50 protein-coding genes (2 of these 50 running past the window's edge) are annotated in these 56,691 nt (G+C 71.4%); 26 read left to right on the forward strand and 24 right to left on the reverse strand.

The genetic code is table 11. The annotated features are described in order from the left end of the window. On the reverse strand, nucleotides 1–1,420 hold the 5' portion of the coding sequence (locus D1369_RS35940; RefSeq protein ID WP_118082839.1) for a DEAD/DEAH box helicase. It extends 1,412 nt beyond the left edge of the window; only the first 1,420 of its 2,832 coding nucleotides appear in the window; its start codon is at nucleotides 1,418–1,420; the stop codon falls past the left edge of the window. Between the two features lie 240 nt (nucleotides 1,421–1,660). On the opposite strand from D1369_RS35940, the gene D1369_RS35945 reads away from it, so the two are divergent. Both D1369_RS35945 and D1369_RS35950 read left to right on the forward strand, forming a co-directional pair. Beyond that, nucleotides 1,661–2,719 (forward strand): acyl-CoA desaturase, encoded by a 1,059-nt coding sequence (locus D1369_RS35945; protein WP_007380311.1) that lies wholly within the window; start codon nucleotides 1,661–1,663, stop codon nucleotides 2,717–2,719. Between the two features lie 129 nt (nucleotides 2,720–2,848). Further along, nucleotides 2,849–3,031, forward strand: a complete 183-nt coding sequence (locus tag D1369_RS35950; RefSeq protein ID WP_037899104.1) for a hypothetical protein — start codon at nucleotides 2,849–2,851, stop codon at nucleotides 3,029–3,031. A gap of 53 nt (nucleotides 3,032–3,084) precedes the next feature. Here D1369_RS35950 and D1369_RS35955 read toward each other — a convergent pair whose 3' ends face one another. After that, nucleotides 3,085–4,134, reverse strand: a complete 1,050-nt coding sequence (locus tag D1369_RS35955) for a hypothetical protein (RefSeq protein ID WP_118082840.1) — start codon at nucleotides 4,132–4,134, stop codon at nucleotides 3,085–3,087. Between the two features lie 135 nt (nucleotides 4,135–4,269). Further along, complete coding sequence (locus D1369_RS35960) at nucleotides 4,270–4,566, reverse strand: hypothetical protein (RefSeq protein ID WP_037899101.1); 297 nt, start codon at nucleotides 4,564–4,566, stop codon at nucleotides 4,270–4,272. Between the two features lie 324 nt (nucleotides 4,567–4,890). Between D1369_RS35960 and D1369_RS35965 the strand changes: the two genes are divergently transcribed. Next, nucleotides 4,891–6,252 carry an FAD-dependent monooxygenase gene (locus tag D1369_RS35965; protein WP_007380309.1) on the forward strand — a complete coding sequence of 454 codons (1,362 nt, stop codon included), beginning with the start codon at nucleotides 4,891–4,893 and terminating at the stop codon, nucleotides 6,250–6,252. 54 nt (nucleotides 6,253–6,306) lie between these two features. On the opposite strand, the gene D1369_RS35970 is transcribed toward D1369_RS35965, so the two are convergent. Continuing rightward, on the reverse strand, nucleotides 6,307–6,840 hold the full coding sequence (locus D1369_RS35970; protein WP_007380308.1) for a PadR family transcriptional regulator: 534 nt from the start codon (nucleotides 6,838–6,840) through the stop codon (nucleotides 6,307–6,309). Between the two features lie 108 nt (nucleotides 6,841–6,948). Here D1369_RS35970 and D1369_RS35975 point away from each other — a divergent pair, with 108 nt between their 5' ends. Next, nucleotides 6,949–7,704, forward strand: a complete 756-nt coding sequence (locus D1369_RS35975; RefSeq protein ID WP_007380307.1) for an alpha/beta hydrolase — start codon at nucleotides 6,949–6,951, stop codon at nucleotides 7,702–7,704. Between the two features lie 6 nt (nucleotides 7,705–7,710). Here D1369_RS35975 and D1369_RS35980 read toward each other — a convergent pair whose 3' ends face one another. Continuing rightward, nucleotides 7,711–8,310, reverse strand: a complete 600-nt coding sequence (locus D1369_RS35980) for a class I SAM-dependent methyltransferase (protein ID WP_007380306.1) — start codon at nucleotides 8,308–8,310, stop codon at nucleotides 7,711–7,713. Nucleotides 8,311–8,462: 152 nt separating this feature from the next. Between D1369_RS35980 and D1369_RS35985 the strand changes: the two genes are divergently transcribed. The 5 genes from D1369_RS35985 to D1369_RS36005 all read left to right on the forward strand — a co-directional run bounded on the left by D1369_RS35985 (nucleotide 8,463) and on the right by D1369_RS36005 (nucleotide 13,470). After that, entirely contained in the window at nucleotides 8,463–9,236 is a 774-nt protein-coding gene (locus tag D1369_RS35985) for an MHYT domain-containing protein (protein WP_007380305.1), read from the forward strand. 64 nt (nucleotides 9,237–9,300) lie between these two features. Continuing rightward, a complete protein-coding gene (locus D1369_RS35990; RefSeq protein WP_007380304.1) occupies nucleotides 9,301–11,823 on the forward strand; it encodes a nitrate- and nitrite sensing domain-containing protein in 2,523 nt (840 codons plus the stop codon). 26 nt (nucleotides 11,824–11,849) lie between these two features. Next, the gene (locus tag D1369_RS35995) at nucleotides 11,850–12,293 is read left to right on the forward strand and encodes a roadblock/LC7 domain-containing protein (RefSeq protein ID WP_086023243.1); all 444 of its coding nucleotides are present in this window, start codon (nucleotides 11,850–11,852) and stop codon (nucleotides 12,291–12,293) included. A gap of 22 nt (nucleotides 12,294–12,315) precedes the next feature. Continuing rightward, the gene (locus tag D1369_RS36000; RefSeq protein ID WP_007380302.1) at nucleotides 12,316–12,732 is read left to right on the forward strand and encodes a DUF742 domain-containing protein; all 417 of its coding nucleotides are present in this window, start codon (nucleotides 12,316–12,318) and stop codon (nucleotides 12,730–12,732) included. Between the two features lie 132 nt (nucleotides 12,733–12,864). After that, entirely contained in the window at nucleotides 12,865–13,470 is a 606-nt protein-coding gene (locus D1369_RS36005) for an ATP/GTP-binding protein (RefSeq protein WP_007380301.1), read from the forward strand. Nucleotides 13,471–13,502: 32 nt separating this feature from the next. Here D1369_RS36005 and D1369_RS36010 read toward each other — a convergent pair whose 3' ends face one another. Next, on the reverse strand, nucleotides 13,503–13,931 hold the full coding sequence (locus D1369_RS36010; protein ID WP_007380300.1) for a PPOX class F420-dependent oxidoreductase: 429 nt from the start codon (nucleotides 13,929–13,931) through the stop codon (nucleotides 13,503–13,505). A 94-nt stretch (nucleotides 13,932–14,025) separates the two neighbouring features. Here D1369_RS36010 and D1369_RS36015 point away from each other — a divergent pair, with 94 nt between their 5' ends. Together D1369_RS36015 and D1369_RS36020 are read left to right on the forward strand one after the other, a co-directional pair. Beyond that, nucleotides 14,026–14,439: a roadblock/LC7 domain-containing protein gene (locus tag D1369_RS36015; RefSeq protein WP_007380299.1), complete on the forward strand. Its 414-nt coding sequence runs from the start codon at nucleotides 14,026–14,028 to the stop codon at nucleotides 14,437–14,439. A 123-nt stretch (nucleotides 14,440–14,562) separates the two neighbouring features. Further along, nucleotides 14,563–15,444 (forward strand): DUF6397 family protein, encoded by an 882-nt coding sequence (locus tag D1369_RS36020; protein WP_007380298.1) that lies wholly within the window; start codon nucleotides 14,563–14,565, stop codon nucleotides 15,442–15,444. A gap of 24 nt (nucleotides 15,445–15,468) precedes the next feature. Here the strand turns inward: D1369_RS36020 and D1369_RS36025 are convergent, their stop codons facing one another. Both D1369_RS36025 and D1369_RS36030 read right to left on the reverse strand, forming a co-directional pair. Then, the gene (locus D1369_RS36025) at nucleotides 15,469–16,335 is read right to left on the reverse strand and encodes an acyl-CoA thioesterase II (RefSeq protein WP_007380297.1); all 867 of its coding nucleotides are present in this window, start codon (nucleotides 16,333–16,335) and stop codon (nucleotides 15,469–15,471) included. 109 nt (nucleotides 16,336–16,444) lie between these two features. Continuing rightward, the gene (locus D1369_RS36030) at nucleotides 16,445–18,958 is read right to left on the reverse strand and encodes a DEAD/DEAH box helicase (RefSeq protein WP_037899100.1); all 2,514 of its coding nucleotides are present in this window, start codon (nucleotides 18,956–18,958) and stop codon (nucleotides 16,445–16,447) included. Nucleotides 18,959–19,103: 145 nt separating this feature from the next. Between D1369_RS36030 and D1369_RS36035 the strand changes: the two genes are divergently transcribed. Further along, nucleotides 19,104–19,898: a metal-dependent hydrolase gene (locus D1369_RS36035; RefSeq protein ID WP_007380295.1), complete on the forward strand. Its 795-nt coding sequence runs from the start codon at nucleotides 19,104–19,106 to the stop codon at nucleotides 19,896–19,898. Nucleotides 19,899–19,921: 23 nt separating this feature from the next. Here D1369_RS36035 and D1369_RS36040 read toward each other — a convergent pair whose 3' ends face one another. The 4 genes from D1369_RS36040 to D1369_RS36055 form a co-directional block, all read right to left on the reverse strand. Next, nucleotides 19,922–20,182 carry a type B 50S ribosomal protein L31 gene (locus tag D1369_RS36040; RefSeq protein WP_007380294.1) on the reverse strand — a complete coding sequence of 87 codons (261 nt, stop codon included), beginning with the start codon at nucleotides 20,180–20,182 and terminating at the stop codon, nucleotides 19,922–19,924. An 81-nt stretch (nucleotides 20,183–20,263) separates the two neighbouring features. Then, nucleotides 20,264–20,734, reverse strand: a complete 471-nt coding sequence (locus D1369_RS36045) for a DUF5709 domain-containing protein (protein WP_007380293.1) — start codon at nucleotides 20,732–20,734, stop codon at nucleotides 20,264–20,266. Nucleotides 20,735–21,074: 340 nt separating this feature from the next. After that, nucleotides 21,075–22,856, reverse strand: coding sequence for an ABC transporter ATP-binding protein (locus D1369_RS36050; protein WP_118082841.1), 1,782 nt, complete (start codon nucleotides 22,854–22,856; stop codon nucleotides 21,075–21,077). Further along, nucleotides 22,853–24,739 (reverse strand): ABC transporter ATP-binding protein, encoded by a 1,887-nt coding sequence (locus D1369_RS36055; RefSeq protein WP_118082842.1) that lies wholly within the window; start codon nucleotides 24,737–24,739, stop codon nucleotides 22,853–22,855. The genes D1369_RS36050 and D1369_RS36055 overlap by 4 nt, the downstream gene beginning before the upstream one ends. 182 nt (nucleotides 24,740–24,921) lie before the next feature. On the opposite strand from D1369_RS36055, the gene D1369_RS36060 reads away from it, so the two are divergent. The 3 genes from D1369_RS36060 (at nucleotide 24,922) to D1369_RS36070 (ending at nucleotide 28,878) form a co-directional block, all read left to right on the forward strand. Beyond that, nucleotides 24,922–25,659, forward strand: coding sequence for a hypothetical protein (locus D1369_RS36060; RefSeq protein WP_118082843.1), 738 nt, complete (start codon nucleotides 24,922–24,924; stop codon nucleotides 25,657–25,659). A 56-nt stretch (nucleotides 25,660–25,715) separates the two neighbouring features. Continuing rightward, the gene (locus tag D1369_RS36065) at nucleotides 25,716–27,350 is read left to right on the forward strand and encodes a peptide-N4-asparagine amidase (protein ID WP_118082844.1); all 1,635 of its coding nucleotides are present in this window, start codon (nucleotides 25,716–25,718) and stop codon (nucleotides 27,348–27,350) included. Nucleotides 27,351–27,519: 169 nt separating this feature from the next. Beyond that, nucleotides 27,520–28,878: a cation:dicarboxylase symporter family transporter gene (locus D1369_RS36070; RefSeq protein WP_037899099.1), complete on the forward strand. Its 1,359-nt coding sequence runs from the start codon at nucleotides 27,520–27,522 to the stop codon at nucleotides 28,876–28,878. 58 nt (nucleotides 28,879–28,936) lie between these two features. On the opposite strand, the gene D1369_RS36075 is transcribed toward D1369_RS36070, so the two are convergent. Beyond that, on the reverse strand, nucleotides 28,937–29,374 hold the full coding sequence (locus D1369_RS36075; RefSeq protein WP_020118404.1) for a MarR family transcriptional regulator: 438 nt from the start codon (nucleotides 29,372–29,374) through the stop codon (nucleotides 28,937–28,939). Between the two features lie 94 nt (nucleotides 29,375–29,468). On the opposite strand from D1369_RS36075, the gene D1369_RS36080 reads away from it, so the two are divergent. After that, nucleotides 29,469–31,304, forward strand: coding sequence for an ABC transporter ATP-binding protein (locus D1369_RS36080; RefSeq protein WP_007380285.1), 1,836 nt, complete (start codon nucleotides 29,469–29,471; stop codon nucleotides 31,302–31,304). Between the two features lie 62 nt (nucleotides 31,305–31,366). Next, a complete protein-coding gene (gene mltG, locus D1369_RS36085) occupies nucleotides 31,367–32,215 on the forward strand; it encodes an endolytic transglycosylase MltG (protein ID WP_007380284.1) in 849 nt (282 codons plus the stop codon). 183 nt (nucleotides 32,216–32,398) lie between these two features. On the opposite strand, the gene D1369_RS36090 is transcribed toward mltG, so the two are convergent. Genes D1369_RS36090 through D1369_RS36105 form a run of 4 tightly spaced genes read right to left on the reverse strand, consistent with a single transcriptional unit; the run spans nucleotide 32,399 to nucleotide 36,259 of the window. Beyond that, nucleotides 32,399–33,484 (reverse strand): NAD(P)-binding domain-containing protein, encoded by a 1,086-nt coding sequence (locus D1369_RS36090; RefSeq protein ID WP_007380283.1) that lies wholly within the window; start codon nucleotides 33,482–33,484, stop codon nucleotides 32,399–32,401. A 57-nt stretch (nucleotides 33,485–33,541) separates the two neighbouring features. Next, entirely contained in the window at nucleotides 33,542–34,564 is a 1,023-nt protein-coding gene (locus D1369_RS36095; RefSeq protein ID WP_007380282.1) for an ABC transporter substrate-binding protein, read from the reverse strand. A gap of 43 nt (nucleotides 34,565–34,607) precedes the next feature. After that, nucleotides 34,608–35,387, reverse strand: a complete 780-nt coding sequence (locus D1369_RS36100; RefSeq protein ID WP_007380281.1) for an ABC transporter ATP-binding protein — start codon at nucleotides 35,385–35,387, stop codon at nucleotides 34,608–34,610. Continuing rightward, complete coding sequence (locus D1369_RS36105; protein WP_007380280.1) at nucleotides 35,360–36,259, reverse strand: ABC transporter permease; 900 nt, start codon at nucleotides 36,257–36,259, stop codon at nucleotides 35,360–35,362. Before D1369_RS36105 ends, D1369_RS36100 begins: the two co-directional genes overlap by 28 nt. A gap of 327 nt (nucleotides 36,260–36,586) precedes the next feature. Here D1369_RS36105 and D1369_RS36110 point away from each other — a divergent pair, with 327 nt between their 5' ends. From D1369_RS36110 to D1369_RS36135, 6 genes are all read left to right on the forward strand, one after another. Next, nucleotides 36,587–37,009, forward strand: a complete 423-nt coding sequence (locus D1369_RS36110; protein ID WP_007380279.1) for a secondary thiamine-phosphate synthase enzyme YjbQ — start codon at nucleotides 36,587–36,589, stop codon at nucleotides 37,007–37,009. A gap of 165 nt (nucleotides 37,010–37,174) precedes the next feature. Continuing rightward, entirely contained in the window at nucleotides 37,175–38,143 is a 969-nt protein-coding gene (locus D1369_RS36115; protein ID WP_007380278.1) for a cyclase family protein, read from the forward strand. A 143-nt stretch (nucleotides 38,144–38,286) separates the two neighbouring features. Next, nucleotides 38,287–41,163, forward strand: coding sequence for a SpoIIE family protein phosphatase (locus D1369_RS36120; protein WP_037899097.1), 2,877 nt, complete (start codon nucleotides 38,287–38,289; stop codon nucleotides 41,161–41,163). Nucleotides 41,164–41,297: 134 nt separating this feature from the next. Next, entirely contained in the window at nucleotides 41,298–42,857 is a 1,560-nt protein-coding gene (locus tag D1369_RS36125) for a sugar ABC transporter ATP-binding protein (RefSeq protein WP_118082845.1), read from the forward strand. Continuing rightward, nucleotides 42,854–43,960, forward strand: a complete 1,107-nt coding sequence (locus D1369_RS36130; RefSeq protein WP_037899096.1) for an ABC transporter permease — start codon at nucleotides 42,854–42,856, stop codon at nucleotides 43,958–43,960. Before D1369_RS36125 ends, D1369_RS36130 begins: the two co-directional genes overlap by 4 nt. Before the next feature lie 56 nt (nucleotides 43,961–44,016). Continuing rightward, a complete protein-coding gene (locus tag D1369_RS36135; RefSeq protein ID WP_007380274.1) occupies nucleotides 44,017–45,177 on the forward strand; it encodes a substrate-binding domain-containing protein in 1,161 nt (386 codons plus the stop codon). Between the two features lie 19 nt (nucleotides 45,178–45,196). Here D1369_RS36135 and D1369_RS36140 read toward each other — a convergent pair whose 3' ends face one another. The 5 genes from D1369_RS36140 to D1369_RS36160 form a co-directional block, all read right to left on the reverse strand. After that, nucleotides 45,197–47,725: a SpoIIE family protein phosphatase gene (locus D1369_RS36140; protein ID WP_007380273.1), complete on the reverse strand. Its 2,529-nt coding sequence runs from the start codon at nucleotides 47,723–47,725 to the stop codon at nucleotides 45,197–45,199. A gap of 99 nt (nucleotides 47,726–47,824) precedes the next feature. Further along, the gene (locus D1369_RS36145; protein WP_007380272.1) at nucleotides 47,825–48,724 is read right to left on the reverse strand and encodes a S1 family peptidase; all 900 of its coding nucleotides are present in this window, start codon (nucleotides 48,722–48,724) and stop codon (nucleotides 47,825–47,827) included. Between the two features lie 262 nt (nucleotides 48,725–48,986). Then, the gene (locus tag D1369_RS36150; RefSeq protein WP_007380271.1) at nucleotides 48,987–49,406 is read right to left on the reverse strand and encodes an arsenate reductase ArsC; all 420 of its coding nucleotides are present in this window, start codon (nucleotides 49,404–49,406) and stop codon (nucleotides 48,987–48,989) included. Beyond that, nucleotides 49,403–50,179 carry an aquaporin gene (locus D1369_RS36155; RefSeq protein WP_007380270.1) on the reverse strand — a complete coding sequence of 259 codons (777 nt, stop codon included), beginning with the start codon at nucleotides 50,177–50,179 and terminating at the stop codon, nucleotides 49,403–49,405. Before D1369_RS36155 ends, D1369_RS36150 begins: the two co-directional genes overlap by 4 nt. Continuing rightward, nucleotides 50,176–50,553, reverse strand: a complete 378-nt coding sequence (locus D1369_RS36160) for a metalloregulator ArsR/SmtB family transcription factor (protein WP_007380269.1) — start codon at nucleotides 50,551–50,553, stop codon at nucleotides 50,176–50,178. The genes D1369_RS36155 and D1369_RS36160 overlap by 4 nt, the downstream gene beginning before the upstream one ends. 89 nt (nucleotides 50,554–50,642) lie before the next feature. Here D1369_RS36160 and D1369_RS36165 point away from each other — a divergent pair, with 89 nt between their 5' ends. Further along, entirely contained in the window at nucleotides 50,643–51,149 is a 507-nt protein-coding gene (locus tag D1369_RS36165; protein WP_007380268.1) for an ArsI/CadI family heavy metal resistance metalloenzyme, read from the forward strand. A gap of 79 nt (nucleotides 51,150–51,228) precedes the next feature. On the opposite strand, the gene D1369_RS36170 is transcribed toward D1369_RS36165, so the two are convergent. Then, nucleotides 51,229–54,582 (reverse strand): S8 family serine peptidase, encoded by a 3,354-nt coding sequence (locus tag D1369_RS36170; RefSeq protein WP_237557597.1) that lies wholly within the window; start codon nucleotides 54,580–54,582, stop codon nucleotides 51,229–51,231. A gap of 31 nt (nucleotides 54,583–54,613) precedes the next feature. Then, nucleotides 54,614–55,381 carry a DUF3152 domain-containing protein gene (locus tag D1369_RS36175; protein ID WP_050789674.1) on the reverse strand — a complete coding sequence of 256 codons (768 nt, stop codon included), beginning with the start codon at nucleotides 55,379–55,381 and terminating at the stop codon, nucleotides 54,614–54,616. A 158-nt stretch (nucleotides 55,382–55,539) separates the two neighbouring features. Here D1369_RS36175 and D1369_RS36180 point away from each other — a divergent pair, with 158 nt between their 5' ends. Both D1369_RS36180 and D1369_RS36185 read left to right on the forward strand, forming a co-directional pair. After that, the gene (locus tag D1369_RS36180) at nucleotides 55,540–56,235 is read left to right on the forward strand and encodes a response regulator transcription factor (RefSeq protein WP_007380265.1); all 696 of its coding nucleotides are present in this window, start codon (nucleotides 55,540–55,542) and stop codon (nucleotides 56,233–56,235) included. After that, on the forward strand, nucleotides 56,232–56,691 hold the 5' portion of the coding sequence (locus tag D1369_RS36185) for a HAMP domain-containing sensor histidine kinase (RefSeq protein WP_240436117.1). 1,001 nt of this gene lie beyond the right edge of the window; 460 of the gene's 1,461 nt are visible here — the first part of the coding sequence; the start codon lies at nucleotides 56,232–56,234; the stop codon falls past the right edge of the window. Before D1369_RS36180 ends, D1369_RS36185 begins: the two co-directional genes overlap by 4 nt.

Here is a 56,691-nt window from a genome sequence, read left to right on the forward strand (position 1 = left end):
CGAGCGCGGCGGGCTGCGGGACCGGCTCCTGGCCCTCCGGGTCCGCCAGCCGGTCCCGCAGGGCCGCCAGCCACCCGGTGGGCTGTACGTCGACCGGATGGCCGTCGACCTCGGCGGAGCCCGTCAGAGCGGCTCTCAGGGCGTCGACGGGCGTCACCTTGTGGTCCTGCCGGGCGCGGGCCCGGCGTACCTCGCGCGGGTCGACGAGCACCCACTGGTCACGCAGCCGCACCACAGGCCGGCTGGCCTCGGCGAGCCGGTCCAGCTCCTCGCGCGTGAGCTGCTGGTCGCCCAGTGCGAACCACCAGTCGAACGCGAGCAGGGCGTCGGCGGACAGGAACGACGGAGCGTCCGCCGACCCCCGGTCGTGGTCGTCCGGCGGACCGACCGTCGCGCGCGTGGTGAGCCTTCTGGCCATGTCCTTCGGCCAGTGCACCGCTACGCCCAAGTCGGACAGCGCGTGTGCGCCCGTTCCGAGCAGATCGGTGATCTCCTCGTCGGCGAGTTCGACAGCGTGCGGGACGGCCGCCGAGAGCAGCGGGGCGAGCGGGGGCCACGCGCGTGCGGCCCTGCGGAGCGCGAGCAGGCAGTCCATCCGCGCGTGGGGGCCGAAGGCGGTGGCCCCGCCCCATACGTCGGCGGCGTCCGCCACGATCGTCGGATCGCTCACGCTGTGCACCTGGAGCACGGCCCGGAAGGCGGGCGCCTCACCATCGGTCAGGCCGCGCACCTCGATCCGCAACGAGACCCGTACGTCCGCGTCGTGGCCCGCGGCGACATCCGCCGCCCACGCCCGCTGCTCGGGTACGTGCCGCGGGTCCTGGGCGGCGTAGGCGGGTCCGCCCGTCACGAGGGGCGCCGCGGGAGAACGGGGCAGGGCGTCGGCGACCGCGTCCAGGAAGGCGCGCAGCAGCTGTTCGGGCTCGGGCAGCCGCAGCGGCTCGGCGGTGCTCAGCGGTACGGCGTGCGCCTCGGGCGGCATGGCCGCGGCCAGCCTGCGCACCCGCTCGGCATCGTCGGGGCCCAGGGGGCCCACCCGCCAGGCGTCGTGGTCGGTGGCGGACAGGCCGGGCAGCAGCAGCCCGCGCGCCACGCACTGCAGGGCCAGCACGGCCGCAGCTCCCCAGAAGACGGTGGCCCGGTGCCCGTGCGGGGAGGTACGCGCACGCGTGAGGACCGGCAGGGCGACGCGGACCGGGAGCAACACCGCGGGGAGCTCGACCAGTTCCACACCGTCGTCGCCGGGCGTCACGAGCGCGAGGTCCTCGACCGTCCCCGCCGCGACAGCGGGAGGAGGGGCGCCGTCGGGCTGCCAGAAGGCCACACGGCCGGTGCGGGCCGGGTCGCCGGGCACGAACACGGCGCGGCACGAGGCCAGTTCGGAGATCTCGGACGGTGATGCCGCGGGAACTCTCTGCACAGAGATCGCGGGACTCCTCAAACTTGACTACGTCGTCGGGGTGGTCGAGGGTACATCACCACTCGGGCCTTCGTGGCAGCGGCCTGAAACACAGGTCGCGCGGGGGGTGTCGGCAACCCCCCTGTCGGCCCGGTGCTGACCCCCGCACGCAGACGGGGGGCCGCCACATGGTCGCGACAGGTCGCCGGTCCGTACGTTTCCTCAGGTCAGCACGTTTCCTGAGAGAGCCGGAGCCCGGACATGTCCCAGAGCACCGTCACCGTCGCACCCCGCCCGCGCGGTACGTCCGGCCCCTCGCCCGGCGGCAGCGAGTTCGCCCCCCTCCTGCGCGCGGTGAAGGCCCGGGGCCTTCTGGACCGCCGCCATGGCTGGTACGCCCGGACCGTAGCCCTCAATGCGCTCGCTCTCGCCGGACTCGTCACGGCTGTCGCCCTGTCCGGCGACTCCTGGCGCACCCTGCTGCTGGCCCCGCTCCTGGCCGTGTTCTGCGCCCGCACCGCCTTCATAGGGCACGACGCGGGCCATGCGCAGATCACCGGCGACAGGACGGCCGGCCGCGTCATAGGCCTCGTCCACGGCAACCTGCTGCTCGGGATGAGCTACTCCTGGTGGAACCAGAAGCACAACCGCCACCATGCCAACCCCAACCACATCGACAAGGACCCCGACGTCGCCGCCGACGTCCTCGTCTTCAGCGGCGAGCAGGCGACCGGACGCACCGGCTTCAGGCGCCGGCTCACCCGCCACCAGGCCTGGCTGTTCTTCCCGCTCACCCTGCTCGAGGGCATCGCCCTGAAGATCCAGGGCTTCCGGGACCTGCGCCGACAGGAACCGGGGGAGCGGGTCGTCGAGGGCGCCCTCCTGGTGAGCCACGTCGCTGCCTACGCCGCGCTGCTGCTGACCACCATGTCCCCCGGTAAGGCGCTCGCCTTCGCGGCCCTCCACCAGGCGTTGTTCGGCCTGCACCTGGGGATGGCCTTCGCCCCCAACCACAAGGGCATGGAGATGCCGGACCCGGACGGCGAGTCCTGGGGCCACCTGCGCCGCCAGGTGCTCACCTCCCGCAATGTCCGCGGCGGTAGCCTCACCGACTGGTTCCTCGGCGGCCTCAACTACCAGATCGAGCACCACCTCTTCCCCAGCATGCCCCGGCCCCATCTGCGCCTCGCGCAGCCCCTGGTGCGCGCCCACTGCCGGGATCTGGGTATCCCCTACACGGAGACAGGACTCGTCGACTCCTACCGACAGGCCCTGAGCCACATGCACGAGGTGGGCGAGCCGCTGCGGGCGGACCGCTAGGCGACGCGCATCCGGGGTGCCTCAGGGCAAGGTCTCAGGGATGTCTCAGGGTCGCGGTGCGGAACTGCGGGAAGCGCGGACCCGTTTCCTGGACAGAGAGCGGCAACCGCCGCGAAGGAGGCGACGTACATGTCGAAGAACGCGAAGATCGCCGCGGGGGGAGTGGCGGTCGGGCTGCTCCTGCTGTTCTGGCTGCCCTGGTGGGCCTCGTTCCTGATCATCGTGGGAGTCCCGGCCGCCGCGTACCTCACCCTGGACCCCTCACAGCGGCGCCGGCTGCGCCGCGTCACCCGCAAGGAGCTCGGGCGCTGACCCACCCGCACCGGCCGGGAGCACGACAGGCCCGGACGGTGCGGTGCGGGGGCTCAGCTGGGACGTACGGCCATCTTGTCGAGCGCTTCCAGCAGCCCAGGCAGCTCGGGGCCCCGGCCCACCGGCAGGACCTCCCCGGGCTCGTCGTCGAGCAGCACGAAAGCGATGTCGTCGGTCCTGGCGACCAGTGACCAGCCGGGACCGTCGGCGCGCAGCGTCCGCGCGTCGCCCGACGCGAAGGACGACCGGACGCGCCCCAGGGGCGGCGGCGAATCCACGTAGGCGCGGGCCTCGGCGAGGACACGCCGGACGCCGCTGTGGCCCTTGGAGGCTTCCTTGCCGGCCGCACCTGAGGCGGAGGGTTCCGCAGCCGTGTGGCCCGCAGCGCTGTCGCCGGCTGTGCTGCCCCCCGCAGCCTCATCGCCCGGAGCCTTGTCCGGCGAGGCATCGCGGGCCGAGGCGCCCGCGTTCGTGGTCACGCCGTCCTGGGGCAGGCCGCCGTCGGTGGTGAAGCCGTCCGTGGTGCTGACGGCCGTGGTCCTGCCGTCCACGGCCTTGTCGCCCTCGTCACTCACCGCAGACCCGCCGTTCGGGCTCGCGAAGTTCGTGTCATCGATCTGTTCGCGCCACATCGCCCACTGGAGCGCGATCTCGTCGGCGCCCAGACGCCGCTGGGCGGAGCCCCACGTGGACGTGTCCGGCGGCGTCAGTGGCGGGCCGTCGGCGGCGTCCGGATCGGGATCGTGCGGCGCCGGCACCCCGGGCGCGGCGACGGCGACCGCGAGCGGCCAGCCGGGCAGGGCGGCCACGACTGTGCGCTCGTCGGGCGACAGGTCGTACTCCATGCCGCAGTCCCAGGACGCGATGGCGACGGCGACCAGGGAGACGTCGTCGACGACGACCGTCCACCGGGCGCCGCCGCCGTCCTGGCCGATCACCAGGCCGTATCCGTCCGCCAGCGGTGCCAGACCGAGCGCCGCGCAGGCCTCCGGATAGTCGTCGCCCAGCACGCTCGGGAACTTCGCCGGCGTCAGCAGCACCGCCGTCAGCACATAGAGCGCGTCGTCCGCGGCGGCGACGGCGTCCTCGTCCGTCCCGGCCATCACAGCCTCCCCATCGGTTCGTCCAACGGCGCGCACCCTAGTGTGCGAGGAAGGCGCTTGTCACGACTCCCAAGAACACCCGGAGCTGCAGTTTTCCGGCTGGACGGGGGCGAATCGACCACTCTTGCCGGCCGCTCAGGCCGCCGGCAGTCCGAGGAGCGCACGTGCCACCGTACGCGGGGACTCGTCGCGCTCCCGCGCGAGGGCGATGACAGCTCGGCACGCCAGCTCGTTGACCCCGAACGACAGTGCCTCCGGCGACACCCAGCCCGACGCCTCGTCGATCCGGTCCTGGTCGTCCTCCGCATAGGCCGAGACATACGCGGCGGCGGCCTCGAAAAGATTGTGCGCGCGGCCTTCCCGGCCGGTGGGTGTCTCGGTGCGCAGTGCATCGACGACTCTGGCGCTGGACCTGCGGAACCTGGCCCACATGCCGATCACCTTCCCCCTGTGTGACGTGGTCCTGGCGAACGTTCATCTTCTGCTACTCAACGTAAAGTCGGAGCCGCGACGGCAGAAGAGGGCCGGAGTGCGGCGGTCGGTGCGAGGACCGCAGTGCACTCGCCCGTGCCGGGCCCGAGGCGGACGTTCCCGAGTTGCTCAGAAGGGCCGGAAAACGGTCAACCTCCTTTGCGGGAGGGAATACTCGTGTCGTCTCGCGACATGACGACCAGGGGGAGGGGTTCGGTGAACTCTGCCGGAGAGACAGGCCGTCGGGGAGAAGACGGCGGCGGGGACGGACGGCACGCCGTTGTCGTGGGCGGGAGCCTCGCAGGGCTTCTCGCGGCGCACGTCCTGGCCGGGCACGCCGACCGGGTGACCGTCGTCGAGCGCGACCGGTTCCCGGACGGCGCCAAGCCGCGGCCGGGGGTGCCGCAGGGCCGCCACCCGCACGTCCTGCTCCAAGGCGGCCAGACGGCCCTGGAGTCACTGCTGCCCGGGTTCCTGGCGGAGCTGCGGGAGGCGGGTGCGCCTCGCGTGGGCATGCCGGCGGACATGGTGCTGTGGCAGAGCGGCCGTTGGTTCCGGCGGGTGCCGGCGTCGACGCACATCTACACCGGCTCCCGCGCGCAGCTCGAGGAACTGGTGCGGCGGCGGGTCCTCGCCAACCCGGTGATCAGTGTGCGGGAGGGGACCGACGTCGTCGGGTTCCTCGGTGACGCCACGCGCGTGCGGGGCGTGCTGGTGCGGGACCGCTCCGGTGACACCCGCGCGGAGTCCCGCCCCCTGGCGGCCGATCTGGTGGTCGACGCCTCCGGCAGCGGCACGAAGGCCCCTCAGTGGCTCGCGGCGATCGGCGCCGAGCGCCCACGCGAGGAGACCATCGACACCGGACTCGCCTACGCCTCCCGCGTCTACCGCGGCACCAACGGCGCCCTCGACGGCGAGACCCGCGGCTACTACGCCTATCCCGACCCCGAGCAGGTGCACGCCGGGGGTGCGCTGCCCCTGGAGGACGGCAGCCATCTGGTGATCGTCTCGGGCCTGCGCGGCGACGAACCTCCCACGGGCGACGACGAGTTCGTGACGTACGCCAAGAGGCTGCCGCATCCGCCCCTGCACCGGTGGCTGGCCGAGGCCGAACCGCTCTCCCCGGCGTTCGGCCACCGACGGACCGCGAACATCCGCCGCCGCCACGACCTCCCCGGCCGTCCGGCAGGATTCCTCGCCACCGGCGACGCGCTGTGCACCTTCAACCCGATCTACGGGCAGGGCATGGCCGTCGCCGCGATGAGCGCGGTCGCCCTGCGGGACGCGCTGGCCGACCGGCGCCGGACGCCCACGACACGGCGCGTGCAGCAGGCGCTCCTCGCGGCGTCCCGGCTCGCGTGGGACATCTCCGCGGGAGCGGACCGCAAGATGCCGGGTGCGGTCGGTACCGCGGTCGACGGTGGACCCGCGGACCAGGTCGCGGGGTGGTACCTGAGCCGCGTCCAGGAGCGCGCCCCCGGCGACCCTGTCGTGGGGCGGGCCTTCCGGGCGGTCCTGACCCTCTCCGAGCCCATCACCGCCTTGTTCGCTCCGCCCGTGGCCAGGGCCGTCCTCTTCGGCCCACCCGCGCCGACACCGACCGAGCCGCCCGCGGCACCGGAGGAGCCCGGAGCCCTGGCCCAGTGACGGGCGCACTCGGGCCCGTCGCGTGCGTCGTGATCCTCGACGGCGGCCGGGCGCCTACGCGGAAGCCGCGTCGAGCGACGCGATCGTCTCCCGCAGCCAGCTGAGTTCGGCCCGGGACGTGGCGCGCGCGATGGTCAGCACCCCGCGCCGGAAGGGATCGTCCACCTCCTCGGCGCTCAGCGGGCGGTCGCCCTCGTAGAAGAAGCTCGCGGGCTCCTCCAGGAAAGCGAGCCGACGCCGGAGTACGGCCGCCTGCGCGCCGGCGTCGGCCAGGTGCCGGAGGAAGGCGAGGACCGTGAACCACCGGTTCTCGTCGGTGACGTCGCGCGCGGCCGGTTCGGCGAGCCGTCGGCGCAACTCCTGACGGCCTTCATCGGTGAGCGTCAGGACATGGCGGGGCGCGGCCACGGCACCGGGTTCCGTCGCGCGCGCCAACAACCCCGCCTTCTCCAGCCGCTTGATGGCCGGGTACAGCGTGCTCTCGGCCACGGGGCGTACGTGACCCGCCAGCGCCGTGAGGCGTTTGCGCAGTTCGTAGCCGTGCAGCGGGGTGTCGTAGAGGAATCCGAGGATGGCGAGCTCCAGCATGCGCGCATTCTCCCGCATCGACGCTGTACATCCCTACTGCGTTACCTCGACTTCGCAATACATCGATACCGATGTATTGTCCCTTCGTGACGCACCGAGGGAGGGCACATGAGGCACGCCGAGTTCGACGACAAGGGAAGCCGCATCCGCTGGACAGAGATCCCCGGTGAGGAACCGGCACGCGTGTACGTGCACGGCCTGGGAGCGGTCTCGGCCGTCTATCACGCGCACATCGCGGCCCGGCCCGAACTCGCGGGCAGGCGCAGCCTGTTCGTCGATCTGCCCGGACACGGCGTCAGCGACCGTCCCGAGCACTTCGGTTACACGCTGGAGGACCACGCGGGCGCCCTGGCCACCGCGTTGGACGCCGCGCGTCTGACCGGTGTCGAGCTGATCGCGCACAGCATGGGCGGGTCGGTCGCGCTCGTGCTCGCCCACCGCAGGCCCGAGCTCGTGTCCCGGCTGGTCCTCACGGAGGCCAACCTCGACGCGGCGCCCCCGGCCACGGCGGGCAGCACCTGGATCGACGCCTACGACGAGGACGACTTCGTCGCGGGCGGCCACGCGCGCGTGCTCGAAAAGGTCGGCCCCCTGTGGGCAGCGACCATGCGGCTGGCCGACCCGCGCGCCCTGCACCGCAGCGCGGCCGGGCTCAGGCGCGGATCGGCCCCCATGATGCGCGCCATCCTCGAAGGCCTGCCGATCGATCGCGTGTATCTCCAGGGCGAGCTCAGCGGCGAACTGGAGGGGCGTACGACGCTGGAGGCGGCAGGCGTGCGCGTGGTGACCGTCCCCGGTGCCGGGCACAACGTCATGTTCGACCACCCCGACGCCTTCGCCGCGGTGGTCGCAGGCAGGCTGTGAGCTCGTTCAGTCCTCGCGGACAGCCAGGGCCAGGAAGCGGGCGTCCTCGTCGACGTACGACGTCATGCGCCACCCCGAACCGGCCAGCAGGGGACGGAGATTGGGCTCGGCGCGCAGGTCCTCGGGGGTGATCTGCCGTCCCTGGCGCGCCGCGAGCGCGGCCCTTCCGATCGGATGGAACAGGGCCAGGACGCCGCCGGGCCGCACCACTCGGGCCAACTCGCGCAGATTCTCGGCCGGTCTGGGCAGGTGGGAGATAAGGCCCGCTCCGAAGACGGCGTCGAGCGACCGGGAGCGCAGCGGCAGCGCGGCCACGTCGGTGAGCAGCAGCCGTCCGTCCCGGTCCCGTCCGGCGCGTACGGCTGCGTGCAACATGGCCGGGGTCAGATCTGCTCCGAGGACCACTCCCGAGAGCCCCACGGCCGTCCGCAGGGGCGGCAGGGCCCGTCCGGTGCCGCAGCCCGCGTCGAGGACGCGGTCGCCCTCGCGCAGCCCGAGCTCCGCGACCGCGGCGGCGTAGGCCGGACCGTCGTCAGGGAACCGGCTGTCCCAGTCGGCGGCGCGGGCCGAGAAGAACTCCTGAACGTGTGTGTGGTCGTCGCTCATGTTCCGCATGATCCCTCACCGACACGGATGAAGCCCCGGCGCGCATGTTCGAGCGTGCCGCGATCGTTCAGACACACCTCTGCGCCATATTTCAACACCTTTCGAAATGCGCCCTCTTTGTGCGCCCCTGCCCCGACTAGCGTCCCTTGGCCATGGGACACCTGGACCACGCAGCCCTGGGCTGGCTGACGCCCACACTCTCGTACGTCATGGCCTGTATCGGCGCCGCGCTCGGCCTGCGCTGCACCATGCGCGCGCTCGGCGCCACCGGACGTTCGCGCCGCAACTGGCTCATCACCGCGGCCACGGCCATCGGGACCGGCATCTGGACCATGCACTTCGTGGCCATGCTCGGCTTCAGCGTCAGCGGTACCGACATCCGCTACGACGTACCACTGACCATCGCCAGCCTCCTGGTCGCGATGGTCGTCGTCTCCGCCGGCGTCTTCGCGGTCGGCTACAGCCGTGACCGGGTCCGCGCGCTCTTCCTGGGCGGCCTCACCACTGGCCTGGGCGTGGCGAGCATGCACTACCTGGGCATGGCCGCCGTACGGCTGCACGGCGCCGTCCACTACGACCCGGTGCTGGTCGGACTCTCCGTCCTCATCGCGGTCGTCGCGGCGACAGCGGCCCTGTGGGCGGCGCTCAACATCAAGTCGCCCGTCGCCGTCACCCTCGCCTCCCTCATCATGGGCGCCGCGGTCAGCAGCATGCACTACACCGGGATGTTCGCGGTGAGCGTGCGGGTCTCGCCCTCCGGCGAGGTCCTGCCCGGGGCGACGGCGATGCAGTTCATCTTCCCGCTCGCCGTCGGACTCGGTTCCTACCTGTTCCTGACCTCGGCCTTCGTCGCGCTGTCGCCCACGACAGGAGAGCGCGAGGCATCCGCCTCCGCCCAGCGCACGGTCGAGAACGTCGCCTCCTAGCGGCGGATCCGGGCCCCGGACGGCCCGACCACACGCCCCCGACCCACTCCCGAGCGAGGAGGCCATGCGTACACCGCGTAGGACCCCCACAGCCGGCGCCGAGACGCCGCACCAGACACCCGCGCGCGGGCGCCGCGCCCATGCCGGACCACCGGCCGACGAAAGCCCGGACGACCCCGTGGGTCTCCCGGACGACATACCCGCGCGCGCGGGCCACTGGCGGATACGCCCCCGCACGGTCCGCGCCAAGATCGTCTGCCTGCTCATGGTGCCCGTGGTCTCGCTGCTCGCCCTGTGGGCGTACGCCACGGTCAGCACCGCCCAGGACGTGTCCCGGCTACGGCAGTTGCAGCGCGTGGACGGCGCCGTCCGCTCTCCCGTCGCCGACACCGTGACCGCGCTCCAGGCGGAACGTGCCGCCGCCGTCCGTTACGCGACCGACCCGTCCGCCGCACAGAGCGACGACCTGCGCAAGCTCGCCGTGCGCACCGACCGGGCCGTGGCACGGCTGCGGCTCGGCGACGACAACACGGTCGCCGACAGCGAAGAGCTGCCCCCCGGTGTCGCCCAGCGGCTCGAAGCCTTCGTGACCGGCGCCGAACAATTGCGCCCCGTGCGCGCCGCCGTGCTCGACCGCAGCGCCGGATGGGACGAGACGTACGGCAGCTACACCAGGACCATCGCCGGCGCCTTCGCGGTGGGCGGCGCCCTCACCGGCATCCAGGACGCCGACCTCGGCTCCGACGCGCGTGTGCTGCTGGAGTTCTCCCGCGCGAGCGAGTCGCTGGCCCAGGAGGACGCCGTGCTGTCCAGCGCGCGGCTGGCAGGCGTGCTCGCCGGAGAGCGGCTGCGGCTGTTCAGCGGAGCCGTCGACACCCGTCGAGCCCTCGTCGAGGGCGCCGCCGCCGACCTGCGTGGCTCCGACCGCGCCGCCTGGCGGAAGGTCGCAGGCAGCGGCGCCTACGCCACCGTGACCGCCGCCGAGGACCGGACCCTCGCCGCCGCCCCCGGCGTCCGCGCGGTCGAGTCGACACCGGAGGCCACCTGGCAGCCGGCACACGCGCGGGTGCAGGAGGGCATGCGCACCGTCGAACAGGCGGCGGGCAGCGGCGTCGCCCACCGCGCCGACCCGTTCACCCGGGGTCTGCTCACCCCCGCCGGGGCCGCGGTGCTGCTCGGCCTGATCGCCGTCGCCGCGTCGCTCGTCATCTCCGTGCGCATCGGACGAGGGCTCGTCATCGAGCTGGTGAGCCTGCGCAACAGCGCCCTGGACATCGCCCGCCGCAAACTCCCGGAGGCCATGGAGCGGCTGCGCGCCGGCGACGAGATCGACATCCGGTCCGAGGCCCCGCCGGGACCGCCCGCCGAGGACGAGGCCGGCCAGGTCGCCGAGGCCCTGACCACGGTCCACCGCGCCGCACTGCGGGCCGCCGTGGAGCGCGCCGAACTCGCCAGCGGCATCTCCGGGGTCTTCGTCAACCTCGCCCGCCGCAGCCAGGTCCTCGTCCACCGCCAGCTGAGCCTGCTCGACAGCATGGAACGCCGCTCCGACGACCCGAACGAACTGAGCGACCTCTTCCGGCTCGACCACCTCACCACCCGCATGCGCCGCCACGCGGAGAGCCTGATCATCCTCTCCGGAGCGGCACCCGGCCGCGCCTGGCGGATGCCGGTCTCGCTGACCAACGTGGTCCGCGCGGCCGTCTCCGAGGTCGAGGACTACGCGCGCGTGGAGGTGCGTCAGCTGCCCGACGCCTCCGTCGTCGGCGCCGCGGTCGCCGACCTCACCCACCTGCTGGCCGAGATCATCGAGAACGCCGCCCAGTTCTCACCACCCCACACGCGCGTGCGCGTCACCGGGGAGCCCGTCGGCAACGGTTACGCCGTCGAGGTCGAGGACCGCGGACTGGGCATGGGCAAGGAGACACTCACGGAGGCCAACCGCCGCATCGAACAGTCCGAGACGCTCGACCTGTTCGACAGCGACCGGCTGGGCCTGTTCGTGGTCAGCAGGCTCGCGGCCCGGCACGGCATCAAGGTGCACCTGCGCACCTCGCCCTACGGCGGCACCACCGCCGTCGTCCTGCTGCCCACGGCACTGCTGCACATCAAGGCGGCTGAACGTTCCCCCGCCCAGGCCGCGGACCGGGAACGGCGCACGGAACGCGAGTACGCGCGCGTGGCCGCCACCGAACGGGACCAGGAGTCCGTCCCCGCCGCGGCCGAGCGGCCCGCCCTGGTGGCTCCCCTGACAGCCGCGGCCGACCGGGGAACGGCCGACACACCGCCCTCCGGAGTCACCGCCCTGCGTCTGCACCGGCCGCCCGACGAACCGGCGGAGTCCGAGGACCTTCCCCGCCGGGTCCGGCAGGCGAGCCTCGCTCCCCAGCTGCGCGAGCAGCGCTCCGCGGAACCGGCCCCGGCAGCCGCCCGCCGGGACGACGACGACCGTACGCCCGAGGTCGTGCGGGAGCGGATGGCGGCGTACCGCGAGGGCTGGGCCCGCGGCGGCGGCAGGCAGCCCGGACGCGGTGCCACCCCAGATTCCCCAGCGGGCAGAGACAGCAGCGAAGGAGACCGAGGATGATCCAGGACCCGAGTACGAGGGCCGACATGGGGGTCCCCCCGCTCGAACGGAACCGGGAGTGGGGGAGGTCCGGCGAACTCGACTGGCTGCTGGACGACCTGGTGCTGCGCGTGAGTGAGGTACGGCACGCCGTGGTGCTCTCCAACGACGGCCTCGCCGTGGGCGCCTCGACGGACCTGCGCCGCGAGGACGCGGAACATCTCGCCGCGGTCTCCTCCGGGTTCCACAGTCTGGCCAAGGGCGCCGGCCGGCACTTCGGTGCCGGGGGAGTGCGCCAGACCATGGTCGAGATGGACGACGGCTTCCTGTTCGTGGCCGCCGCGGGGGACGGCTCCTGTCTCGCCGTCCTCACCGCGGTGACCGCGGACATAGGCCTGGTCGCCTACGAGATGGCACGGCTGGTCAAGCGCGTCGGGGAGCACCTCTACACGCCGCCGCGCGTGGGCGCGCGGCCGCCTGCCGGCGGATGAGAGGGAAGGGCGGTCGGCTCAGATGACCGAGGACATGGCGGGCGTCCCGTACGACCAGGGCAGCCAGTGGTACGACGGCGAGGCCGGGCCCCTCGTCCGCCCCTACGCGATGACGGGCGGGCGCACCAAACCCGGCGGCCCCACCGGGGTGCGCTTCGATCTGATCGCCCTCGTCACCCTCGACCTCGGCGCGCCCGGGGCCGGTGACGACACGGCGCTCGGTCCGGAACACCGGGCTCTGATCGACCTGTGCCGCACGGAGACACAATCCGTGGCGGAACTCTCCGCGGGCGCCGACCTGCCCGTGGGCGTGGTCAGGGTGCTCCTGGGGGACCTCCTGGAACTCGGCTGTGTCACCGTCAGCCGTCCGGTGCCCCCCGCGCAGCTCCCTGACGAACGGATTCTGCGTGAGGTGATCGAAGGGCTCCGGGCGCTGTAGATGAACGTTCAGAACCGGGCAATAAGTGGTCCAACCCCTCGAAGGGGAGCTCCAGTTGTCATGATGCTGCCTTCGCGACCCCGTACCGCCGACGTCGCCGCCCGTTGCCGGCCCTCCCGAGAGAAGTGATCGATGGTCTCCGAGAACTCCGACGCACAGGGCGGCGAGACGACCGCCCTCGCGCTGAAGATACTGGTCGCCGGCGGGTTCGGCGTGGGCAAGACCACCCTGGTGGGCGCGGTCAGCGAGATCAGGCCGCTGCGCACCGAGGAACTGCTCAGCGAGGCAGGGCAGTCGGTGGACGACACCGACGGTGTGGACCAGAAGGTCACCACCACGGTCGCCATGGACTTCGGACGGATCACCATCCGCTCCGGCCTGTCGCTCTACCTCTTCGGCACCCCGGGCCAGGACCGCTTCTGGTTCCTGTGGGACGAGTTGTCGCAGGGGGCACTGGGAGCCGTCGTCCTCGCGGACACCCGGCGCCTGGAGGACTGCTTCCCGGCCGTGGACTACTTCGAGCACCGGCACATCCCGTTCGTGGTGGCCGTCAACTGCTTCGCCGGTGCCCGGTCCTTCGGCGCCCAGGACGTCTCGCGTGCCCTCGACCTCGACCAGGGCACACCCGTGGTGCTGTGCGACGCACGGGACCGCGACTCGGGCAAGGAGGTGCTGATCCGGCTGGTCGAGTACGCCGGGCGGATGCACACCGCCCGGCTGCTCGACTCGGTGGGCTGACCACGCAGGGGTGCGGCCGTCTCACCGGCACGTCACTCCGCGACGGCCTTCTCCGCCAGTACTCTGTCGATCTTCACACGGACGAGGAGTTCTCCGGGGACGCCGTTGCGGGCGCCGAACTCCTCGGCCCGTTCCTCGCCCATGTACCGCGCCCCGATCCGCCCGGCCCAGTGCCGCACCTCGTCGAGATCCTCCGATATCCGGGCCCGTCCCTGCAGCACCACATAGTCGAAGGGCGGCCGGTCGTCGTCCACGCACAGGGCGACACGCCCGTCCCGCGCCAGATTGCGCCCCTTCACGGTCGCCTTCCCGGTGTTGAACACCAGGTCGTCGCCGTCGAGCACGAACCAGATCGGTGCCACATGCGGACTTCCGTCGGCCCGGACGGTCGACAACTTGCCGGTACGGGTGCCGTGCGAGACGAACTCCCGCCATTCCTCATCGGTCATCTTCTGCGCCATGTCCCCATTCTCCTTGCCCCGTTGACGGTCGTGGGGAAGGCTTGCCGGGGGATCCTCCGGGCAGGAGGAGACGTCACACGGGGAGACGGGACACATGCCGGAGAAGCAGGGGCTCGGCTGGCTGCTGGACGATCTGACCGAGCGAGTCGACCATGTGCGGCACGCGCTGGTGCTGTCCAACGACGGGCTGGTGACGGGCGCCAGCACGGGACTGCGCCGCGAGGACGCGGACCATCTCGCCGCCGTCTCGTCCGGACTGCACAGCCTGGCCAAGGGCTCGGGGCGCCACTTCGGCGCGGGCAACGTACGGCAGACGATGATCGAGTTCGACGACGCGGTGCTGTTCGTCACCGCGGCGGGCACCGGCAGCTGTCTGTGTGTGCTCAGCGGCTCCGACGCCGACTTCGGCCGGATCGCGTACGAGATGACCCTGCTCGTCAACCGGGTCGGCGAGCACCTCGACGTGGACGCCCGCCGACCCGAGCGGAGCCCGGCGACAGACCTCTGACCTGCGTGTTCTCCGGTCCGTTGAAGTTATCCACAGGCTCGCCACGGCTCGCGCCCCACCGGCTACGGTTTCTGTCACAGCGAACGCACACAGCGTGAGCGACGACTCCACGGGGGAGCGATCATGACGAGCAGCACCGTCACCCAACTCCAGCGGAATGCCTACACACCCAGCCGTGCGGCGCGCGAACTGGGCCTCAGGCGAAGCGAGTTCGACCTCGCTGTCCACCTGGGCCAGATCCGGACGGTGCCCGACGAAGGGGGCGGGGGACGACGCGTCACGCGTTCCGAGGTCGACCGGCTCCGGGCCACGAGCGGTTTTCCCGAGGCACTGCGTCAACGCGTACGGCTCGTGGGCACCACCGAGGGCGCGGAGGCCATGGGCATCTCCGCCGGCAGGTTCACCCGCCTGGCGCGCCTCGGCCTGTTCTCGCCGGTGCGCTTCTATCTGAACCGGTACCGCGCCGTCGTGTGGCTGTATCTGGCCGACGAACTGGAGGAGTTCACGAGGGTCCAGGACAACACCCCGCTGCTGACCGCCCGGCGTATGCCCGAGGGTTTGCGCGACATGCTGGACGAGGGTGTGGACCTGCGCGCCCGCAACTGGCGCGGCCGCCACCGAGGATTCCTCCTGCGCCTGGCCGAGGACCCGTGGGAGAGCGCCGGAGCGCTCGCCGCCTTCCTCGACCCGGTCCAGATCGCGGAGCTCGTCCCGGATCCCTACGAGCGGTCCCACCTTCATCGGTTCCGGCCGGGACCACCCGCCCACGGGGCACAGGGCTCGCCCGCCGCGCACCTCATCGAGAACATCATGACGGCGGACGACCCGGCCGAGATCGCCTGGCTGAGGGCCGAACTGACCGGCGTCCTTCAGGACGCGCGACGGTTCCGGCCCGCCCCACGCCCCGCGGTCCGGCAGGCGCCTTCCGCCCCGTCACCGGAGGAGCCGGCACCCCATGGGCCGCCCCGCGGGCTGCTGGGCTGGCTCCGCCGCAGAAGCGCCTGACCGACAGCGGCCGGAGCGCCTGACCTACAGCGGCCGGAACAGTCCCTCCTGGACTACGGACACCAGCAGACGCCCCTCCTGGTCGTAGATCCGGCCACGGGCCAGACCGCGCCCACCCGTCGCGATCGGCGACTCCTGGTCGTACAGGAACCACTCGTCCGTGCGGAAGGGACGGTGGAACCACATGGCGTGATCCAACGACGCGATGTCGAAGCTCCGGGGGCCCCACAAGGGCTGGACCGGGAGGCGGACGGCATCCAGGAGAGTCATGTCGCTCGCGTAGGTCAGCGCGCAGGTGTGCACGACCGGGTCGTCCCCGAGCGGCCCGACCGCGCGCATCCACACCGCGCTGCGCGGCTCGGCGTCCTTGACCTCCTCGGCGCTCCAGCGCAGCCGGTCCACATACCGGATGTCGAAGGGCTGGCGGCGTGCCATCCGCTCCAACTGCTCGGGCAGCTTGCCCAGATGCTCCCGGATCTCGTCCCCGACATTCGGCAGGGACTCCGGGTCCGGGACCTTGCGGGCAGGAGGCAGCTGGTGCTCGAAGGGACCTTCCTCAGGCTTGTGAAAGGAGGCGGTGAGATTGAAGATCGTGCGGCCCTGCTGCACGGCGGTGACCCGGCGCGTCGTGAACGACCGTCCGTCCCGCACCCGCTCGACCTGGTACACGATCGGCACCCCGGGGCGGCCCGGACGCAGGAAGTACGCGTGCAGCGAGTGCACCGGGCGCTCGCCGTCCGTGGTGCGGGCGGCGGCCACCAGCGCCTGGCCCGCGACCTGGCCGCCGAAGACCCGCTGGAGGGATTCGTGCGGGCTTCGGCCACGGAAGATGTTGACCTCGATCTGCTCCAGGTCGAGCAGGTCGACGAGCCTCTCGGCCGGGTTGGTCATGGGTGGGACACTCCTTGGCTCACGTCCGGCCTGGGACTCACGTCCGGCCTGGGACTCACGTCCGGCCTGGGGCTCACAACAAGCCTGGGGCTCACAACAGGCCTGGGGCTCACAGCTGGCCGACATCGGTGACCCGGACGACCGCACGGCCCTCCGCGTCGGAGGCGACGAGATCGATCTCCGCGCTGATGCCCCAGTCGTGGTCGCCGTTCGGGTCGGCGAAAGTCTGCCGGACGCGCCACAGCCGGTTCTGCGGCTCCTCCTCGATCCGCAGCAGCTTGGGCCCACGGGCGTCGGGGCCGGTGCCGAGATCGTCGTACTCGTCCCAGTACTTGTCCATCGCCTCGCCCCACGCGTCGGCGTCCCAGCCTGCCTCGCCGTCCATCTCGCCGAGCTCCTCGACCTGGTCGAGGGCGGCGAGTTCGACGCGGCGGAACAGGGCGTTGCGGACCAGGACACGGAAAGCGCGTGCGTTGGCCGTGACGGGCTTGACCTCGTCGGCCCGCTCCTGGGCCTCCTCGGCGGTCATCTCCTCCGGGTTGGCGAGCTGCTCCCACTCGTCCAGCAGGCTGGAGTCGACCTGGCGGACCGTCTCGCCGAGCCACTCGATCAGGTCCTGCAGATCCTCGGACTTCAGGTCGTCGGGGATGTTGTGGTCGAGCGCCTTGTAGGCGCTGGCGAGGTAGCGCAGGACGATGCCCTCGGTGCGGGCGAGATCGTAGAGGGAGACCAACTCCGTGAAGGTCAGAGCCCGTTCGTACATGTCACGGATGACGGACTTCGGGGAGAGCGGATGGTCGCCGACCCAGGGGTGGCTCTTGCGGTAGGTGTCGTACGCGTGGAAGAGCAGCTCCTCCAGGGGCTTCGGGTACGAGATGTCCTGGAGGCGCTCCATGCGCTCCTCGTACTCGACGCCGTCCGCCTTCATCGCGGCCACGGCCTCGCCCTTCGCCTTGTTCAGCTGGGCCACCAGGATCTGCCGGGGGTCGTCCAGCGTGGACTCCACGACGGACACCATGTCCAGGGCGTAGGACGGCGATTCGGGGTCGAGCAGCTCGAACGCGGCGAGCGCGAACGTGGACAGCGGCTGGTTGAGCGCGAAGTCCTGCTGGAGGTCCACGGTGAGGCGGACGATGCGGCCGGAGGCGTCGGGCTCGTCGAGCTTCTCGACGATGCCGCCGTCCAGCAGCGAGCGGTAGATGGCGATCGCCCGCCGGATGTGCTTCAGCTGCTGCTTGCGCGGCTCGTGGTTGTCCTCCAGGAGGTGCCGCATCGCCGCGAAGGCGTTCCCGGGGCGGGCGATCACCGACAGCAGCATCGTGTGGGTGACCCGGAAACGGGACGTCAGCGGCTCAGGCTCGGAGCCGATCAGCTTCTCGAAGGTGTTCTCCGACCAGGCGACGAACCCCTCCGGCGCCTTCTTGCGCACCACCTTGCGGCGCTTCTTCGGGTCGTCGCCCGCCTTCGCGAGCGCCTTCTCGTTCTCGATGACGTGCTCGGGAGCCTGGGCGACGACGAAGCCCGCCGTGTCGTAGCCCGCCCGGCCCGCGCGGCCCGCGATCTGGTGGAACTCGCGGGCCCGCAGGGTACGGACACGGTTGCCGTCGTACTTGGTCAGCGCCGTGAACAGCACCGTGCGAATGGGCACGTTGACGCCGACGCCGAGCGTGTCCGTGCCGCAGATGACCTTCAGCAGACCGGCCTGCGCCAGCTTCTCCACCAGCCGCCGGTACTTGGGCAGCATGCCGGCGTGATGGACGCCGATGCCGTGCCGGACGTAACGGGAGAGGTTGCGACCGAACTTCGTGGTGAAGCGGAAGTTGCCGATCAGGTCGGCGATCTGGTCCTTCTCCTCCCGCGTGCACATGTTGATGCTCATCAGCGCCTGCGCCCGCTCCACGGCCTGAGCCTGAGTGAAGTGCACGATGTACACCGGCGCCTGCTTGGTCTCCAGCAGTTCCGTCAGGGTCTCGGTGAGCGGGGTGAACTTGTACTCGTAGGAGAGCGGGACGGGACGGGTCGCCGAGCGGACCACCGACGTCGGCCGGCCGGTGCGCCGGGTCAGGTCCTTCTCGAACATCGAGACGTCGCCGAGCGTGGCCGACATCAGGATGAACTGCGCCTGGGGCAGCTCCAGGATCGGGATCTGCCAGGCCCAGCCGCGGTCCGCCTCGGCGTAGAAGTGGAACTCGTCCATGACGACCTGGCCGACGTCCGCGCCCTTGCCGTCGCGCAGTGCGATCGACGCCAGCACCTCGGCGGTGCAGCAGATGACGGGGGCGTCGGCGTTGACGGAGGCGTCGCCGGTCAGCATGCCGACGTTCTCCGTGCCGAACATCTTGCACAGCTCGAAGAACTTCTCCGACACGAGCGCCTTGATGGGCGCGGTGTAGAAGGTGACCTCGTCACGGGCGAGGGCGGCGAAGTGCGCACCCGCCGCGATCATGCTCTTGCCGGAGCCGGTGGGCGTCGACACGATCACGTTCGCCCCCGAGACCACCTCGATCAGCGCCTCCTCCTGATGGGAGTAGAGCGTGAGACCGCGTTCCTCGGCCCACGACTCGAAGGCTTCGTAGAGGGCGTCGGGGTCGGCGGTCGGCGGCAGCTGATCGATGAGGGTCACCCACCCATCTTGCCTGCCCGGACGCCCGATGGGGGAATCGGATGCGAGTCCGATGATCACGACCAGTACGCTGTGTCGCCGACGCAGCGTCAGCACAGCCGGTCAACTGGACAGTGGCACACGAGGAATGGGGCGGGCAACGCCGATGATGGGACCAGCACACTCACTGTCGGGCGCCGCGGCCTGGCTGGGCGTAGGAGCGGCGGCCGCCGCCACCGGGCACACCATGCCGTGGCCCGTACTGCTGGCCGGAGCCCTGATCTGCGCGGGTGCCGCGCTCGCACCCGACCTCGACCACAAGGCGGCCACGATCTCGCGGGCCTTCGGGCCGATCTCACGGGCCCTGTGCGAGATCGTCGACAAACTCTCGTACGCCGTCTACAAGGCCACCAAGAAGCAGGGGGACCCGCGTCGCTCCGGCGGGCACCGCACCCTGACCCATACCTGGCTGTGGGCCGTACTCATCGGTGCGGGCTGCTCGGTGGCGGCGATCACCGGGGGACGCTGGGCGGTGCTGGCGATCCTGTTCGTGCACATGGTGCTGGCCATCGAGGGCCTGCTGTGGCGGGCGACCCGGGGCTCCAGCGCCGACGTCCTGGTCTGGCTGCTGGCGGCTACCAGCGCGTGGATCATCGCGGGCGTGCTGGACAAGCCGGGCAACGGTTCGGACTGGCTGTTCACGCAGCCGGGCCAGGAGTACCTGTGGCTGGGACTGCCGGTCGTGCTGGGCGCGCTCGTGCACGACATCGGGGACGCGCTGACGGTTTCCGGCTGCCCGATCCTGTGGCCGATCCCGGTGGGCCGCAAGCGCTGGTACCCGATCGGCCCGCCGAAGATCATGCGCTTCCGGGCGGGCAGCTGGGTCGAGCTGAAGGTGCTGATGCCGGCCTTCATGCTGCTCGGGGGCGTGGGCTGCGCGGCGGCCCTCAACTTCATCTGAGTCCGGGGCGCCGGCGTTCCCCGTCAGCTGCCCTGACCGGTCCCGCCGCCGTAGCGCCGTTCGAAGGCGGCCACCCGTCCCTCCGAGTCCACCGTCCGCGCCTTGCCGGTGTAGAAGGGGTGGCTCTCGGAGGAGATCTCCACGTCCACCACCGGGTAGGTCTCGCCGTCGTCCCACTCGATGGTCTGGTCGCTGGTGGCGGTGGACCGGGTCAGGAAGGCGTAGCCGGCGGAGCGGTCGCGGAAGACGACCTCGCGGTAGTCGGGGTGCTTGTCCTGCTGCATGGCTGCTCCTCGGGAGGCGCGGGATACGGCACGGGCGGTACGTCGGTGGGCGGTGTGGAGAGGGCCGGGCGGCAGCGACGGTCAGCCGGGCAGGGACTCCTCGTCGACGATGTGCATCGCGGCCTCCTCCGCGGACGCCGCGGCACCGTCGATGCCCACGTCCGTGGCGATCAGCGCGCTCTCCTCGTCCTCGTGAGCCCCTTCGTCGGGGGCCACGAGACGGCCGGAACGCAGCGCGCCGACCTCGTTGTCCAGGAGCTCGCCGTCGGAGCCGTCGCAGTCACCGATGCCGTCGCCGTCGGACGGCGCGAGATCGGGCGTCTCCTCGGCGAGCCGTTGGTCCAGCGTCTCGCCCTGTCGGCGCTCCGCGGCCGTCACACCGCTGTGCTCCACCGCCCACGGCCGCTCCGGCGGGGACCAGCCGCGGTCGAGGGGATCGCCGACTCCGTCGTCCTCCAGGGTGTCCTCCGCGTCGAGCAGACCCGCGTCGTCCTGGATCTCGGAGCCGTCGGGCTGGTAGACGTCGTCTCCCCATCCGTCGGAGCTGTCCACGGGTACCTCCAGGTGAAGGGGACGGACCCGTTCCTTTCGCGACCCGGGGCGGGCCGCGGACTGACGGGGCACCTGCCGCGCCCGCCGATGAACCGTGCCGTCCGCGTGCGCTCCCTGAGCCGGTGCTGCTGTCCAGCCTTCCACCCCCTTTCGGGACTGCGCAACGCCACGGGGTCGCTGCGTCGGCTGGAGCGGGGGTGGGTCTGGAGATCGGGGGTGTGTTGTCAGGGTGTACGGAGGCCGGGGGCGCCAGCCGCAGGGGACCTTGACCTCCGGTACTCGCTGCCCCCGTCACCCGGCACCCCTCACCCGGCACCCCTCACCCGGTGCCCCTCACCCCTCACCCGTGCCAAGACCTCCACAGCGCCGCATACGCCCCGTCCGCCGCGACCAGCTCGTCGTGGCTGCCCAGTTCGCTGATGCGGCCGCTCTCGACGACGGCGATGACGTCCGCGTCGTGGGCGGTGTGCAGGCGGTGGGCGATGGCGACCACGGTGCGGCCGTCGAGGACACGGGCCAGGGAGCGTTCCAGGTGACGGGCCGCCCGGGGATCCAGCAGCGACGTCGCCTCGTCCAGGACCAGCGTGTGCGGGTCGGCCAGTACCAGCCGGGCCAGTGCGACCTGCTGGGCCTGGGCCGGAGTGACGGTCAGTCCGCCCGAGCCGACCTCGGTGTCGAGGCCGTCGTCCAGCGCCCGCGCCCATCCGTCCGCGTCGACCGCGCCGAGGGCCGCCCAGAGCTCGGCGTCCGTGGCGTCCGTCCGGGCGAGCAGGAGGTTGTCGCGCAGGGAGCCCACGAAGACGTGGTGCTCCTGGTTGACGAGGGCCACGTGCTCACGGACCCGTTCGGCGGACATCCGGGACAGCTCGGCCCCGCCGAGGGTGATCCGGCCGTCCCGGGGCGCGTAGATGCCGGCCAGCAGCCTGCCCAGGGTGGACTTGCCGGCGCCCGAGGGTCCGACCAGCGCCACCCTGGTGCCGGGCGCGACCTTCAGGGACACCTCCCGCAGGACGTCCACTCCTTCCAGGTACCCGAAGCGCACCTGGTCCGCGTGCACGTCCCGCCCGTCGGGGGCGAGCCCCGCGTCTCCGACGGCCGACTCGACGTCCCGGACCCCGACCAGCCGGGCCAGCGACACCTGGGCCACCTGAAGCTCGTCGTACCAGCGCAGGATCAGCCCGACCGGATCGACCAGCATCTGCGCGATCAGCGCGCCCGTCGTCAGCTGGCCGACCCCGATCCAGCCGTGGAGGACGAACACCCCGCCGATCATCAGCACCGACGCAAGGATCATCACGTGGCTGACGTTGATGCACGGGAAGAGCACCGACCGCAGCCACAGCGTGTACCGCTCCCAGGCCGTCCACTCCTTGATCCGCCGCTCCGACAGCTCGATGCGACGCGCGCTCAGCCGGTGTGCCTCCACGGTGCGTCCGGCGTCCACGGTCTCCGCGAGCGCGGCGGCCACGGCGGCGTATCCCGCGGCCTCCGCGCGGTAGGCCGAGGGCGCCCGCTTGAAGTACCAGCGGCAGCCGACCACCAGCACCGGTACGGCGAGCAGTACGGCGGCGGCCAGCGGCGGCGCGGTGATCACGAGCCCGCCGAGGAGCAGGGCAGCCCACACCACGCCGATCGCCAGCTGGGGCACGGCCTCGCGCATGGCGTTGCCGAGTCGGTCGATGTCCGTCGTGATCCGGGACAGCAGGTCGCCGGTTCCGGCCCGCTCCAGGACGCCCGGCGGCAGGCCGACCGACCGTACGAGGAAGTCCTCGCGCAGGTCGGCCAGCATGCGCTCGCCGAGCATCGCACCGCGCAGCCGCACCTGCCGTACGAACACGGCCTGGACGACCAGTGCGCCCACGAACAGTCCGGCCGTCAGCTCCAGATGGAGTTCCCGGGTCCCGTCCGAGACTCGCTCGACGAGGTCGCCGAGGAGCCAGGGGCCGACCATGGAGGCCAGCACCGCGACCGTGTTGACACCGACGAGGAGCGCGAAGGCGCGGCGGTGCCGACGGAACAGTTCGGCCACGTAGGCGCGTACGGTCGCGGTGGCCCCGACGGGCAGGGTGTTCGCCGTCGTCGGTGCCGCCGGGTCGTACGCCGGTGGCGCCACGCCGATCATGCGCTCTCCTCGATCTCTTCCAGTGCGTGCAGTACATCTTGTTCGTGCAGTACGTGTTGTTCGTGCGGTACGTCTTGTTCGTTCAGTGGGCCTTGCTCGATCAGTACGTTCTGCCCGTTCGGTACGTTGTCCGACGCGGCCTCTTCGTCCGTCTCGCGGGTGACGACCGCCCGGTACCGCGGCTCCTTGCGCACCAGTTCGCGGTGCGCGCCGACCGCCGCGACCTCGCCCTCGTGGACCAGCACCACGCGGTCGGCGTGGTCCAGGAGCAGCGGCGACGAGGTGAACACCACGGTCGTGCGCCCGGCCCGCAGATCCCGCACGCCTCGCGCGATCCGTGCCTCGGTGTGCGAGTCGACGGCGGAGGTCGGTTCGTCCAGGACGAGCACGTCCGGATCGGTGAACAGGGACCGGGCCAGGGCGAGCCGCTGGCGCTGGCCGCCCGACAGGGACCGTCCGCGTTCGGTGATGCGCGCGTCCATGGGGTCCCCGGCGCCCAAGGAACCCTGGACCAGGGCCGCCAGCACGTCCGCGCACTGGGCGGCCGCGAGCGCCTCCTCGGCACCGACGTCTCCGGAGGCGGGCACGTCGAGCAGTTCGCGCAGGGTTCCGGAGAGCAGGACCGGGTCCTTGTCCTGGACCAGGACCGCCGTGCGCGCCGAGCCGAGCGGCAGTTCGTCCAGCGGCACCCCGCCCAGCAGCACCGACGTGCCCTCTTCCGAAGGGTGCCCGCCGAGGCGTTCGGCCAGCAGCCCCGCCGTGTCCGGGTCGCCGCACACCACCGCGGTCAGCCGGCCGGAGGGGGCGAGCAGACCGGTGGCCGGGTCGTACAGGTCCCCGGCCGGCAGGTCGTCCCCCGCCCTGTCCCGCGAGCCCTCGGCGGAGGTGGCCCGCTCCAGCGACAGCACCTGGGCGGCCCGCGTGGCCGAGGGGCGGGAGAAGGAGTACGCCATGGCGATCTCCTCGAAGTGCCGCAGCGGATAGGTCATGATCATGACCGAGCTGTAGACGGCGACCAGTTCGCCGATCTCGACGCGGCCCTGCCGGGCCAGATGGACGCCGTACCAGACGACCGCGATCAGCAGCAGCCCCGGCAGCAGCACCTGGATCGCGGCGATCAGGGACCACATCCGGGCGCTGCGCACGGCCGCGTGGCGGACCTCCTGGGAGGCCCTGCGGTAGCGGTCGAGGAAGAGCTCCTCGCCGCCGATGCCGCGCAGCACCCGCAGACCGGCGACGGTGTCGGAGGCCAGTTCGGTGGCGCGACCGGCCTTCTCGCGCTGGAAGTCGGCGCGGCGGGTCGCGCGGGGCAGCAGCGGCAGTGCCGCGAGAGCCAGGACCGGCAGCCCCACGGCGACCACCCCGCCGAGGGCCGGCTGGTAGACCACCAGGCCGGCGCAGACCACGACGACGGTGACCGCCGCCGCGGTGAACCGGGACCAGGCCTCCACGAACCAGCCGATCTTCTCGACGTCGCCGGTGGAGACGGCCACGACCTCGCCCGCCGCGACCCGCCGGGTCAGCGCCGAGCCCAGGTTCGCGGCCTTGTGGGCCAGCAGCTGCTGCACGCGTGCGGCGGCCGTGATCCAGTTGGTGACGGCGGTGCGGTGCAGGAAGGTGTCGCCGAGCGCGCTGCCGGCGCAGCACAGCGCCAGCAGGCCGCCCGCGAGGGCGAGTCGGCGGCCGGAGTGGTCGACGACCGCCTGGATGGCCACGCCGACGCAGAAGGGCAGCGCGGAGACGGCGAGGAAGTGCAGCAGTCCCCAGGCCAGTGACTTGAGCTGTCCGCCCAGTTGGTTCCTGAAGAGCCACCACAGGAACCGGGGACCCGAGCGCGCGTCGGGCACTCCCGGGTCGGGATACGGAAGGTCTTGGATCTGCATGACGTGTGACGTCCCAGTGGCTCGTGTCAGGGGGATGGGAGGGAGCCGCACACGGCGGCTGCAAACCGTGAAAGGTTCGCGGCAGAGCGTGGTCGGAGGCAACAGGTTTTCCGCCGCCCGGAACGGAGTCGGCCGCGCTTTCCGCTTCGGCCTGCCCCGGACCGTGGTGCGACCATGGAGCGATGCGAGGCGCAGGCGCACGGCGTGCCGTGGTCACGACGACGGTCCTGGGAGCACTGCTGATCCCCCTGGGGGGCTGCGGTGGGCCGGGACCGGCCCACCCGGGCGGCTTTCACACCCGGGCCGAGGGCCGGTCCGCCGACAAACCGGCGGGCCGACCGACCCGTATCCCCGATGTCGGCGACCGCCTCCAGCGCCGCATCCCCGCGGCCTCCCGCCAGGTCGTCGCGGTCTACGGTGACGGCAAGGACTCCCCGGACGCCACCGTCGTGCTCTACACCAGGCACGGTTCCGGCTGGGACCGGGTCCGCGACTGGCCCGCGCACAACGGCAAGAAGGGCTGGACCACCGATCACCGCGAGGGCGACCGGCGCAGCCCCGTCGGCGTGTTCACGCTGAGCGACGCGGGCGGCGTGCTCCCGGACCCCGGGGCCCGGCTGCCGTACACGAGGTCCGCCGCCATGGCGGCCCCGCGCTGGTGGCCCAGGTCCTACTGGCACGACTTCGACTACGTCATCGCGATCGACTACAACCGGGTCGAGGGCACCCCGCCGAACAACCAGACCCGGCCCCGGGGTTACTCCGAGGGCGGTGGCATCTGGCTGCACATGGACCACGGCAGTGGTACGTCGGCGTGCGTCAGCGTGGCCAGGCCGGCGATGAGGTATCTGCTGCGCACGCTCGATCCGGACCGGCATCCCGTGGTGGTGATGGGGGACAGGGCGGACCTGAAGGCCTGAGGCTCATGGGGGAGGCGTCATTGCGGGAGATGGCCAACTCGCCGTAGAACACGGCCATGAAGAGACGGATCGTCATGTCCATGCTCGCGGGAGCGACCCTCCTGGCGGGCACCCTGCTCGGAGCCGCACCCGCCCAGTCCGCCCAGGCGCAGTCCGCGCAGGCCCAGTCCGCCACCGCCGCATCGGCCGACGTCCCCGCCGAGTTCGGCAGCGACTGGCACGACCCCGTCACCGCCGCCCCGCCCGTCACCAGACCCTCGGGCAAGTCCTGCCAGGTCACGCTCGCCGAAGCGCAGTTCCGCGACTTCACCCCGTACACCGGCACCTACACCCCGCCCGAGGGCTGCGGCGACCGCTGGAGCAAGGTCGTGCTGCGCATGGACGGCAAGGTCAAGGGCCGGCAGTTCGACCGACTCGGATATCTGCACCTGGGCGGGGTCGAGATCTTCCGTACGTCCACGCCGCAGCCCTCGCCCGACGGCATCGAGTGGTCCGTCGGGAAGGACGTCACGCGCTACAGCGACACCTTCCGCGCCCGCCACGACGTCGAGATGCTCATCGGAAACGTCGTCGACGACACGTACACCGGGATCATCGACGTGAAGGTCACGCTCACCTTCTACGAGGGGCGTGGCGCCCCGGTGCCGGACCGCGTGCTGACGCTCCACGACAACGCCCTCACCACCCCGCGCAACAGCGAACGCATCGTCGCCGAGGTGTACGCCACCGGTTCCGGCGGCGGTTGTGAGGAGTACTGGTACCTGACGGTGCCGTCGAACGCGCCGTACTCCTGCCGGACCGACAACGGCCCCTACCGCGAGGTGCAGATCAAGGTCGACGGCCGACTCGCCGGGATCGCCGCTCCGTTCCCGACCGTGTGGACCGGTGGCTGGTCCAATCCCTTTCTCTGGTACGTCGTCCCGGGCCCCCGCGCCCTCGACATCAAGCCGATCGAATACGACCTGACCCCCTTCGCCGGCCTTCTCAACGACGGGCGGGCGCACCGCGTGGAGGTCACGGTCGTCGGCGTCCCCGAGGGGCAGCCCGGCTGGAGCACCCCCGTGAACGTCCTCGTCTGGCAGGACGCCAAGCGTGCACAGGTGACCGGGAAGCTCACCACGCACACGAGCGGCGACCTCGCCGACTCCTCGACGTACACGCCCGGTGCGGAACACCGCGTGGACACCGAGGGTGACCACCGGCTCACCGTCGCCGGATACGTCGACACCTCGCACGGCCGCGTCACCACCACCGTCCGCCGCTCGCTGGCGAACACCTCCACGCACCGCTGGGCCGACGGCGAGAACCCCGACGCGCTCAAGGCGACCTGGACGGACGACGAGTCGGTCACCGTCGACGGCCGCGGCCCGGCCCGGACCACCCGAACCCACCGCACGTACACGATGGACGGCACGACCACCATCGGCGCGGGCGACCGGCTGCGCACCGTGCTGACCCTCGGTGACCGCGCCGACGTCACAGTGGTCCGGGCGGGCCGTCGCACGGGGTGGTACCGGCTCGACGACACCTACGCGGGCGATGCCACGTACACGATCAACGTCCCGCGCGACCAGCGGCACGCGGTCGGTACGACGAGCGAGCGCTACCGGATCCGCGGTTCGGCCGGCTGCTACGACCGGTCCGTCGGCACCGCCCAGGGGGTGCTGATCCGGGAACACGACGGCTGCTGACAGGAGTTGTGTGCGATGCGTCACAGGCCGCGTGATTTACCTGGCTGAAACGCGACGGTTTCGCGCGTGATCAACGGTCCCTCCAGAGTGATCGGCACGGAAGCAGCTTTCCGTATCGCAGAAGTATTCCCCGGGCTTCTGCGTGTCCCCCGTCGCTCAAGGAGTGCCCGTGCCGCCGTCCGTCCCGTCCCTGCCGCGACGCGTCGCACACATACTGCGTACCTCTCTCTTCACGCAGGTCGCCGTCGCCCTCGTGCTCGGCATCCTCGTCGGAAAGCTGTGGCCCGGCTTCGCCTCGGACCTCCAGCCGCTCGGCGACGGCTTCACCCGGCTCATCAAGACGATCATCTCGCCGCTCGTGTTCTGTGTGGTCGTCGTCGGCATCGCCAAGGCCGGTGACCTGAAGGCGTTCGGCCGGATCGGTCTCAAGGCGCTGATCTGGTTCGAGGTCGCGAGCACCCTCGCGCTGATCATCGGGCTGCTCGCCGCCAACCTCGTCCAGCCCGGCTCGGGCATGCACGTCGACCCGGCCACGCTCAACAGCGCCGCGGTCGACGCCAAGACGGGCGGCGGGCACCTGCCCTCGACGACCGAGTTCATCGTCAACGCGCTGCCCACCAGTTTCATCGGCGCCTTCGCCGAGAACTCCCTCCTCCAGGTGCTCATCCTGGCCTGTCTGGTGGGCGCCGCGCTGCTGCACCTCGGTCACACCAAGGTGCCGCAGGTATTGCCCGCCATCGAGCAGGCGCAGGAGATCATCTTCGCGGTCGTCGGCTTCGTGATGCGCCTCGCGCCGATCGCGGTGTTCGGTGCGATGGCCGTCCTGATCGGCCAGTACGGCCTCGGTGTCATCGAGACCTACGCCAAGCTGATCATCCTGTGCTACGCGGCCGCCGCGCTCTTCATCGCGCTGCTCGCCGTCGCGCTCAAGGCACTCACCGGGCTCAGCCTCTGGAAGTTCCTGCGCTACATCCGCGAGGAGATGCTGCTCGCGCTCGGCACCGCGTCCACCGAGTCCGTCATGCCGCGCGTGATGCAGAAGCTGCGCAGGGCCGGCGCACGCGACGACGCCGTGGGCCTGGTGCTGCCCACCGGCTACTCCTTCAACCTCGACGGAGCCTCGCTCTACCTCTCCATCGGCACGCTGTTCATCGCCCAGGCGGTGGGTGTCGATCTCAGCCTGGGCCAGCAGATCACCGTGGTCCTGGTGCTGATGCTGACCAGCAAGGGCATGGCGGGCATCCCCGGCTCCGCCTTCCTCGCCCTGTCCGCCACCGCCTCCTCGCTCGGTGCGATCCCCGCCGGTGCCGTCGCCCTACTCCTCGGCGTGGACCGCATCATGGACTCGATGCGCGTCGTGACGAACCTGCTCGGCAACTGTGTCGCGGTCTTCGCGGTCTCCCGCTGGGAAGGGGCGCTGGACATCGACCGGGCGAAGAAGGTGCTGGGCGGCGAGAGCGTGCCCACCGAGAAGGACGAACCCGTGCCGGCGGAGTCCCCCAGGGAGCCGGTTTCCGAGGTCGGCTGACGCCGGTTCCCGAACGGGGTGTGGCCACCACTTCGCCGAAGTGGTGGCCACACCCCGTTCAGCACGGCCCGTCCGCCAAGGTGTCCAGCAACTGGCCGAGCACCTCACGTTGTTCGCCCGACAGAGGGGCGAGGATCTCCTTCGCGGCGGCCCTGCGCACGTCCCGCAGCTCCTGAAGCGTCTTCACGCCGTCCTCGGTGAGCTCGATGCGGATCACCCGCCGGTTGGCCGGATCGGGCACGCGTCGGACCTTGCCGCCTGCCTCCAATCCGTCGACCAGGCTCGTCACCGCACGCGGCACCACCTCAAGACGCTCCGCCAGATCGGCCATGCGGGGCGGCGTCTCCCAGTGCGCGAGGGTGCGCAGCAGCCGGGACTGGGCCGGAGTCACGCCGAGACCGCGCTCATGGAGCTGGCGCTTCTGGATGCGGTGCACCCGGCGCGTGAGCCTGAGCAACTGCTCGGCGAGCAGGCTGTCGGAATCTGGCGTGGTCATGCGGGAACAATATCAGGACCTTATTCATTGTGAGCATAGGTAACAATGAGCTAGGCTCCGTCAGTCCTCGCCACCTCACCTTCCGTAGGAGACCATGCCCCGCGATCACATCGACTGGACCCCCGCGCCCGGCACCTCGACCGACCAGCCCCGTCAGGTGCGCCGCATCCTCCGTCTCTTCAAGCCCTACCGCGCCAAGCTCGCCGTCGTCGGCCTGCTGGTCGGCGCCGCCTCCCTCGTCACCGTGGCCACCCCGTTCCTGCTGAAGGAAACGCTGGACGTGGCCATCCCCCAGGGCCGCACCGGGCTGCTCAGCCTGCTCGCGCTGGGCATGATCCTCAGCGCCGTTCTCACCGGCATCTTCGGCGTCCTGCAGACCCTGATCTCCACGACGGTCGGCCAGCGCGTCATGCACGACCTGCGCACCGCGGTCTACGGCCGCCTCCAGCGCATGTCGCTCGCCTTCTTCACTCGCACCCGCACCGGCGAGGTGCAGTCCCGCATCGCCAACGACATCGGCGGCATGCAGGCCACCGTCACCTCGACGGCCACCTCCCTGGTCTCCAACCTGACCAGCGTCATCGCCACGATCGTCGCCATGATCGCCCTTGACTGGCGGCTGACCGTGGTCTCGCTGCTGCTGCTCCCGGTGTTCGTGTGGATCAGCCGTCGCGTTGGCAACGAACGCAAGAAGATCACCACCCAGCGCCAGAAGCAGATGGCCGCGATGGCCGCCACCGTCACCGAGTCGCTCTCCGTCAGCGGCATCCTGCTCGGCCGCACCATGGGCCGCTCCGACTCGCTGACCCGGTCCTTCGCCGACGAGTCCGAGGGCCTGGTCGACCTCGAAGTGCGGTCGAACATGGCAGGCCGCTGGCGCATGGCCGTCATCGGGATCGTCATGTCCGCGATGCCCGCGGTCATCTACTGGACCGCGGGTCTCGCCCTGCGGACCGGCGGCCCGGACATCTCCATCGGCACCATCGTCGCCTTCGTCTCGCTCCAGCAGGGCCTGTTCCGCCCGGCCGTGAGCCTCCTGTCGACCGGCGTCCAGATCCAGACCTCCCTCGCGCTCTTCCAGCGCATCTTCGAGTACCTAGACCTGCCGATCGACATCACCGAGCGGGAGAACCCGGTCCACCTCGACCGCGTCAAGGGCGAGGTGCGCCTGGAGAAGGTGGAGTTCCGGTACGACAGCGACGACCAGCGGGGGCCCGTCCTCGACGGCGTCGACATCGACGTCCCCGCGGGCAGCAGTCTCGCGGTCGTCGGCCCGACCGGCGCCGGCAAGTCCACGCTGGGCTATCTCGTCCCGCGGCTCTACGACGTGACGGGCGGCCGGGTCACCCTGGACGGGGTCGACGTCCGCGACCTCGACTTCGACACCCTCGCGCGGGGTATCGGGGTCGTCTCGCAGGAGACGTACCTCTTCCACGCCTCGGTCGCCGACAACCTGCGCTTCGCCAAGCCGGACGCGTCCGACGAGGAGATCGAACAGGCGGCGCGGGCGGCCCAGATCCACGACCACATCGCCTCGCTGCCGGACGGGTACGACACGATCGTCGGCGAGCGCGGGCACCGGTTCTCCGGCGGGGAGAAGCAGCGCCTCGCCATCGCGCGGACCATTCTGCGAGACCCGCCCGTCCTCATCCTGGACGAGGCGACCAGCGCGCTGGACACCCGTACCGAGCACGCCGTGCAGGAGGCCATCGACGCCCTCTCGGCCAACCGCACCACGCTCACCATCGCGCACCGCCTGTCCACCATCCGCAACGCCGACCAGATCGTGGTCCTCGACTCGGGCCGGGTGGCCGAGCGCGGTACGCACGAGGAACTGCTGGAGCAGGAGGGACGGTACGCGGAGCTCGTACGCCGGGACGCCCGGCTGGAGCCGGTGCGCGAGGACGCGCAACTGGAACCGACCAGCTGAACCGAAACCGACAAGCCGAAGATATGCCTGGTTTGTGACGATATGCGGGTTACCGTGCCCGCATGTACAGGAACACTCCGCCACGGAGCACGATTCGACTGACGCGCCGGGGCCGACTCGTCCTCATCGCGACCGGGGCCGTCGTGGCCGGCACTGCCGTGGCGGTGCCGCTGCTCAGCCTGCGGGGCGAGGGGGAGCGGGAGCCGACCACCCTGGTGATCCCGGAGGGCTGGCGGGCCGGGCAGATCTACGACGCCGTCGACAAGGCCCTCGCCCAGCCGCCGGGCACCGCCAAGAAGTCCCTGGCCAAGGCGAACCTCAAGCTGCCCGCCGACGCGGAGGGCAACCCGGAGGGCTACCTCTTCCCGGCGACGTACCCGCTGGAGCGGAACGGGAGGAAGACGACACCCGAGGCGCTGCTCTCGTTCATGGTCGACACCGCGAACAAGAAGTTCAACGGCGCTCCCGTCGCGGCCGGCGCCCAGCGCAACGCGATGAACGTCTACCAGGCCGTCACCATCGCGAGCATCGTCCAGGCCGAGGCGGCGACCGAGGCCGACATGGGGAAGGTGGCCCGGGTCGTCTTCAACCGCCTGGAGCGCGGAATGCCGTTGCAGATGGACTCCACCATCAACTACGCGCTGAACCGTTCCACCCTGCGGACGACCGGCGCCGACCTCAAGATCGACAGCCCCTACAACTCGTACCAGCGCATGGGCCTGCCGCCGACCCCGATCGACAACCCGGGTGAGGCCGCGATGCGCGCGGCGATCAATCCGACCCCGGGGGACTGGCTGTACTTCGTGACGGTGAAGCCAGGGGACACCCGCTTCACGAACAGCTTCGAGGAACACCGGCGCAACGTGGCCGAGTTCAACAAGAACCAGCGGAACTCTGCCTCAGCGGGGTGAGCCGGGCGTCGGGAGGCCTCTGATGTCCTGTGCGGCTGTGCGGCCTGCGCGGGTTGGCGCCGGTGGTGCTTGCCGAGGGGCTGTGGCCGACGAGGTGGATCCGGGGGTCGGCGACGGCGCGCGTGCTCTTGACCCGGATCCGGCCACGCGGCTCGCGCGGCTTCGGTGGGGTGGGCCGGGGTGTCAGGCGGCGGTGCGTTCCGCCGTCAGGAGGCGTCTGATGTCCCGTGCGGCCGTGCGGCCTGCGCGGTTGGCGCCGATGGTGCTTGCCGACGGGCCGTAGCCGACGAGATGGATCCGCGGGTCGGCGACCGCGGCCGTGCCCTCGACCCGGATCCCGCCACCCGGCTCGCGCAGCTTCAGCGGGGCCAGGTGGTCGATGGCGGCCCGGAACCCGGTCGCCCACAGGATCACGTCGGCGTCGACGTGCCGCCCGTCGTTCCACTCCACGCCCTCGGGTGTGATCCGGTCGAACATGGGCTGCCGGTCCAGGACCCCGTCCGCGATCGCCTGCCGGACCGCGTCGCTCAGCGGCAGGCCGGTCACCGACACCACGCTCTTCGGCGGCAGCCCCTGCCGTACCCGCTCCTCGACGAGCGCCACGGCCTCCCGGCCGACGTCCTCGGTGAAGGGACCCTCCCGGAACACGGGTTCGCGCCTGGTCACCCAGGTGGTGGCGGCCGCGTACGGGGCGAGCTCCATGAGGTGCTGGGTGCCGGAGGCGCCCCCGCCCACCACGACGACCCGCAACCCGGCGAACGCCTCGGGCCCGGGGTACTGCGCGGTGTGCAACTGCCGCCCCCGGAAGGTCTCCTGGCCGGGATAGCGCGGCCAGAACGGCCGGTCCCAGGTACCGGTCGCGTTGATCAGCGCCCGTGTCGACCAGTCCCCGTCCGAGGTCTCCACGAGCAGCCTCCCCTCGCTGCCCTCGCTGCCCTCGCGCACCGCGCGGACGTCGACAGGACGGCGTACGCGCAGGTCGAAGGCCCGCTCGTACGCCGTGAAGTACTCCGCGATCACTTCCGAGGAAGGCCGCTGCGGGTCGGCGCCCGTGAGCTCCATCCCCGGCAGCGCGTGCATGCCGTGGACCTTGCCGTACGTCAGCGACGGCCACCGGAACTGCCAGGCGCCGCCGGGGGCGGGGGAGTGGTCGAGGACCACGAAGTCACGCTCCGGCTCGAAACCGGTGCGGCGCAGGTGATAGGCGCTGGACAGACCTGCCTGACCAGCGCCTACGACGACTACCTCGACCTCGCGCATGTCGTTCACATTTCTACCAACCGTGGCGAGGGCGTGGATCTTCCCCGGGTCGTGGATCTTCCCCTGTCAGTCCTCGGCGGGGCGGGGCGCGGAGGTGGACGCGGGCAGATCGCCGTTGAACCGCGTGTCCACGAAGTTCCCGAAGTCCACCTTCCTCGGGATCAGCTTCAGCGAGGTGAACGTGTCGGCGATCTCCTGCTCCGAGGCGATGAGCTGCCGGTCCACCGCCACCGCGACCCGGGTGGTGTACGTCCGCTTCACCGCGGCCAGCGCCACGTCCTCGGGCAGCCCCGTCTCCTTGGCCCAGACCTTCGCCCACTCCGATTCGTGGGAGTAGACCCACTTGTAGGCGCGCCGGAGCCGCTCCAGGTAGTCCTTGATCGCGGCGGCCTTCTTCTTGTCCTTCAGTGCGCTCGGCGCTGCCACCTGGAAGGTCAGGCCGTTGGTGACGCCGTCCCCGGTCGTCAGCACGCGGCCCTGCTTCGCTTGGAGGATCTGCGAGGTGTACGGGTCCCACACCGCCCACGCGTCGACCTTGCCGGAGGTGAACGCGGCCAGCGCGTCGGCCGGCTGGAGGTACTTGACCTTCACGTCGGCGAGGCCGAGCCCGGCCTTCTTCAAGGAGGCGACCAGCTGGTAGTTGGCGGAGGAACCCTGCGCCACCGCGATGGACTTGCCCTTGAGCTGCGCGGGATCGGTCAGCTTGGAGTCGTTCGGTACGAGGACGGCGTCGCCCTTGGACGTGCCGTGCCAGGCGGCGACCACCGTGATCTTCGAGTCGGCGCCGGCCGCGAACACCGGCGGGGTGTTGCCGACACCGCCGATGTCCACGGCCTTGGCGTTGACGGCCTCCAGGAGCGGCGGGCCGGAGCTGAAGGTCGACCACTTGATCTTGTAGTCGAGGTTGTCGAGCTCCCCGGCGGCACGCAGGATCGCCTCCGAACCACCCTTCTGGTCACCGACGTTCAGCGTGAGGGAGCCCTTGCCGTCGGTGTCGGTGCCCGTGCCGGCGGACGCGTTGCCTCCGCAGGCGGTGAGCAGGAGGGCGAGGGGGAGGAGCAGTGCGGCGGGGGCGAGGCGACGTCGCATGGGGGAATCCGTTCTGTGCAACTTGACGTGTCGGTAGGGGAGTTCAGGCGGCTTCGGCGGCGGTGTCCACGCCCAGGCGTTCCAGGAGGTGCCCGCGGATCTGGGCGAACCGGGGGTCTGCGATGTCGCGCGGCCGGGCGAGGTCGATCTCCTGCTCGTGCGCGATGACCCCCTCGTCCATCACGAGGACCCGGTCGGCGAGCAGGACGGCCTCCTCGACGTCGTGCGTCACCAGCAGCACCGCGCAGCCGCGGCGCTGCCACAACTCGCCCACCAGGCGCTGGGCCTTGATCCGGGTGAGCGCGTCGAGGGCGCCGAACGGCTCGTCCAGCAGCAGGAGATCGGGCTCGCGCACCAACGCCCGGGCCAGCGAGGCGCGTTGGGCCTCGCCGCCGGAGAGGGTCTTGGGCCAGGCGTCCGTACGGTGGCTCAGGCCGACCTCCTCCAGGGCCTGGTCGGCGACGGCGCGGTCCGGCTTGCCGGGCAGGCCGAGCAGGACGTTGCGCCACACCTTCTTCCACGGCATCAGCCGGGGTGCCTGGAAGGCGACCGCCTTGCGGCGCGGGACCAGGACGGTGCCCTCGATGTCCCGGTCGAGTCCGGCGAGAATGCGCAGCAGGGTGGACTTGCCGCAGCCGCTGCGGCCCAGCAGCGCCACGAACTCGCCCGGCCGGACGTCGAGTCGCAGGTCGTCGATGACGGCACGGCCGTCGAAGGAGCGGGTCAGGTTCTGGACCCGCACGGCCCGCGCAAGGCGCGGCTCCTCGGTTCCGGATGCCCCGGTCACCTGGGGGCTCACCGGCCGGTGAACGTCGGTCGCCATTGCAGCAGCAGCCTTTCGAGAGAGCGGACGACGAAGTCGGCCAGCAGGCCGAGGAAGGCGTAGACGATCAGGCAGACCACGATGACGTCGGTCCGCAAAAAGTCCCGTGCCTGCACCATCAGGAAGCCGATGCCGGAGTCCGCGTTGACCTGCTCGGCGAAGACGAGCGCGAGCCAGGCGATGCCGAGCGAGTAGCGCAGACCGGTCAGGGCGCCGGGCAGCGCGCCCGGCAGGATGACATGCCGCACCAGACCCCACCGCGAGAGACCGAGGGACTCGCCGGCCTCGATCAACTGCGCGTCCACGCCCCGGATGCCCGCGTAGACGTTGAGGTAGAGCGGAAAGGTCACCCCGAGTGTGATGATGGCGATCTTCGGGGCCTCGCCGATGCCGAACCAGATGATGAACAGCGGGATCAGACCGACGAACGGCACGGTCCGCAGCATCTGCACCGGTGCGTCCACGACGTCCTCGCCCACCCGGAACAGGCCCGAGACGAGGGCGAGCCCGGTGCCGATGAGGGTGCCGAGGAGCAGCCCGCCCGTGACCCGCTGGAGCGAGGTCGTCATCGCCGAGGTCAGCGAACCGTCGGCGACCAGATCGCCCGCGACCTGGGCGATACGGCCGGGGGAGGCGAGGACATCCGCAGTCAACACCCCTGTGCTGCTGAGGAGTTGCCACAACGCCAGCAGCAGGACCGGGCCGGTGGTGCGGCGCAGCCACCGGGGGACCCGGGTGCGTCGGGAGGAGGTGGGGACGATGGGTTCGAGGTCGGGGGCCGGTGCGGGGGCGGTGGGCTCGACAGCACCCTGCGGGGACGTTTCCGGAATGTCGGGCGCGGGAGAGCCGGGCGGGGCATGGCTGATGCTCATGATGCTCCACGGAGGGGGAGAGCGACCGGTGAAGGACACGCCTCGACGCCACCCGGGACGGCACGGATCAGTGCACGCGCCGGTCAGCGGAGCGAGGGCGGGGGAGGGAAGGAAAGGGGCGTCAGCGGCCGCGGCGACACGCGGCGGAGGCCACCCGCAGCAGGTCGATGTGACCGCGCGTGGTGAGCAGGACTGAACGCAACATGCGGCCGAAAATAGCCAGTCAGCGTGTCCACGGTCAACGGTGTCTCGCGGACTGGACCTGCCGTATCGCTGGATGAGTCATGTATGACGAGTGAATCCGGCGCGAGGGGTGAGGATGGTGGCATGTCAGACGCTTTCACCACCCGAGTCCTGAACGTCGCCTCCGGTTCGTCGGAGCGGATCGTCGACCTCACCGGCGACTGCGAGGCCTTCCTGAGGGAGGCCGCCGAGGGCCGTGACGGCCTCCTCAACATCTTCGTCCCGCACGCGACCGCGGGCGTCGCGATCATCGAGACGGGCGCCGGCAGCGACGACGACCTCCTGGCCGCCCTCCACACCCTCCTGCCCGCCGACGACCGCTGGCAGCACCGGCACGGCAGCCCCGGTCACGGCCGCGACCACGTCCTCCCGGCGATCGTGCCCCCGCACGCCACGCTGCCGGTGGTGAACGGACAGCTACAGCTGGGGACTTGGCAGTCGGTGTGCCTGGTGGACACCAACAAGGACAATCCCAACCGTAAAGTTCGGCTGAGCTTCCTGGGCTGAGCAAGAATGAGTACACAGCGAAGTGCCCGAACACCCGTGAATGTGCGAGGCTGGTTTTCCGATCACGAGGACGGTGCTTCTCCGTGTCACGGCGTCAGCCGGGCGCACACCCCGTGGTGACGGCCTGCCGTCGGAGCCGTTCCAGCCCGGGAGCGGTGAGTGCAGATGAGTCCGAGTTCCGCCGATTCCGCGAATCCCGAGCCGACCGGCGTCGGTAACGGGCCCGCCGTCTCCCGTCGGGAGTTCGACACACTCTTCGAGGCGGTTCGCACGTGGGGGCGCTGGTCCCCGGCCGACCGCGGTGCCTGGAACCGGGTCACCGCGGACCATGTACGGCGGGCCGCAGCGCGCGTGCGGACCGGGACGGTCGTCCCGCTGGCGCTGCCGTGGAACACCCGGCCCGGCCCCGACAACCGAAAGCCTGCCCTGCACCACATGACCGACCTCGGTGACGTGGAGGCGCCGGAGCCCTCCACCCACAAGGACTTCATCGCCGCCGACTACCACGGCAAGGGCATCACCCATCTCGACGCGCTGTGCCACATCGCCTATCGGGGGCAGCTCTACGACGGCCGTACGGCACACGAGGTCGTCGATGCCGCAGGCGCCCGCTTCGGCGCGGTGTCGACGCTCGGGTCCCTCGTCACGAGGGGAGTGCTCCTCGACCTGCCCGCCGCCCTCGGGATTCCCTGGCTGGAGCCGGGGCGAGCGGTGCACGCGAGAGACATCGTCGAGGTGGAGAAGGCACTCGATGTGACGATCGGCGAGGGCGACGCGGTGCTGCTGCGCTCCGGACACGTCCGGCGCCGCGAGGAACTCGGCGCCTGGGACCCCGACACGGCCAGCGCGGGCTTTCATGTGGACGCCCTGCCGCTGCTGGCCGAGCGTGGCATCGCGCTGCTGGGCGGAGACGGCGACAGTGACGTACGGCCCTCACCCGTGGACGGTGTGCACTCGCCGGTCCACGCCCTGGCTGTGGCCGCGATGGGGATGCCACTGCTGGACAACCTCGACCTGGAAGCGCTGTCCGCCGCGACCGCGAGGGCGGGGCGCTACGACTTCATGCTCGTCGTGGCGCCGCTGAACGTCCCGGGCGGGACGGGCTCGCCCGTCAACCCGATCGCGGTCCTGTGACGCCGATCCGGTCCGGTCACCGTGCGTGAGGGGCATTGTAAACGGTGACTCGCGCCCCCAATGCCCGTATCCTCGTCCATATCGGATATGTCGGAAGAGGTGCTCGTAAGGGTTGACTGGCGAAGGCGCGAGTGAGGCGGAGCGTGGTTCGGGTCGGCGAAGATCCCATACCGGCGGGGAGTGTGCCAGGCGGCACAGGGCCCGCCAGTTTCCGTGAGCGGTTCCTGCAGGGTGAGCCGGTCGAGGCAGGCGTGCGCACGTCGATCCTGAATTCCTGGCGGCGTTGCCGGATCCTGGGGCTGTCGCCGGACCAGTCCGACCTTCCCTTCCGGGAGGACCTCGAACCGGACGGACGGATCATCCGCGCGGCCGTTCCGGTGCTCGACCGGCTGCAGGCAATGTTCGCCGGCAGCGCGATGAACATCTCCGTCGCCGATGCGACCGGGACGGTTCTCCTGCGCCGTTTCGGAGAAGCGTCACTGGCCAGAGTTCTCCCGGACATCCAGACTGTCCCCGGGTTCGTGTTCGCCGAGAAGGTCGCAGGTACCAACGGCATCGGTCTCGCCCTGGCCGAGCGCCAACCCATCCGGGTCTACGGTGCCGAGCACTTCGCCGAGCGCTCCCAGGGCAGTGCCTGCCGTGCGCTTCCCGTCCGCGACCCGCTCAGCGGCCACATCGAGGGCGTCCTGTGCTTCGGCTATCCCCGCAGCGCCGAGGACCCGGCGCTGGACACCGTGATACGCAAGGCGGCCGAGACCATCGAGCGGCGGCTGCTCGGGCAGAGTTCCTCGCGTGAGCGCGCTTTGCTGCAGGCGTACCTGGACAGCGGAGCCGAGGCCGCTGCAGGTCTTCGACACCGCATGGCGGTGCGGGAACTGGCCGTGGAGATGAGCCCCCGCGACCGGGCGATCCTCATGGAGAAGGCCGCCGAGCTGATCGCGTGCGCGCAGCGGGCCTGCGTCGACGTGCCCCTGTCCGACGGCCGTCGGGTCACGCTCGTGAGCCGGCCGATGACGAGTGCCTCCGGAGTGCAGGGCTTCGCTGTCGAGGCCGTCGTCCCCGGTCCCTCACCGCACGAGCCCCTCGCCCTCCCGCGTCAGGTCCACGAGCCGCTGGGCCCGTCCGCCGAGCTTGCCGTCGCCACGTCCCTCTCCTTCTCCGGGACGGTTCTCGACGTGGCGCCCGGGCAGCTCCACGTCAGCCTGCCGGCGGAGTACGTTCCCGGCATGGAGCACGGCCCCGTCGCCCTGGGCGTCGAGCGCGTCACGGCCGGCGACGGCACGACGGACGAGCACTCCGACTCCCCGCCCCCGGCGAGAGGGTTCATGATGGTGGGGGAGCCGCACGTGGGGACCTACGCCCTGGCCGCGCGCCGCCGCCTGGAATTGCTGTCCGAGGCCGGCGTCCGCATAGGCACCACTCTGGATGTGCGCAGTACCGCCAGGGAGCTCGCCGAGTCGGCGGTGCCGCAACTGGCCGACTTCGTGACCATCGACCTGCCGGAAGCCGTGCTCCGCGGCGAGGAGTCCGCCGATCCCCGCGTCGACCTACGCCGTACGGTGGTCCACGGCATCCATGACGACTGTCCCTTCCACCCGGTCGGCAAGCAGGTCGCCTACGGTCCGACGATGCCGCAGTCGCGGTGCCTGACGAGCGGCCAGGCAGTGCTTGAACCGGACCTGAAGGCTGCCGCGGGCTGGTTCGCGCAGGACCCCGAGCACTCCGCACAGCTGCTGAGCCACGTCCACTCCCTCATCGCGGCGCCCCTGGTCGCCCGCGGCGCAGTCCTGGGCGTGGTCGGCTTCTACCGCGCGCAGGACTCGCCGGCGTTCGGGGACGACGACCGGTCGCTGGCCCAGGAACTGGCCGCCCGTGCCGCACTGTCCATCGACAACGCCCGGCGCTACACGCGCGAACGTGCCATGGTCCTGGCCCTGCAGCGCAGCCTGCTCCCGCACGGCGTGCCGGACCAGGACGCCGTCGAGGTCGCCCATCGCTACCTGCCCGCCGAATCCGACGTGGGAGGTGACTGGTACGACGTCATCCCCCTGTCCGGCAGCCGCATCGGACTCTTCGTCGGCGACGTCGTCGGCCACGGCATGCTCTCCGCCGCCACCATGGGACGGCTGCGCACGGCCGCCCGCAGTTTCGCCGAACTCGACTTCCCTCCGGACGAGGTCCTCACCCACCTCGACAAACTCGTGGGACGCCTGGACCGGGAGGACCCCGGCGCCGTGGACGCGGGCATCATCGGCGCGACCTGTCTCTACGCCATCTACGACCCGACCACACAGCGGTGCACCATGGCCCGGGCCGCCCATCCCCCGCCCGCTCTGGTCCGCCCCGACGGCACCGTGTGGTTCCCCGACCTGCCCGCCGGACCGCCGCTCGGCCTCGGCGGTCTGCCATTCGAAGCCGCCGAGCTCGACCTCCCCGAGAACAGCCAGCTGGTCCTCTACACCGACGGGCTCATCGAGGACCGCCACCGCGACGTCGACGTGGTCCTCGATCAGCTGCGCGCCACGCTGGCCCAAGCGAACGGCACACCCGACGCGACCTGCGAGGCGATACTCGACACGGTGGCTCCCGCCCACCCCTGCGACGACATCGCCGTGCTCGTCGCCCGCACCCACGCCCTCGACCCCCAGCGGATCGCCACCTGGGACCTGCCCGCCGACCCGGCCCTGGTCAGCGAGGTGCGCGCCTCCGCCACCCGGCAACTGACCGACTGGGGACTCGACGAGGCCGCGTTCGCCGCTGAACTGGTGCTCAGCGAGCTGGTCACGAACGCCATCCGCCATGGCGCAGGGCCCATCCGGGTACGGCTGCTCCACGACCGCACCCTGATCTGCGAGGTCTCCGACACCAGCAACACCGCCCCGCACCTGCGTCGAGCGGCCAGCACCGACGAGGGCGGCCGCGGCCTGTTCCTCGTCGCGCAGCTGGCGCAGAGCTGGGGCGCGCGCTACACCCAGCAGGGCAAGGTCATCTGGGCCGAATGCGGGCTTGAGGGGGCCTGAGGCGCCGGCCCGGCGATTCGCTGCTCCGTTGGGGTGACAGAGAGCAGCCAGATGTCTAAAAATGTACGACATGTGACGCTAATATCACTGATGCGCATCGGGAAGAACACGACAGGTCCGACCCGGGAGAGCCCGTGCACGAGGCCCACGACACCTCTGCGCATGCGGTGCCGCCCTTCGGGGCGGAACCTCTGGTCCGTGTCCGCGGACTTGCCAAGCGCTTCGGGGGAACCCTCGCGCTGGCCGGGGTCGATCTCGATGTCCACGCCGGCAGCGTCCTCGCTCTCCTCGGTCCCAACGGTGCCGGGAAGTCCACGCTCATCAAGGTGCTCGCCGGCGTTCACCACGCCGACTCGGGGCAGGTCACCGTGGCCGGGCACCCGCTCGGGAGCCGCGCCGCTGCCCGGCACATGTCCTTCATCCATCAGGATCTCGGGCTGGTGGAGTGGATGACGGTAGCCGAGAACATCGCTCTGAGCGCCGGGTATCCGCGCCGCGCCGGACTGATCTCCTGGCGGCTCACCCGAGAACACTGCACCGAGGCCCTGCGGGCCGTCGCCGGACATCTCGACCCCGACACGCCGATCTCCCGCCTCGCCCCGGCCGAGCGTTCCCTTGTCGCCGTCGCACGAGCCCTGGCGGCACGGGCGAGCCTCATCGTCCTCGACGAGCCGACCGCCCGCCTGCCCGCCGCGGACTGCACCCGGCTGTTCCGGGTGCTGCACACCCTGCGCGACCGGGGGCACGGCATCCTCTACGTCAGCCATCGCCTGGACGAGGTGTACGAGGTCGCCGACACCTTCGCCGTGCTGCGCGACGGACGCCTGGTCAGCCACGGCTCGCCGGCGAGCCACCCTCCTGCCCGCCTGGTGCGCGCCATCACCGGCGAGGGGCCGATCGATCACCGCCCCGCCACCGCCCCGGCCACCGCCCCGGCCGGCGGCCCGGCCGTTCTGACCCTGGACGGGGTGCGCACCCCCGACGCGGGACCGGTCAGTCTGGAGCTCCGGCGGGGGGAAGTCCTCGGCCTGGTCGGCCTCACGGGCGCCGGACACCTGGGCCTCGCCCGAGCCCTTGCGGGCGCCCGGCCCCTCCTCGGCGGCCGGGCCCTTCTCGGCGGTCGCCCGTACCGTCCCCGTACGGTTGCGGACGCCGTCGGACGGGGTGTCGCCCTCGTACCCGGTGACAGACAGCGGGAGGGCTGCCTCGCCGAGCTGACCGTACGGGAGAACCTTCTGGCCAACCCCCGGGCGGGAGGCAGGTCGGCGCTGAGCTGGATCAGCCCCCGCCGCGAACGCGCCGAGGCCGGCACCCTGATCGAACGGCTCTCGGTGCGTCCCGACGACAGCGAGGCCGCCATCGCCACGCTGTCCGGGGGGAACCAGCAGAAGGTCATGATCGGCCGGTGGCTGCGGCCGGCCCTGCGCCTGCTGATCCTCGAGGAACCGACGGCGAGCGTGGACATCGGTGCCAAAGCCGCGATCCACCGCCTCATCGACGAGGCGCTCGCCGCCGGCCTCGCGGTCCTCCTCATCTCCAGCGACTTCGAGGAGGTCGCGGGCGTGTGTCGGCGCGCCCTGGTCTTCGTCCGCGGATCCGTGACGACCGAGCTGACCGGCCCGGCCCTCACGGTCACCGAGCTCACGCGGGCGGCTTCGGCCCTGCCCTCCTCCGGAACCGCGGCGAATCCGTGACCGGCTCCCCCTCTCCGGCTGCGCCCCCGCCACGGCCGCGTCGCCCGGGACCACCGAGGCGACTCGCCCGACTGCACGGCCGGAGCGGGCAATTCATCGGCGCCTACGGCCTCCTGACCCTCACCGCCCTGCTCTTCCTGATCTTCTCCCTCACCCTGCCGCGTACCTTTCCCACCCGGGACACCGTCGACTCGATCCTGTTCAACCAGTCGATCCCGGCCGTCCTCGCACTCGCCGCGATGGTCCCCATCGTGACCGGCGCGTTCGACCTCTCCATCGGCTACGGTCTCGGCCTGGCGCACGTCATGGTGATGCAGCTCGTCGTGGGCGACGGGTGGCCCTGGCCGCTCGCCTGCCTCACGGTGATCGCCGGAGGGGGTGTGGTGGGTGTCCTCAACGGTGTCGTCGTCGAATTCGGGCGGATCGATTCGTTCATCGCCACGCTCGGTACCGGCAGCATGATGTACGCGGTGACCGGATGGGTCACCGGCGGCAGCCGGATCGTCCCTGGCCCGCAAGGCCTGCCGGCCGCCTTCACCGACATCTACAACTCGACGTTCCTCGGCCTGCCGGTTCCCGCCTTTTACGTGCTCGCCCTCGCGGTCGCTCTCTGGGTGGTCCTGGAGCGGCTGCCGCTCGGCAGGTACCTGCACGTCATCGGGTCGAACCCGCGCGCCGCCGACCTGGTCGGCATCCCGACCCGCAGGTACACCGTCTACGCCTTCGCCGCGTCGGGACTGATCGTCGGCTTCGACGGAGTGCTGCTCGCGGCCCAGCAGCAGATCGGCAATCCCAGCGTCGGCCTCGACTACCTGCTGCCCGCGTTCGTCGGGGCCCTCCTCGGCTCCACCGCCGTCAAACCAGGGCGCCCCAACGCCCTGGGCACCCTCGTCGCCGTTGCCGTCCTCGCCGTCGGCCTCACCGGCATCGCCCAGATGGGCGGCGACTTCTGGACGGTCCCGTTGTTCTACGGCGGCACCCTGCTCCTCGCCGTCGGACTGGCCGGCTGGTCCGCTCGTCGCCGACTGCGTACCGGTGCGGTCGTCACCCGCGATTCGCCCGCCGGGACACAGGACGACGGCACGCCGGGCAGCCCTCCATGACCCACGCCGCGCGCACCGCCGGAGCGCCCGGACGGCATTCTCCGCAAGGAGCTTCCGTGCACCGCAACCGCAACACTCCCACCGTCCGCAACGCGCGGTCCGCTGCCACCGCCGTGGTGGTCGCGCTCTTCGTGCTGGCCGGCTGTGAACGTGGCTCGTCGAGCGGCCCGGCGCACTCCACCTCGGGTCCGAGCGGCTGCCCCGCGGCCCAGACCAGGGCCCAGGCCGCCGTCAGCCGGGCGGAGCGGACCGACATCCCCTGGAACGGACCGACCAGCGGTCCCACCGCGGTGGCCGGCAAGACCATCGTCTACGTCGCCCAGACCATGACCAATCCCGGAGTCGCGGGCGCCGCGGACAGCGTGCGGAAAGCCGCACGCGTCATCGGCTGGCACGTCCGGGTGATCGACGGTGGCGGCACCCCCGCCGGCATCCAGGCGGCGATGAGCGAGGCCGTGGACGTCAGACCCTCGGGCATCGTCATCGGGGGCTTCGACCCGGGCTCGACCTCGCAGCAGGTGGCGCGCGCGAACACGGCAGGCATCCCGCTCATCGGCTGGCACGCGGTCGCTTCCCCCGGTCCCAGCCGGCGACCCAGGCTCTTCACCAACGTCACCACCAAAGTCGAGGACGTGGCCAGAGCCAGTGCGCAGTGGGTCATCTCGAGCTCCGACGGCACAGCCGGGGCCGTGGTCTTCACCGATGCCTCGGTCCCCTTCGCCAAGTACAAGTCCGACCTGATCAGGAAGGAGCTGGCCACCTGCGCGGGGGTAGAGCTGCTGGCGTACGAGAACATCCCGATCCCGGATGCCGGCAGCCGCACTCCCCGGGAGATCTCCTCCCTGCTTTCCCGCTTCCAGGAGAGATGGACCCACTCCGTCGCCATCAACGACCTGTACTTCGCCGATGCCGCCCCGGCGTTCCGCGCGGCCGGCAAGAAAGGGGCCGGCCCGCCCTTCAACATCGGCGCCGGCGACGGCGACCCCTCCGCCTTCCAGCGCATCAACAGCGAGCAGTACCAGGCGGCCACCGTGCCGGAGCCGCTGTCCCTGCAAGGCTGGCAGATCGTCGACGAGTTCAATCGCGCCTTCTCGGGCCGGCCGGCCAGCGGGTATGTGGCCCCCGTCCACATCAGCACGGCCGACAACAGCCACGGCGCCACGACCTGGGATCCGGCGGGATACCGGGAGGCGTACCGGAAGATCTGGGGCACGTGACAGCCGCGGTGGGAACTGGTCAACGCGGCGGGGCGTACTCGGTGAGCAGGAGCGCGATGTCGTCCGCCCTGTCGGGGGAAGCGTGGCAGGCATCCCGCAGCAGCCCGTCGGCCAGATCGTCCAGGCCGCCCCCGCCGAGCCGGGCCAGCGACCCCCGAAGCCGCTCGACGTCGGAGCCGATGTCCGAGTCGCGCCTCTCGATCAACCCGTCCGTGTAGAGGACCAGGACCGACCCGGGAGCCAGACGCAGCTCCGACTCCGGAAAGCGAGCCGTCGCGTCGATGCCGAGCAGTGGGCCGCCGGGCACATCCAGGATCTTGGTGTGCCCGTCGGGCAGGCGCAGCAGGGGCGGGAGATGGCCCGCGCGGACGATGCGCACGATCCCCGAGCGGGGATGCAGTTGGGCGTAGCAGCAGCTGGCGAGGAGCACCGGGTCGAGGTCCATGTGGAGCCGGTTGGTGCCGGCGGCGACGTCGCTCGGGCGGTGGCCGGCGGCGACGAATGCCCGCATGGCGCTGCGTAGTTGGCCCATGGCGGCCGCGGCGGGGACGTTGTGCCCCTCGACGTCCCCGACGATCAGTGCGACTTCGTCGCCGGTGGGGATGACGTCGTACCAGTCGCCGCCGATGTCCATACCCTTGGTGCCCGGTAGATAACGCCCCGTGACGCGCAGCCCTGGCAGAGTGGGCAGCCGGCGCGGCAGCAGCGCGTTCTGCAGGCCGCGGGCGAGGGCGAATTCGGCGTCGTAGAGTCTGGCGCGTTCCAGAGCCTGGCCGATCAGGCCGCCCAGCGCGGTGAGGACTCCGCGCTCCTCGTCGTGGAAGCGGTGGACGTCGTCGAAGCCGAGAATGCAGGCGCCGACCGGGCGGTTCGAGGCGATCAGCGGCAGGAACGCCCAGGAGTTGGTCGGACCCACCATGAGCTCGGGGTAGCTCTCGCGGAGCTGCTCCCGGGACTCGATGAACAGCGGGACCCCGGAGGTCAGCGCGTCCGTCACGGGCAGCCGGGCGTGCAGCGGGGTGCCTTCGAACCGGGCGAGAAAGCGTTTCGAGTAGCCGCGCTGAGCGAGCAGGTGCAGGCGCTGTTCCTCCACCACGGCGATCGCCAGCTTCTGGCCGCCGAAGGCCGGCAGCAACTGGTCGGCGACGGCATCGAACACCTCGACCGCGGTGGCCGCCTCGGTGAGGGCGCTGCCCAGCGTGAGTACCCGGTAGAGGGAACCCACGCGGGGGGCCGCGGGGGAAGGCGCCGAGGAGAAGGGCGGCCCCTCCTCGGTGACCGGTGCCCCGGGTCCGGTGCCGGCCGGTACGGGCTGCCGTACTCGTGAGGCCCATCCCGTCATGCCCTGAGCGCCCGGGTGGAGGGAGAAGACCAGCCACTCGTCCGGCGGGCGGCGCACCAGGAAGGAGACCGGTTGCTGGGAGACGGCGGCGGCCCGGTAGCGGTCCTCGTACACGGGATCGGCCAGCCAGGGCAGGATGTCCCAGGGGCGCCGGCCGAGCAGTTCGTCCTGGCGGACCCGCAGCAGATCCTCCAGGCTGTGGTTGGCGTAGGCGAGGCGCCCGTCGGGAGAGAGCGCGAAGAAACCGTCCGCGAGCCGCTCGATCGCCGCCACGGCGGCCATGCCGCTCCCGGTGTCCAGCACGGCGCCGACCAGGTGGCACGAGGCCTCCGGGTCGTCGGGGCTTTCCGGTACCCGGCCCCACAGTTCGACGACACGGTGTCCACCACGGCCGTCCAGGATGCGTAGGTGGTGCGCCAGTAGGTGTCCTTCCTCGACCGCGGCGCGGGCGGCGGATCCAAAGCCGGGCAGATCCGCCGGCTCGATGCAGGCCGTCAGTGTGGCCGCCCGACCGTCGAACGCGCGGGGCGCAATCCCGAAGATCGCGCACAGCTCGTCGTCGGCAGTGAGGGCGCCGGTGTCGAGGTTCCAGTCGAACAGGCCCACCCGGATCGCCGGAGCGGACGGCAGCGGGACCAGCACGGGAGCCGTCCGCTCGTCGTACTCACCGAGCGTGCCGCGGGCCCGCAGTCCGGCGAGGGCGGTGCCCAGCCGGTCGGCGGCGGAGCGCAACTGCCCGCGCTGTGCCCTCGACAGTCCGGTCCCGTCCCGCCTGGGCGTCCACACCACGGCGATGGCGCCGAAGGTCCGCCCGCCCGCCCGTACGGGGACCGATGCAGAGCCGAACGGGTAGGGCAGGGCGATCGAGAGCTGGGGGAAGCGCCGCATCGTCTCCTCCGCGCCGGCCAGGTGGACCATGCGCCCGGAGCGGCACGCCTCCGCCACGGGCATACGGCTGTTGACCGGGATCCGACGCCACCCGCTGAGCAGTGAGGGCGGTGTCCCGCAGGACGCGGCCACGACGAGCGAGCGATGGTCGCCGGAGAGCAGGAACACGCTTCCGGTGTGCGCTCCGGTGACCTCCACGGCATGGACCACGGCCCTCACCAATGCGTCGTCGCGCTCGGGCGCATCGCTGACACCCGCGGCGCTGAGCGGGTATGAGCTCGATGCCATACCGTTGGCCGACACACTGCCCTCGATCATCCATGGAGTGCTCTTCCTATTTTATGGCCATTCCCACCTCTCCGTGCGTGGATGTCGGGCCGGTATGGGTGAGCCGGTTCTGTCCCCCCTCGCGTCCCGTCAGTAGACGGACAGCCCGTACGCGTTCAGCGCTTCCTGGATCGGCTGGTAGTAGGTGGTTCCTCCCGTGGCGCAGTTGCCGGAGCCGCCGGAGAGGATTCCGAGGACCTTGTCGCCGGCGTAGAGCGGGCCGCCGCTGTCGCCCGGCTCGGCGCAGATGTTGGTCCGGATTAACCCGGAGACGGTGCTTCCGTCGCCGTAGTTGACGGTCGCGTTCAGCGCGGTGACCGTCCCGCACCGGACCCCGGTGGTCGCTCCCCGGCGGCAGACGCTCTGGCCGACGTAGGCAGTCGCGGTTCCGGTGACGTCTACGGTTCCGATGGTGCCGGGATGCGGTACGGCCGGGTTGGCGTATCGGACGACACCGAAGTCGTCGCCGGGGAAGCTGGTGCCGGTGGTGGGGCCGATCTCGGTGGTCAGGGCGGAGCTCGTGTACCAGGTGGGCATGGCCTCGGTGCAATGGCCGGCCGTCACGAAGTAGTAGGTGGAGCCGCCGCGCACGTTGACCCCCGCGGAACAGCGCCAGGCGGAGGCGTGGATGCCGTCGCCGCCCGACACGAGAGTGCGCAGCCGGCCGTCGAGCCGTTCGACGGTCGCGGCGCCCGGGAAGCGCCCGGTGGCCTGCCGGATTCTGGACAGGTCCGGGTCCGCGACTGTGGAGTCCGCGGAGATCCGCAGCTTTCCGGTGCGCCCGTCGACGGTCCAGGTCGTCCCCGCGATTCCCAGGGACGCCACGACCGAGGCCGCGCCGGACACCGAGGTGGTGGAGGGCGCGGAGCTGGCCGGGGGCGCCGCGGCCGCGGCGGTGTCGGACACGGAAAGAGCGGTCACCACCAGCAGGCTCACCACCGCGGCGATCAGCCGTGGACGTCTGATGTCGGTACGGCGTGCTCTGCTCACTGAGGCCCCCCGGAGCGGTAGGTCGGATTGGGCGCACGTCCATGAGGTCGCCGGCCGTGCCGTGCTTTCGTGCTGTGGCGCGCTGTGCTTGTGCGAAGGGTGAGACGAGCCCGCGCCGCCTGGCCGACGCTTCAGTGTGCCCGGCCGCACCAGGTGCGGGTAGAGGGCCTCCGGCCGATGAACCGGTGTTCGGCTTGCGGCAATTGTGGCTCTTGCTTTGCCCGTGCATGCAGGTCCGCGCCCTCCCCGGTGGAGGGCCCCGTCACGGCGTCTCCTCGATGCCGAGTTCGGCGAGCAGGCCGCGAACGCGTCGTTCGATCTCGTCGCGGATCGGCCGGACGGCCTGGACGCCCTGTCCGGCGGGGTCGTCCAACGCCCAGTCCAGGTACCGCTTGCCCGGGAAGTACGGGCAGGCGTCCCCGCAGCCCATCGTGATGACCACGTCGGAGGACTGGACCGCGTCGGCGGTGAGGACCTTCGGGGTCTCGGCGGAGATGTCGATGCCGGTCTCCCTCATGGCCTCCACCACGGCGGGGTTCACCGCGTCGGCGGGCGCGGAACCGGCGGAGCGGACCTGGACGCCGTCCCCGCCGAGACGGGTGAGGAAGGCGGCGGCCATCTGGGACCGGCCGGCGTTGTGCACGCACACGAACAGCACGGAGGGGGCGGCGGGAGAGCTCATGAGGACACGGTGCTTTCTTCTGCGGGCCGGGCGGGGGAGGGGAGTTGCCGCTCGCCGTGCGGGACGACGACCTCGTCCCCCGTCGTGGGCGCGGGGCGGCCGAAGGTGACGGCGGCCAGGACGAGACCGAGGCCCGCGCCGGCGAGCTGCGCGGCGAGGAAGGGTGCCACGGAGACGGGAGCGATGCCGGCGAAGGTGTCGGTGAAGGCCCGGCCGATCGTCACGGCCGGATTGGCGAAGCTGGTGGAGGAGGTGAACCAGTAGGCGGCGCCGATGTAGGAGGCGACCGCCACCGGTCCCAGATGCGCCCGGCCGACCCGCGCCAGCCCGAAGATCAGCCAGACCAGTCCCGCGGTGGCGACCACTTCGCCCAGCCACAGGTGTCCGGCGGACCGGTCGTGCGTCGACCAGTGCACCAGGGGCCGGGCGAACATGGCGTCCGCCAGGACCGCGCCGGCGATGGCCCCGGCGATCTGGGCGGGCACGTACGCCGCCACCTCCCGCGGGCCGGGACCGTCGGCCGTGCGGCGGCCGGTGAACCAGGCGGCGAGGGTCACGACGGGGTTGAAGTGCGCCCCGGAAACCGGACCGATCAGGGCGATGAGCACGCCCAGGCCGAACACGGTCGCCAGGGAGTTGGCCAGCAGCTGCACACCGATGTCGCGGGTCAGCTCACTCGCCTGGATCCCGGAGCCGACCACCACCGCCACCAGCGCCGCGGTGCCGACGGCCTCGGCAGCGGCCCGCCGCGCGAGAGGGACCGAGGCGCTCACGCCGAGGCCTTCGCGGGGACGCCCGGTGTCTCGAGGAGGGCGGACAACCTGCCCAGCGCCTCGGGGAGCACCCAGTAGTACACCCAGGTCCCCCGCCGTTCGGAGCCGACCAGCCCGGCCTCGCGCAGCACCTTCAGGTGGTGGGAGATGGTCGGCTGGGAGACGTCGAAGGGGTCGGTCAGGTCGCACACGCACGCCTCGCCGCCCTCGTGGGAGGCGATCAGGGACAGCAGTCGCAGCCGGATCGGGTCCGACAGCGCCTTGAACATCCGCGACAGCTCGGCCGCGTCCGCTTCGCCCAGCGGCTCGCGCACCATCGGGGCACAACATGCCTCGTCCTGGCCGAGCAACGGCAGATCAGCTTGTTTCGACATGCCTCTATGTTGACGCCTGTCTATCCAGGTGCCAACCTCGACTGTATCGACATCCGTCGATACAGCATCGTCATGAAGGGGAGACCGCCATGTCCCGAGTCCAGCTGGCCCTGCGCGTCGCCGATCTGGAAGGCTCGATCGCCTTCTACTCCAAGCTCTTCGGCACCGAGCCCGCCAAGCGGCGCGAGGGCTACGCCAACTTCGCCGTCACCGAGCCCCCGCTGAAGCTGGTCCTCATCGAGGGCGAGAGCGGCGAGGAGACCCGCCTGGACCACCTCGGTGTCGAGGTCGCCGGCACCGAGGACGTCAGTGCCGCCACGTCCCGGCTGAAGGAGGCGGGCCTGGCCACGTTCGAGGAGAACGACACCTCGTGCTGCTACGCCCTGCAGGACAAGGTGTGGGTGCACGGCCCGGGCAAGGAGCCGTGGGAGGTGTACGTGGTCAAGGCCGACGCCGACACCCTGGCGAAGGCCGACACCTCCCCGGACGCCTGCTGCGGCACCACCGCCTGCTGCACACCCGAGGAGCAGGCCCTCGACACCGCGCAGAGTCCCGCGGAGGCCAAGGCCGCCGCAGGGTGCGCCTGCGGAAGCTGACCGGCTGTCCCCGGCGCAGGCGCACCTCTGCCCGGGACAGCGGCGGGGCCGTCCCGGGCAGAGGTGCGTGGATGGGGGTTCACAGGGTGGTCAGGTAGGCCCTTTCGATCGTCTGGGTCAGGGTGTTGCCCGCCCGGTCGGTCAGCTCCGCGCGCAGGGAGACGGAGCCCGCCGTCGCCGGATGCTTGAGCGACAGGTGCGTGCCGCCGACGGACCGGGCGGGCTGCCAGGTCCTTCCTTCGTCGTACGACACCTGGAAGGCGAGCTCCGCCGGGCGCTGCCCCGCGGCCGCGCCCTCGACGGTGAAGGGCACCTCGAAGGGCTTGCCCGCCTTCGCCGTGCCGGCGAGGGTCAGGTCGGGGCTGAAACGGACCGTGGACAGCGGAAGCGAGGTGAACTCGTCCTCCGGGGTCTTCGCCGAGCGGAAGGTCCACTCCGCGCGGACCCGGGTGCTGACCGGATACACGGCCGGGTCACGGGAGTTGTCCACGGTCAGCCTGTACGCGGTGTCCTCGGCCGGTACCGTGTACTCGGTGACCCCGTCCGTCGGAGGGATGCCGTAGTCGTCGGCGATCTCCTTGCCGTTCGCCTCCAGCCTGGACGTCACCGCGGTGGTGTTGCTGGTGCCCCAGTGTCCGGCGCCGTCGCCGAACAGCGGGACGTACGCCCTGACGGTGTTCCCCGTGCGAGCGACGCCGGGGAAGCCCCTGGCCGGTCCGAGCTGGCCGGTGCCGGCCAGTGCCGGGCCGAAGACGCCGACGTTGAAGCGCTCCTGGTAGGTGTGACCGGCCTTCCAGATCCGCGGCATCCTCATGAGGAAGTTCTCGAAGACCGAGTCCTGGCTGTCGCCCGAGACCTGCCAGGTGCGCATGGACCACTTCACCCCGTTGTCGAGGATGTACTCGGTGCTCTTGAACGGCAGGTCGCCCCGCATGTCGGTGAAGCCGAAGACCAGTTCGCCGTCGGGCAGGTGCGGGCTCACCTCGGCCTGGACACGGCGGCCGTCGACCGCCTCGCCCACCTGGAGGTCGACCTTCGCCAAGTGCTTCCGCCGGACCTTGGCGGTGAAACCGTCCACGCTGCCCTCGCGGAACCAGGCCGCGTGGTAGTTGACCCGGTCGCCGTCCGCGCCCCGGCCGCTCCAGCCACCGGAGTACAGGGCGTTGAGACCCTCCACCGGCTCCCCGCCGCCCAGCCGCCCGAACCGCGAGCCCGCGAAACTCGGCATCATGTACTGGAGCGAACCGTCCCGCTTGCCCTCGCCGCGCCCGAAGCCGATCAGGACGGTGGCGTCGGTGTTCTCGGCCGCCGGGTCCGGCACGGTGATCTCCACCGGCTTCGCCTGCCGGGCGTCCACGGTGACGGTCTTGTCGCCGTCCAGCCGGAACCTCGGCTCCACCAGAATGCCGTGGCCGGGCGACGAGGTCTCCGGGTGGATGACCCCGCTGAGGATGTAGTCGCCCTTGGGCAGCCGCACCGTCAGTTCGCCGTCCTGCTCGTCGGCGTACTCGGCGTAGAAGTCGCCGTCGAAGTCGGCGACGGCGGTGACGGCGTCCCCGGTCGGCCGGCCGTTCTCGTCGAGGTGCTTGAGCGTCAGGCTGTACGACTCCACCTCGCGCGCCGCGCCTATCGCGGACCGCGCCTGGACCTTGCCGTCGGACGACGTGGCCTGCACCGAACCGCCGAAGCTGCCGTCGGCGCTCCCCGCGCGGGTGTCCGCCGTGACCTCGGCGCTGGTGGTGCCGCCCGCCGGGACGGTGATCCGCCGCGGGGACACGCTGAACATGCCCTCGGCGGCGGGCTTGCCGTCCACCGCGAAGGCGTCGACGGACAGGTCGAGGGTGACCGGCTCGGTGCCGAGGTTGCGGTAGGTGAGCTGCTTCGTGGACGGCTTGTCGTCGTCGTGCGGCCACTGCTGCTCGCCGAAGTCGAGCGGTCCCTGCTCGGTGACGACGTTCTGGTCCAGCGCCCGGACCAGATCGGTACGGCCGGTGCCCTGCTGGAAGGAGCTGTATGTCCCCGGCTTCGCGGAGCCGGTGAGGACCGCCTTGAGACGCTCGCCGCTCCAGTCTGGATGCTGCTGGGCGAGGAGGGCGGCGGCGCCCGCGACATGCGGGGTTGCCATGGACGTACCGTCGAGGGTCGCGTAGCCAGGGACGCCGGAGGGGTATTCCTTCTCGATGAGGCTGCCGGCCGCCGCCGCTGCCGTGATCTCGACACCGGGCGCGGTCAGGTCCGGCTTGACGCCGCTGTCCCCGACTCGCGGGCCGCGGCTGGAGAAGGCGGCGAGCGCGTCGGACTTGTCGACCGCGCCGACGGTGAGCGCGGCGTCCGCGCTGCCGGGCGAGCCGACCGTGCCCTCGCCGAACTCGCCCTCGTTGCCCGCCGCCACGACGAAGAGCGTGTCGGATTCGGCGGAGAGCCGGTCCACGGCCTCCTCCATCGGGTCGGTGCCCGGCAGATCGGTGCCGCCGAGGCTGAGGTTGACGACGTCCGCCTTCTGGGCCACCGCCCACTCCATGCCGGCGATGATCCCGGAGTCCGAGCCGAAGCCGGTGTCGTCCAGGACCTTGCCGTTGAGGATCTTCGCGCCCGGCGCGACCCCCTTGTACCTGCCCCCGGACTTGGCGCCGGTGCCGGCCACGGTGGACGCCACGTGCGTACCGTGTCCGAACTTGTCGCCGGTACCGTCCGAGCCCGAGAAGTCCTTCTCCTCGACGACCTGGTGCGCGAGATCGGGGTGGGAGGTGTCGATCCCGGTGTCCAGGACGGCGACCTTCACCCCGGTGCCGTCGTATCCGGCGGCCCAAGCGGCAGGTGCGCCGATCTGCGGGACGCTCTTGTCGAGCGAGGCCTTGCGCCGGCCGTCCAGCCAGACCTTCTCGACAGCCCCGGACTTGTCGGCGGTGACAGCGTCCCAGAAGTCGGCCGTCCGCTTCTTGGCGGAACGCATCGACTTGCCGTTGACCACCGGCAACGTACGGCCCATCCGGGCTCCGGCCTCGGTGAACGGGCTCATCGAGGGCGCCTTCTTGCCCTTGAACGTGACGATCAGCGGTACGTCGGACCGGCCCGCGTCGTCGTAGCCGTCCTTGAGCAGCTGGGTCACGTCGAACAGCCTCGCGTCCAACGTGCCCTGCGCGAGCAGTAGTTCGGCGTCGCCGGGAACGACCCGGGTGTGTCCGGCGACCTCCCGGATCGAGAACGGCACGTCCTTTCGGCCTGGTGCCCGCTCCACTCCGGCGACCTGGCCCTTGTCGCCGACCAGGACCCGGTCGCCGGTGACCAGCGTGACCGTCCGTACCGCGGCGGCCGTACGACCGCCCCCGGTGTCCACGGCTCCCGCACCGGCCGGCAGCCCGGCGAGGACCAGGGCGACGGAAGCCACCCCCGCGGCCATGGCCGCATGTCTGTGGCCTGCGCGTAACTCCATCTGAACTCCTGACAGTTGGGGGATCAATGCGTCACGGGGCGGAGGGACCCGTGACGGGGCGGCCGTCGCTGTCGTACGGCCAGACATTGGGGACGCAGCCGAGCAGGCCCTTGATCTGCTGCATCATCGCGGGGGCCGGCTGCCCCTTGCCCGGGCAGGTCACATGCCCGTGGCCGAGGAAGTGGCCCACCTCGTGGTTGATGATCAGCGAGCGGTATCCGACGATGTCCCTGCGGTAGAACTCGGTGGCCAGGACCCAGCGCCTGAGGTTGACCATCACGTTCTGGTTCACGCTGCAGTTGACCTTGCCACCGGTGTCGAGGCCGCCCTCGGCGCAGATCCGGTCGACGGTCGCCGGGGTGGCGAGGCGGACCACGAAGTCGGTCGGGCCGCCGGACACCCGCTGGAACGCCGAGTGGCCGTCGGCCGTCCAGCCGCGCGGGTCGGCCAGGGTCCGCTCCACCTGTGCGGCGACGTCCTCGGGGGAGATCGTGATGCCCTTCTCCACCTCGACCCGGTAGCGCAGCGGCGTGCCCTTGCCGACCCGTCCGCTCCCGCCGGGCGCGGTGACGAAGGTCCCCGGACCGCTCTGGGGGAGGGGAGTCGTGGAGGGGCTGGGAGGCGCGCCGGACTCTTCCGGTTCCGGTGACCCGGTGGTCTCTTGGGGCTTCGGACTCTCAACGGGCTTGAGCGCCGCGGACGTTCGTGCCGAGTCGGACGGCAGCCACGCCACCACCGCGCCACCGACGGCCGCGAAGGCCGCCAACGCGGCCAGTCCGCCCACCAGTTGGTGCTTCACGCTCCGCTCGGAGCGCTTCCGGCGACGGCGGCCGGCGGGGTTTCGTTTGTGCGCTGTCACGGTGGTTCACGATGTGATCGCCATGTGATCGGACCTGGCCCGGCAGGTAACGAACCGATAACCCTCCTAGCGGTCATGGTCGTGTGGATACTGTGCGCATGTCACGTGTACTGCTGATCGAGGACGACCCCGCCGTGCGGGAGGGCGTCGCCCTGGCCCTGCGCCGCCAGAACCACGACGTCGACGCCACCGCGACCGGCGAGGAGGGGATGGACCGGCTGCGGGCCTTCCGGCCGGACATCGTTGTCCTCGATCTGATGCTGCCCGGCATGACCGGCCTGGAGGTGTGCCGGGGCATACGGGCCGTCGACCAGACCCTGCCGATCATCATGGCGACGGCACGGGGCGAGGAAGTGGACATCGTCGTCGGTCTGGAGGCGGGCGCCGACGACTACGTCGTCAAACCCGTCCTGGCCCGGGTGCTCGACGCCCGCATACGCGCCGTCCTGCGCAGGGCGGCGGGGGGCACGCCCGGCGCCGAGGGGCTGCCGAAGATCGACACCTACGGCGATCTGGCCGTCGACCGGGCCGGCCTGACCGTCGCGCTGAACGGCGAGCCGATCGCCCTCGCCCCCTCCGAGCTGCGGCTCCTGCTCACCCTCTCCGCCTCGCCGGGCCAGGTGTTCAGCCGCCAGCAACTCCTGGAGGCGGTCTGGGAGCACGACTACCACGGTGACGCCCGCCTGGTGGACGCCTGCGTCAAGCGGCTGCGCACCAAGATGTCCGAGCCGCCGCGCGCACCCCGCTACATCCACACCGTGCGCGGTTTCGGCTACCGCTTCTCGGCGCCGTGAGGAGACGCCGGCTGCGAGGCCTGCGGGCCCGGCTGGTGGTGGCCTTCGGGCTCGTCGCCGCCGTCGCGGCCATCACGACCGGGGCCCTCACCTTCCGGGAGGCGCGCACCGGAGTGCTCCAGCAGAGCCAGGACGCCACCATCAGACAACTGCGGGCCCAGCTCAACCAGCACGCCGCCGAACTCGCCCTGCCCCCCGACGAATCGGCGCTGCGGAAGTTCGCGCAGGACACGGCCGCCACCGAGTCCCAGGGCAGCTGGCGGGTGCTGGTGACCTACGGGGACCTCAGGGGCGCCTCCACACCGGGAGACCCCTTCACCGAGGTGACCCCCGCCCTGCGGGAGGCCGTCGGATCCAGCCGGGCCACCGTCTTCCAACGGGTGCGCGACCAGGGCCGCACCTCCCTCGTCGTCGGCATGTCGATCCTCTTCGGCGGCCGGGACACCGCCGCCACCG

It is taken from the genome of Streptomyces sp. CC0208, from assembly GCF_003443735.1.
GTDB lineage: Bacteria > Actinomycetota > Actinomycetes > Streptomycetales > Streptomycetaceae > Streptomyces > Streptomyces sviceus.

Bases quoted from the DNA above. Each gene is read 5' to 3' on its own strand.
- D1369_RS35970 (WP_007380308.1), bottom strand. From the start codon at position 6,840: ATGCTGGAGCTCGCCATCCTCGGATTCCTCTACGACACCCCGCTGCAC.
- D1369_RS36040 (WP_007380294.1), bottom strand. From the start codon at position 20,182: ATGCAGCAGGACAAGCACCCCGACTACCGCGAGGTCGTCTTCCGCGAC.
- D1369_RS36115 (WP_007380278.1), top strand. From the start codon at position 37,175: ATGAGTCCGAGTTCCGCCGATTCCGCGAATCCCGAGCCGACCGGCGTC.
- D1369_RS35975 (WP_007380307.1), top strand. From the start codon at position 6,949: ATGAGGCACGCCGAGTTCGACGACAAGGGAAGCCGCATCCGCTGGACA.
- D1369_RS36035 (WP_007380295.1), top strand. From the start codon at position 19,104: ATGATGGGACCAGCACACTCACTGTCGGGCGCCGCGGCCTGGCTGGGC.
- mltG (WP_007380284.1), top strand. From the start codon at position 31,367: ATGTACAGGAACACTCCGCCACGGAGCACGATTCGACTGACGCGCCGG.
- D1369_RS36080 (WP_007380285.1), top strand. From the start codon at position 29,469: ATGCCCCGCGATCACATCGACTGGACCCCCGCGCCCGGCACCTCGACC.
- D1369_RS35960 (WP_037899101.1), bottom strand. From the start codon at position 4,566: ATGTGGGCCAGGTTCCGCAGGTCCAGCGCCAGAGTCGTCGATGCACTG.
- D1369_RS36170 (WP_237557597.1), bottom strand. From the start codon at position 54,582: ATGGAGTTACGCGCAGGCCACAGACATGCGGCCATGGCCGCGGGGGTG.
- D1369_RS36065 (WP_118082844.1), top strand. From the start codon at position 25,716: ATGAAGAGACGGATCGTCATGTCCATGCTCGCGGGAGCGACCCTCCTG.
- D1369_RS36110 (WP_007380279.1), top strand. From the start codon at position 36,587: ATGTCAGACGCTTTCACCACCCGAGTCCTGAACGTCGCCTCCGGTTCG.
- D1369_RS36095 (WP_007380282.1), bottom strand. From the start codon at position 34,564: ATGCGACGTCGCCTCGCCCCCGCCGCACTGCTCCTCCCCCTCGCCCTC.
- D1369_RS36000 (WP_007380302.1), top strand. From the start codon at position 12,316: ATGACCGAGGACATGGCGGGCGTCCCGTACGACCAGGGCAGCCAGTGG.
- D1369_RS35985 (WP_007380305.1), top strand. From the start codon at position 8,463: ATGGGACACCTGGACCACGCAGCCCTGGGCTGGCTGACGCCCACACTC.
- D1369_RS36055 (WP_118082842.1), bottom strand. From the start codon at position 24,739: ATGCAGATCCAAGACCTTCCGTATCCCGACCCGGGAGTGCCCGACGCG.
- D1369_RS35945 (WP_007380311.1), top strand. From the start codon at position 1,661: ATGTCCCAGAGCACCGTCACCGTCGCACCCCGCCCGCGCGGTACGTCC.
- D1369_RS36160 (WP_007380269.1), bottom strand. From the start codon at position 50,553: ATGTCGAAACAAGCTGATCTGCCGTTGCTCGGCCAGGACGAGGCATGT.
- D1369_RS36050 (WP_118082841.1), bottom strand. From the start codon at position 22,856: ATGATCGGCGTGGCGCCACCGGCGTACGACCCGGCGGCACCGACGACG.
- D1369_RS35950 (WP_037899104.1), top strand. From the start codon at position 2,849: ATGTCGAAGAACGCGAAGATCGCCGCGGGGGGAGTGGCGGTCGGGCTG.
- D1369_RS36105 (WP_007380280.1), bottom strand. From the start codon at position 36,259: ATGAGCATCAGCCATGCCCCGCCCGGCTCTCCCGCGCCCGACATTCCG.
- D1369_RS35980 (WP_007380306.1), bottom strand. From the start codon at position 8,310: ATGAGCGACGACCACACACACGTTCAGGAGTTCTTCTCGGCCCGCGCC.
- D1369_RS36010 (WP_007380300.1), bottom strand. From the start codon at position 13,931: ATGGCGCAGAAGATGACCGATGAGGAATGGCGGGAGTTCGTCTCGCAC.
- D1369_RS36150 (WP_007380271.1), bottom strand. From the start codon at position 49,406: ATGAGCTCTCCCGCCGCCCCCTCCGTGCTGTTCGTGTGCGTGCACAAC.
- D1369_RS36100 (WP_007380281.1), bottom strand. From the start codon at position 35,387: ATGGCGACCGACGTTCACCGGCCGGTGAGCCCCCAGGTGACCGGGGCA.
- D1369_RS36180 (WP_007380265.1), top strand. From the start codon at position 55,540: ATGTCACGTGTACTGCTGATCGAGGACGACCCCGCCGTGCGGGAGGGC.
- D1369_RS36025 (WP_007380297.1), bottom strand. From the start codon at position 16,335: ATGACCAACCCGGCCGAGAGGCTCGTCGACCTGCTCGACCTGGAGCAG.
- D1369_RS35990 (WP_007380304.1), top strand. From the start codon at position 9,301: ATGCGTACACCGCGTAGGACCCCCACAGCCGGCGCCGAGACGCCGCAC.
- D1369_RS35955 (WP_118082840.1), bottom strand. From the start codon at position 4,134: ATGGCCGGGACGGACGAGGACGCCGTCGCCGCCGCGGACGACGCGCTC.
- D1369_RS36015 (WP_007380299.1), top strand. From the start codon at position 14,026: ATGCCGGAGAAGCAGGGGCTCGGCTGGCTGCTGGACGATCTGACCGAG.
- D1369_RS36140 (WP_007380273.1), bottom strand. From the start codon at position 47,725: ATGATCGAGGGCAGTGTGTCGGCCAACGGTATGGCATCGAGCTCATAC.
- D1369_RS35995 (WP_086023243.1), top strand. From the start codon at position 11,850: ATGGGGGTCCCCCCGCTCGAACGGAACCGGGAGTGGGGGAGGTCCGGC.
- D1369_RS36075 (WP_020118404.1), bottom strand. From the start codon at position 29,374: ATGACCACGCCAGATTCCGACAGCCTGCTCGCCGAGCAGTTGCTCAGG.
- D1369_RS36005 (WP_007380301.1), top strand. From the start codon at position 12,865: ATGGTCTCCGAGAACTCCGACGCACAGGGCGGCGAGACGACCGCCCTC.
- D1369_RS36020 (WP_007380298.1), top strand. From the start codon at position 14,563: ATGACGAGCAGCACCGTCACCCAACTCCAGCGGAATGCCTACACACCC.
- D1369_RS36165 (WP_007380268.1), top strand. From the start codon at position 50,643: ATGTCCCGAGTCCAGCTGGCCCTGCGCGTCGCCGATCTGGAAGGCTCG.
- D1369_RS36060 (WP_118082843.1), top strand. From the start codon at position 24,922: ATGCGAGGCGCAGGCGCACGGCGTGCCGTGGTCACGACGACGGTCCTG.